Genomic DNA, 54341 nt, shown 5'->3' with positions numbered 1-54341 from the left:
CCCGCCCGACCACACCCGGCTGCGCCGCTCGGTCGCCGCCGCCTTCACGGCGAAGGGCGTGGAGCGGCTGCGCGACAAGGCGCGCGGCATGCTGGACGACCTGGTGGACCGGCTGCTCCAGGGCGGCCCGCCCGCCGATCTCACCAGCGCGGTGCTCAGCCCGTTCCCCATCGCGGTGATCTGCGAGCTGATGGGCGTCCCGGCAGGTGACCGGCACGAGATGCACAACTGGACCCAGCTCATCCTGTCCTCCGCGCACGGCAAGGAGGTCAGCGAGAAGGCGAAGCGCGAGATGAGCGCCTGCTTCTCGGACCTGATCGGCGGGCGCGGGAACAGCACGGGCGAGGACGTCACCTCGCTCCTCGGTGCCGCGGTGGGCCGGGGCGAGGTGACGCCGGCTGAGGCCGTCGGCCTCGCCGTCCTGCTCCAGATCGGCGGCGAGGCGGTCACCAACAACAGCGGGCAGTTGTTCTACCTGCTGCTGACCCGCCCCGACCTCGTGGACCGGCTGCGCGCGGAGCCCGGGACACGTCCCCGGGCGATCGACGAACTCCTGCGCTACATCCCGCACCGCAACGCGGTCGGCCTGTCCCGGATCGCCCTGGAGGATGTGGAGATCCACGGCGTCCGCATCCGCGCCGGCGACGCGGTCTACGTCTCCTACCTGGCCGCCAACCGCGACCCGGACGTCTTCCCCGAACCGGAGACCATCGACTTCTCCCGCAGCCCGAACCCGCATGTGTCGTTCGGTTTCGGCCCGCACTACTGCCCCGGCGGCATGCTGGCCCGGCTGGAGGAGGAACTGCTGATGGACGCCCTGCTGGACCGGGTGCCGGGCCTGCGGCTGGCCGTGCCGCCGGACGAGGTGCCGTTCCGCAAGGGGGCGCTGATCCGGGGCCCCGAGGCCCTGCCGGTGGCCTGGTGACCGGCCCATGACCAAGACGGAGGGACTGTACGTGCCGCCGGGCCACGGCCGCGTCGTGGAGACGCCGGCCCAGCGGGTGACGTTCAAGGTCACCGGAACCCACTCGCGGATGGCCTCGACCTTCGAGGTGGAGGTCCCGCCGGGCTTCGACGTCGGCGCCCATGTGCACACCCGCAGCGAGGAGCTGTTCTACGTCCTAGAGGGTGAACTGGACGTCCTCGCCTTCGAGCCCCGCGTCCGCACACCCGACAACTGGCGGAAGTGGGAGTCGGGTTCGGGCAGCAGAGTGGTGCGGGCGACGCCGGGCACGGTCGTCGTCGTACCGCCCGGATGCCCGCACGCGTTCGCGAACCCGACGGACACGCCCGCGAGGATGTTCTTCCAGGCGAGCCCGCCACCGGATCACGAACGCTACTTCGAGGAGCTGCTCGAGATCCTCGGCAACGGCGGCCCGCCGGATCAGGAGGCCATCGAGGCGCTGCGGGCCAAGTACGACATCGAGCAGCTCACCCCGCTGAGACACCGGTGAGCGTCCCCGCCCCGGGGGTCGCGGGCAACCGCGCGGCGAGCCACGGCCCCCCGCCGCGCACCCTCGCCCGCGGCGCTACCTGATCGGCATCCCGGCCAGCGTCCGCGCGATGACGAGGCGCTGGATCTCGCTCGTCCCCTCGAAGATCGTGTAGATGGCCGCGTCCCGGTGCATGCGCTCCACCGGGTACTCGCGGGTGTATCCGTTGCCGCCGAGGATCTGAATGGCCTGCGCGGTGACCTGCTTCGCGGTCTCGCTGGCGAACAGCTTGGACATCGATCCCTCGGCAGCCGTGAACGACTTGCCGTTGACCGCCATCCACGAGGCCCGCCACACCAGCAGCCGCGCCGCGTCGATCTGCGTCCGCATGTCCGCGAGCTGGAAGGCCACGCCCTGGTTGTCGATGATGGGCCGGCCGAACTGCTCACGGGTCCTGGCGTAGTCGAGGGCCACCTCGTACGCGGCCCGGGCGGTGCCGACCGCCATCGCGCCCACGGCCGGCCGCGAGGCCTCGAAGGTGGCCATCGCCGCGTTCTTCACCCTCTCCCCGCCGGAGGCCTTGGCCCGCTCCCGGGCCCGGGCGAGCCGCTCGTCCAGCTTCTGCTTGCCACCCAGCAGGCAGGAGCCGGGGACGCGGACGTCGTCGAGGACGACCTCGGCGGTGTGCGAGGCGCGGATGCCGTGCTTCTTGAACTTCTGGCCCTGCGCGAGGCCCGGCGTGCCCGGCGGGACGATGAAGGACGCGTGGCCCTTGGACCCCAGCTCCGGGTCGACGACGGCGACGACGACGTGGACGTTGGCGATGCCGCCGTTGGTCGCCCAGGTCTTCGTGCCGTTGATCACCCACTCGTCCTTGGCCTCGTCGTACACGGCCCGCGTGCGCATCGAGGCGACGTCGGAGCCGGCGTCGGGCTCGGAGGAGCAGAACGCGGCGACCTTGACGTCACTGGCGTCGCCGTACATCTGCGGGATCCAGGTGCCGATCTGCTCCTCGGTTCCGTTGGCGAGAACGCCCACGGCGGCCAGGCCCGTGCCCACAATGGAGAGGGCGATGCCCGCGTCGCCCCAGAACAGCTCCTCCATCGCCATCGGGATGCCGAGACCGGTGGGGTCGAAGTACTGCTGGGCGTAGAAATCGAGGGAGTAGATGCCGACCTTCGCCGCCTCCTGGATAACCGGCCAGGGGGTCTCCTCGCGCTCGTCCCACTCGGCGGCGGCGGGCCGGATCACGTCCGCGGCGAAGCCATGGAGCCAGTCCCGGACTTCCCTCTGTTCGTCGTTCAGCTCCATGGTGAACTCGGCCATGTCCCCTCCAGCGGCGGCAGTGCGATGTTACTAGCGGTAACGCGAGTCTGTTACTGACGGGTAGGAAAAGTCAACCGGTGAGGGACCTTCGGCATCCCGTTCGATGTCAGGGGCCCGGTCAGTGTTAGTTTGCGCTGGCGTCACCGAATCAGCACGGGTGGGGAGAGCACATGGACACCACGCAGCGGACCGATCAGCAGCGGTCGGCCGACCGCCGACGGCGCGAGCTGCTGGAGGCCGCCGACCGGGTGGTGCTGCGCGACGGCCCGCAGGCGTCGATGAACGCCATCGCGGCGGAGGCCGGCATCACCAAACCGATCCTCTACCGGCACTTCGGCGACAAGGGCGGACTGTACGCCGCTCTCGCCATGCGGCACACCGACGCGCTGCTCGACTCGCTGCGGGCCGCGCTGGACGCTCCGGCGGACCGGCGGGAGCGGGTGGAGTCCACCCTCGACACCTACCTCGCCGCGATCGAGGCCCGGCCCCAGGTGTACCGGTTCCTGATGCACCCCGCGGAGGGCAGCACCGGGCACGACCAGGGATTCGACGTCGGCAAGCACTCCGCTCCGCTGCTGCGGCGGATGGGCGAGGAGCTGGCCCGGGTCATCGAGGAGCGGGTGGACGTCGGACCGGAGAGCCAGCGGCTGGCCCGGGTGTGGGGGCACGGCATCGTCGGCATGATGCATGCGGCCGGCGACTGGTGGCTGAGTGAACGGCCCTGCTCCAGGGCCGAGTTGGTGCGCTCCCTGGCCGACCTGCTGTGGGGGCGGCTCGCGGCGGCCGGGGACCGGCTGGGCGGCCCCGGGTTCTGACGGCCCCCGCCCGCGCGCCTCACCTCACCGGTGCCAGGAGGCCCGGGAGATCTGTCGCAGCAGCCTGCGCCTGCGCAGGCCCGTGAGGTGGTCCGCGTACACGCGCCCCTCCAGGTGGTCGCACTCGTGCTGGAGGCACCGGGCGAAGAACCCCGTGCCGTGGACCGTGACCGGCTCCCCGGTCACGGTGAACCCCTCGACCACCGCGTGGTCGTACCGTTCTGTGGCCGCCTCCAGCCCCGGCAGGGACAGACAGCCCTCCGGGCCGCGGAGCACCACGCCGTCGGCCCGCACCAGGCGCGGATTGACGACGTGACCGAGGTGACGGACGTCCTCGTCGTCGGGACAGTCGTACACGAACACCCGCAGACCGACCCCGACTTGGTTCGCGGCCAGGCCCACCCCCCGCGCCGCGTACATCGTGGCGAAGAGGTCCTCCACGAGAGCGGCCAGGCCGGGGCCGAAGTCGGTGACGTCCCGGCACGGCTCGCGCAGGGGCGCGTCGCCGAGCAGGGTGAGGGGCCGGACGCGCCCGTGGACGCCCGGAATGGAACCGTGTCGCATGGCGGCAAGGGTACGGTTCGTTCAGCTCATGCCCCGCCGCGGAAGGCGTGGACCGGGATTCGGGTGTACGAACGGATCTCGATAGGCTGACGTTCACACCACGTTGCCGGATGGCCCCAGGCGCGGCGCGTACGCAAGGAGGATCGAGAACTGATGGCAGGCAACTCGGACCCGCTCTCGCCGCGGGCCAAGCTGGCCGTGACCGCGGGCAAGGCGGTCGCTGCGGCATCGCGCGCAGCGGGACGCGGCAGCGGGTCGGTGATCGGCGGCCGGGTCGCGCTGAAACTCGACCCCGACCTGCTCGGGCGGCTCGCCCAGAACCTGGACGTCGTCCTGGTGTCCGCCACCAACGGCAAGACGACGACGACACGGCTCATCGCGGAGGCCCTGGGCGCCGCGGGCCCCGTCGTGTCGAACGCGCTGGGCGCCAACATGCCGGCCGGCATCACGTCGGCCCTGGCCGGCGGTTCGGACGCGAAGTTCGGCGTCATCGAGGTCGACGAGAAGTACCTGGCCGGCGTGGCCCGGGACACCAGCCCCAAGTGCATCGCGCTGCTGAACCTCTCCCGCGACCAACTGGACCGCGCCGCCGAGACCCGGATGCTCGCCGAGAACTGGCGTGAGGGCCTGGCCGGTTCCAAGGCGGTCATCGTCGCCAACTGCGACGACCCGCTGGTGGTGTGGGCCGCGTCCTCCTCGCAGAATGTGATCTGGGTCGCAGCCGGACAGATGTGGAAGGACGACGCCTGGTCCTGCCCGTCGTGCGGTGGCGTCATGCAGCGCCCCGGCGACGACTGGTTCTGCGGCGAGTGCGGCTTCCGCCGGCCCACCGCGTCCTGGGCGCTGTCCGGGGACCACGTGCTGGACCCGCACGGCTCCGCCTGGCCGATCCACCTCCAGTTGCCCGGCCGCGCCAACAAGGCGAACGCGGCCAGCTCCGCGGCCGTCGCCGCCGTGTTCGGCGTGCCGCCCCAGGTCGCCCTGGAGCGGATGTACCAGGTGCAGGCGGTGGCCGGGCGGTACGACGTCGTCCAGTTCCAGAACCGTGACCTGCGGCTGCTGCTGGCCAAGAACCCGGCCGGCTGGCTGGAGACGTTCTCCCTGATCGACCCGCCCCCCGCCCCGGTGATCCTGTCCGTGAACGCGCGCGGCGCCGACGGCACCGACACCTCCTGGCTGTGGGACGTCGACTACACGCGGCTGACCGGCCACCCGATCTTCGTGATCGGCGACCGGAAGCTGGACCTCGCCGTCCGCCTGGAGGTCGCGAACCAGCACTTCCAGGTCTGCGAGAACCTCGACCAGGCCGTGCAGACGTGCCCGCCCGGCCGTATCGAGGTCATCGCGAACTACACCGCGTTCCAGGACCTGCGCCGCCGCGTCGGCAACTGATCTTCGAAGGGCGATCACCTCATGAGTGACAACCAACTGCGGCTGGTGTGGATCTACCCGGACCTGCTGAGCACCTACGGCGACCAGGGCAACGCGCTCGTCGTGGAGCGCCGGGCCCGGCAGCGCGGCCTGGACGTGGCGCGCCTGGACGTGCGCAGCGACCAGCCGATCCCGACCTCCGGCGACATCTACCTGATCGGCGGCGGTGAGGACCGTCCGCAGCGGCTCGCCGCCGAGCGGCTGCGCCGCGACGGTCATCTGCACCGGGCGGTGGAGAACGGCGCGATCGTGTTCTCCGTCTGCGCGGGCTACCAGATCCTCGGCCACGAGTTCATCAACGACCTCGGTCAGCGCGAGCCGGGCCTCGGCCTGCTCGACGTGGTGTCCGTGCGCGGCGAGGGCGAGCGGTGCGTCGGCGACGTGCTGGGCGACATCGACCCGCAGCTCGGGCTGCCCCCGCTGACGGGCTTCGAGAACCACCAGGGCGTCACCCACCTCGGTCCCACCGCCCGTGCCTTCGCCCGGACGCGGATCGGCAAGGGCAACGGCACCGGGGACGGCACGGAGGGCGCGTACAACGGGACGGTCTTCGGCACGTACATGCACGGCCCGGTGCTCGCCCGTAACCCGCAGATCGCCGACCTGCTGCTGAAGCTGGCGCTGGACGTCAACGCGCTGCCGCCGATCGACGACCACTGGTACGAGGCACTCCGCGACGAGCGCATCGCGGCTGCGCAGCAGCCTGCGTGAGCACGGCTGCGCAGCAGCCCGCGTAACCGGGTGTTCAGCGGGATGTCAGCGGGGTGGGGCAGGCTTGTGACGGGCCCGCCTGACGGCCTGTCCGCTCACATGTGCGGACGAGTCCAGCAGGCGGACGCCCGCTACGGAGCCACCCCCTCACGCCGGTAGGGTGACCGGGAATCCGCCGGACAACGTGGTCCGGTTTCCCGGCCCACGTTGAGAAGGTATTTCGGGCTATGCGCATTGGTGTCCTCACGTCCGGCGGCGACTGCCCCGGCCTGAACGCCGTCATCCGGTCCGTCGTGCACCGCGCCGTCGCCGACCACGGCGACGAGGTCATCGGCTTCCGGGACGGCTGGAAGGGTCTCCTGGAATGCGACTACACGAAGCTCGACCTGGACGCCGTGGGCGGCATCCTGGCACGCGGCGGCACCATCCTCGGCTCCTCCCGGGTCCGTCCGGAGCATCTGCGGGACGGGGTGGAGCGGGCCCGGGGCCATGTCGCGGAGCTGGGCCTGGACGCGATCATCCCCATCGGCGGTGAGGGCACGCTGAAGGCGGCCCGGCTGCTGTCGGACAACGGGCTGCCCATCGTGGGCGTGCCCAAGACCATCGACAACGACATCGCCGTCACGGACGTCACCTTCGGGTTCGACACTGCGGTGGGTGTCGCCACCGAGGCGCTGGACCGGTTGAAGACCACCGCCGAGTCCCACCAGCGCGTGCTGATCGTGGAGGTCATGGGCCGGCACACCGGCTGGATCGCGCTGCACTCGGGCATGGCGGCCGGCGCCCACGCCATCGTCGTACCCGAGCGGCCCTTCGACATCGACGAGTTGACGCGGAAGGTCGGCGAGCGGTTCGAGGCGGGCAAGCGGTTCGCGATCGTCGTCGCCGCCGAGGGCGCCAAGCCGCGGCCGGGCTCCATGGAGTTCGACGAGGGCGGCAAGGACGTCTACGGCCACGAGCGCTTCGCGGGGATAGCGCGTCAGCTCTCGGTGGAGCTGGAGCAGCGGCTCGGCAAGGAGGCCCGGCCGGTCATCCTCGGGCATGTGCAGCGGGGCGGCACGCCGACGGCGTACGACCGGGTGCTGGCGACGCGGTTCGGCTGGCACGCGGTGGAGGCCGTGCACCGGGGCGAGTTCGGCCGGATGACGGCGCTGCGCGGGACCGACATCGTGATGGTGTCGCTGGCGGAGGCCGTGGCGACGCTGAAGACGGTGCCGGCGGAGCGGTACGTCGAGGCGGAGTGCGTCCTGTAGTCCGGCGGCCCGGACCCTGACATGCCGCCCCCGGTCACGGTCGTGACCGGGGGCGGTTCTACTCTTGGGGCGGACAACTCGTACAACCCCCACGAATCAGGAGCCGGCGGATGGATCACAGCGGGCACGGCATGACCATGGATCTGCCGCCGTTCACGCTGGGGCGAGGGCTCGGATGGTCGGCCGACCCCTTCTTCCTGGTCGCCTGTCTGGCCGGGCTGGCTCTGTACGGCTGGGGTGTCGTGCGGCTGCGGCGGCGCGGGGACGCGTGGCCGGTCTCGCGGACCGTGTCGTACGTCGTCGGCGTGCTCACCATCGTGCTGGTGATGTGCACCAGGCTGAACGACTACGGCATGGTCATGTTCAGCGTGCACATGGTGCAGCACATGGTGATCAGCATGCTGTCGCCGATCCTCATCCTGCTGGGCGCCCCGGTGACGCTGGCGCTGCGCGCGCTGCCGGTCGCCGGACGGGGCCGCAGGGGCCCGCGCGAGCTGCTGCTGATGCTCCTGCACAGCCGGTACATGCGGATCGTCACGCATCCGGCGTTCACGATCCCGCTGTTCATCGCGAGCCTGTACGCCCTGTACTTCTCCCCGCTGTTCGACTTCCTGATGGGCTCCAGGGCCGGGCACATAGCGATGATGGTGCACTTCCTCGCGGTCGGGGTCGTGTTCTTCTGGCCGATCATCGGTGTCGACCCGGGCCCGCACCGGCCGGGCCATCTGATGCGGATGCTGGAGCTGTTCGCCGGCATGCCGTTCCACGCGTTCTTCGGTATCGCGCTGATGATGGCGTCGACGCCGATGGTGGACACCTTCCGGAACCCGCCGGCCTCGCTCGCCGTCGACGCGCTGTCCGACCAGAGCGCGGCGGGCGGCATCGCCTGGGCGTTCAGCGAGATCCCGTCGGTGCTGGTGCTGATAGCGCTGCTGTTCCAGTGGTACCGCTCCGAGCAGCGGCAGGCCAGGCGCACGGACCGGGCCGCCGACCGGGACGGCGACAAGGAGCTGGCGGCGTACAACGCCTATCTGGCCTCCCTGAACGCCCGCGAGGGCTGACCCGCGCGCTGTCCGCGCGTTTTCCTCGGCGCGGCTCCGTCGCCCCCGCGGCGGTGCGGTGCGCTTCCGGCAGCGGTGCGGTGTGCCCTCCGGGCGGGAATCGGGGCACCATGGTCATGGACGGACCATGAGGAGGGTGTCGCGATGCGCGGATCCACGAACGGTTCCATGAACGGTTCCATCCGGACGATGGGGGCGCTCACGATCGGCGGACTCGTCGTCGTCACCGCCTACACGGTCGCGCTCGGCAGCAACGGCTGGCTGTGGTTCGGGTGGGTGGTCCTGGGGCTGCTGACCCTGGCCATGGTCGTCACCCGGTCATGAGTCCGTCCCCGGCACCCCCGTTCACTACAGTGCCCGCATGAACAGCAGGACGCCCTCCTTCGACGAGCTGGATCGCCGGATCGTCACCGCGCTGATGGGCAACGCCCGGACCAGCTTCGCCGAGATCGGCGCGGTGATCGGACTCTCGGCCACGGCGGTCAAGCGGCGGGTGGACCGGCTGCGCGAGACCGGGGTGATCACCGGGTTCACCGCGACGGTGAAGCCCTCGGCGCTGGGCTGGCGCACGGAGGCGTACGTCGAGGTCTACTGCGAGGGCGCCGCCCCGCCCCGGCGTCTGGCGGAGGTCGTCCGCAACCATCCGGAGATCGCGGCGGCCATGACGGTCACCGGGGGCGCCGACGCGCTGCTGCACGTGCGCGCCCGGGACGTCGACCACTTCGAGGAGGTGCTGGAACGGATCCGCGCGGAGCCGTTCATCCGGAAGACGATCAGCGTGATGGTGCTGTCCCACCTTCTCCCGGAGAGCCCGGAGGCGGGCGCCACCCACGCGGCACCCGAGTGACCCGACGAGGCGCGCAGCGATCGTGCGCACGCGCCGTGTGCAACGCAGCGTTCCTGCGCGTCCGCGCAGCTCATGTCACTTGTCGTCCGTCTCCCTCCCTTCCTACCGTGGTGTCACCCCAGTGACACACAGGAGAACGGAGGAAACCCTCTGTGTCCGACGTGCGTGTGCGGCGCTCACGGCGGTTCCTGGTCTGCGAACCCAGGCACTTCGCCGTCCAGTACGCCATCAACCCCTGGATGTCTCCCGACAGGCCCGTCGACGTGGATCTCGCCCGGGAGCAGTGGCAGGCACTGATCCGCGCCTACCGCACCCACGGCCACACGGTCGACGCCGTCCCGCCGGTCCCGGGCCTGCCCGACATGGTGTTCGCGGCGAACGCCGCGTTCGTCGTCGGCGGCCGGGTCTTCGGCTCCCTGTTCCACGCCCCGGAGCGGCGCCCGGAGTCGGTGCACTACGACACCTGGTTCGAGGCGGCGGGCTACGACGTGCACCGCCCCGGGTCGGTGGCCGAGGGCGAGGGCGACCTGGTGTGGACCGGCCGGTACGTGCTCGCCGGCACCGGGTTCCGCACCACCCGGGAGGCGCACCGGGAGGTGCAGGAGTTCCTCGGCCACCCGGTGATCGGCCTGACCCTGGTGGACCCGTACTTCTACCACCTGGACACGGCGCTGTTCGTCCTGGACGACGACAACATCTGCTACTACCCCGAGGCGTTCTCGCCGGGCAGCCGGGAGGTCCTGCGGCGCCTGTACCCGGACGCGGTGCTCGCCACCCGCGAGGACGCGATGGCGTTCGGGCTGAACTCCGTCTCCGACGGCCGCCACGTCTTCATCGCACCCCGGGCCGAGGCGCTGGCCGAGCGTCTGTCCGGCCACGGTTACGTCCCCGTCCCCGTCGACCTGTCGGAGTTCCACAAGGCCGGCGGGGGCATCAAGTGCTGCACCCAGGAGATCCGCTGATGACCGCACCCGCGCGCACCCGTACGACCGACGACCTGATCCGCGCCGAGGCGCCGGTTCTCGCGCACAACTACCACCCCCTGCCCGTGGTGGTGGCCCGCGCCGAGGGCACCTGGGTGGAGGACGTGGAGGGCAACCGCTACCTCGACATGCTGGCCGGCTACTCCGCCCTCAACTTCGGCCATCGGCACCCGGCGCTGATCGAGGCCGCCCACCGCCAGCTCGACCGGCTCACCCTCACCTCCCGCGCCTTCCACAACGACCGGCTGGCCGGGTTCGCCGAGCGGCTCGCCGAGCTGACCGGCCTGGACATGGTGCTGCCGATGAACACCGGCGCGGAGGCGGTGGAGAGCGGCGTCAAGGTGGCACGCAAGTGGGCGTACGACGTGAAGGGCGTCCCGGACGGGCAGGCGACGATCGTGGTCGCCGCGGACAACTTCCACGGCCGGACGACGACCATCGTCAGCTTCTCCACCGACGAGACGGCCCGCGCGGGCTTCGGCCCCTTCACGCCCGGCTTCCGGATCGTGCCGTACAACGACCTGGCCGCGCTGGAGGCCGCCGTCGACGACACCACGGCGGCGGTGCTGATCGAGCCCATCCAGGGCGAGGCGGGTGTGGTCATCCCGGACGACGGCTACCTCGCCGGGGTGCGGGAGCTGACCCGCCGCAAGGGCTGCCTGTTCATCGCCGACGAGATCCAGTCCGGCCTCGGCCGCACGGGCCGCACCCTCGCCGTCGAGCACGAGGACGTCGTCCCTGACGTGCTGCTGCTCGGCAAGGCGCTGGGCGGCGGCATCGTGCCGGTGTCGGCGGTGGTCGCCCGGCGCGAGGTGCTGAGCGTCCTGCACCCGGGCGAGCACGGCTCGACGTTCGGCGGGAACCCGCTCGCGGCGGCGGTCGGCGAGGCCGTGGTCGAACTGCTGGCGACCGGCGAGTTCCAGCGCCGGGCGGCTGAGCTGGGCGTGATCCTGCGGGACGGGCTGGCCGGGCTGGCCGGCAACGGTGTGGCCGGGTTCCGGGCGCGCGGGCTGTGGGCGGGCGTGGACGTGGATCCGGCCCTGGGCACCGGCCGCGAGATCAGTGAGCGCCTCATGCGTGAGGGGATCCTGGTCAAGGACACCCACGGGTCCACGATCCGGCTGGCGCCGCCGCTGACGATCACCGCGGAGGAGCTGCGTTCCGCGCTGGCCGCCCTGGCGAAGGTGCTGGCCTGAGGGACGGGCGGGCGCCGGTGCCGGCGCCCGCCCGCCGGGCGCTCAGCCGGTGCCGAGGAGCTGCCTCATCTCCTTGATCTCGGCGGTCTGGGCGGTGACGACGGCGTCCGCCATGGTCAGGGCGGGGCCGTACCGGCCCTTGTCCCGCTCGGTCGTGGCCATCTCGACGGCGCCCTGGTGGTGCGCGACCATCAGCGCCAGGAACCGGCTGTCGAACTCCTTGCCGGTGGCCTTCCTCAGCGCGGTCATGTCGTCGTCATCCATCATTCCCTGCATCGACGACATCCCACTCATCCCGGACATGGCGGAGTGACCGGAGTGGTCCATGCCGGTCCTGGGCACCTGCTTGCCCCAGGACGTCAGCCAGCCGGTCATGGTGCGGATCTCCGGTCCCTGAGCCTTCTCGATCCGAGCGGCGAGGTCCTTGACTCGCGTCGAGGAGGCCCGGTCGTCGGCCAGTTCCGCCATCTCCAGGGCCTGCCGGTGGTGCGGGATCATGCCCTGCGCGAAGGCGACGTCCTGGGCGTTGTGCGCGGTGGTGGAGGCGCTCGGTGCGGCCGAGGCGGTGCTGCCGCCGGCGCCCTCGGTGCCACCGTTCCCGCCGCAGGCGGCGAGGAGGAGGGCTGCGGTCGCGGCGGCCACGGTGACGGCGGCACGGCGCGTCAGGGCGCGGGGGGTCTGCGTACGGCGGGTCATACGGGAACTCCTGCTGTTCCGGAGGGATTTCGGGTACACGTGGACGCGGCCGCGGCACCCGCGTCTGGCAGGGTGTGCGGCCGGGGCGGCCTCTATATGCGCAGGAGTTGGAGTTCGGCCAGGTCGGGCGGGGCGCGGGCGCCCTCGGGCGCGGTGGCCGGACCGGGAGGCGGGCAGGGCGCCGGCGCGGCGGCGTGCGCCGGGCCGGGGACCGGCGGGGGAAGCTGCGGGCCGCCGTCCACCGCGCCGGAGGCGCAGGCGGGGTCGGCGTGGTGCGGCCGGTGGCCGCCGCAGTGTCCGTCGCCGTCCGGGCAGTCGTCCGGCGCGGTGACGGCGACCGTGCCGTGTGCGGCCCGGACGTGTCCCGCGTGTCCCATGCCCCCGCCGGGCGCCAGAGCGTGCATACCGAGCAGCCCGGCCAGCACCGCCAGCACGAGCAGCGCACGCCAGTGCCGCCGGGGCGGTGGCGAGGCGTGCGGGCGGGCACCGGTCGTCGGGGACATCGGCCACATCGTACGGCGCCGGGGACGACCACCGGACAGTGGCACACCGAGGCCGGCCCGTCCGCACCGGGCGGGGCGAGTGGACCGACACTGTCCGCACCGGGCGGGGCGAGTGGGCGGGGCCGTCCGTGCCGGGCGGAGGCGGGGGGCGGCGCCGTCCGCACCGGGCGGAGGCGGGAGCCGGCACCGACCGCACCAGGCGGGGGCGGGTGTGCAAGGCACCGTCCGCACCGGGCGGAGGCGGGGTGGGCCGGGACCGTCCACACCGGGCGGGGTGGGTGGGAGGCCGGGACCGTCCGCTCCGGGCGGGGTGGGTGGGGGGCCGGGACCGTCCGCTCCGGGCGAGGCGGGGGGCCGGCACCGACCGCACCAGGCGTAGGCGGGTGGACCGGCACCGACCGCACCAGGCGTAGGCGGGTGGACCGGCACCGTCCGCACCGGGCGGAGGCGGGTGGACCGGCACCGACCGCCCCGGGCGGGGGCGGGTGGGCCGGGACCGCCGCCGCGGTGGGGGTGGTTGCGGTGACCGGCCGGCACCCGGGTTCTCGGCGGGCCCGGTGCGGCGGAGCCGCTCACGCGCGCGGGTCCGGCCGGTGGGTGTGAGACTCGGTACTGCTGGGCGTGCGTGCGCGACGGCGCCTGCGCCGGTCCCGGCTGTGGCGATGCCGACACCGCCGGGCACGGGATGATGTGAGAGGTCCCGCCGCGACGGGGCATACGGCAACCAGGCGTGCGAAGGGCCCGGCGCGTCACAATGTGCGAAGCAACGAGCGGGGTGGCACCTCGATGATCCGGAAGGCGAGGAGATGGCGGAACCGGAGAAGACGGAGACCGGTCGGCGGGAGACCTGGGCAGCGCCTCCCGCCGGATCGGCCTCCGCGCTGGAGGCCATCGGGGCGCCCGCGTACGTCGTGGACGAGCAGGGCCGCATCCTCGTCGCCAACAGCAGCGCCGAACGCGTGCTGGGCCGCTCCGCCGCGGAACTCGTCGGCCGCGACGCCCACGACCTCCTGCACCGCGGGCCGGAGGGACATCCTCTGCCCGCCACTCGGTGCAGCATGCGGCAGGCCTTCCACGCGGGACGCGCGGCGCAGGCCGACGAGGACTACTTCGCCCACGCCGACGGCTCTGTAATGACCGTCTCCTGGCTGATCAGCCCCTACACGCTCGGCCCGGGGGTGAACGGCACGATCGTCATCTTCCACGCCCCCGAGCCGCTGCCGGACCTCGGCACGCGCCCGCAGCATGCCGCCGAGTCGCTGACCGAACTCGAGCGGCTGGCTCTGCTGGCCGAGACCACCACCCAGCTCACCTCCACCCTGGAGGTCGACGAGACCCTGCGCAGGCTGGTGACGCTGGTCGTGCCCCGGCTGGCGGACTGGGTCGTCATCGACCTGATCACCGAACGCGACGAGGTGTGGCGCACCGCCGTGGTCCAGGCCGACGGCGACCGCCTGACGCACCACGAGGACCTCCAGGGGCCGATGCCGCCCGTGCCGGAGCAGTCCCCGATGCCCCTGTCGCGGGCCCTGCGCGGCGTCGCCTCCACCCTGGCCGGGCCCGAGACCTACCACGGGCCGCCGGACTCCGGCATCGCGGTGGAACAGCGCCGGCTGTTCGACGCCACCGGCATCCACTCCGCGGCGATCGCCCCGATACGCACGGCCCGCGAAGTCCTGGGCGCGCTCACCCTGGGCCGGGCCGAGAAGCCCGGGAACTTCGCCGGCAGCGACCTTCCCCTGGTCGAGGACATCGCCCGCCGGGCCGGCCTGGCCCTGGACAACGCCCGCCTCTACCAGCGTCAGCGCAAGGTCGCCGAGACCATGCAGAACCACCTGCTGCCGCAGATGCCACGTGTGCCCGGGCTCCAGATGACCGTCCGCTACCTGCCCGCTCCCGACGGCTCACACGTCGGCGGTGACTGGTACGACGCCTTCACCCTGTCCGACGGGGCCACCGGCCTGGTCATCGGGGACGTCGTGGGACACGATCTGGAGGCCGCGGCCGGCATGGCCCAGCTCCGCAACATGCTGCGTGCCTACGCCTGGTCGCAGAAGGAGCCCCCCAGCCGCATCGTCGAACGGCTGGATGAGGCGATGATGCCCATCACCGACGTCACCATGGCCACCCTCGTCATGGCCCGCGTGGTGCGGGACGGCGGCGGCGACTGGGTGCTGTCCTGGACCAACGCCGGCCATCCGCCGCCCCTGCTCGTCACCCGCGACGGCCTGGCGTCCTACCTCACCGACGGCCACGGGCTCCTCCTGGGAACGGGGGTCAACGCTCCCCGCCCCGACGCAACGGTCATGCTGCCGCCCGGGTCGACCCTGTTGCTGTACACCGACGGCATGATCGAAGCGCCCGGGCAGACCCTGGACGACGGCCTGGACCGGTTGCGCCAGCACGCCGCCGCCCTCGCCCACCGTTCGCTGGAGTCCTTCACCGACGAGCTGCTGCGCCGCGTCCACCCGCCCGGCCTGGACGACGTCGCCTTGCTGGCCGTGCGGCCACCCCTGTGAACGGTCCCGGGCGGAAGGCGGCAAGCGGGCGATGAGTGAGTGGAACGGGAAGGAGCGCCGGGACCGGACCCGGCTGCCGACGGGGGGTGGCGTCTGCCTGCCGGCGGCCGGGGCCCGGGGTTCGCAGGTCCGGGTCAGACCAGGGTCTTCGACTGCGCCCCGCCGGCCCGGGCACGCAACTGCTCGTTGATGCGCTGAGCCTCCTCGAGCTGGTCCTCGAGGATGACGATGCGGCAGGCGGCCTCGATGGGGGTGCCCTGGTCGACGAGTTCGCGCGCGCGGGCGGCGACGCGCAGTTGGTAGCGGGAGTAGCGGCGGTGGCCGCCCTCGGAGCGCAGGGGGGTGATCAGGCGGCGTTCGCCCAGTGCGCGGAGGAAGGCGGGAGTGGTGCCGAGCATGTCGGCGGCCCGGCCCATCGTGTAGGCGGGGTAGTCGTCATCGTCGAGAGTGTCGACGGCGCGGGTACTGCGAGGGGGCATAGACCTCTTCTTCCCGGGGACGCATCGGGGGGCCCGGGCGCCGTACGGCACCCGGGCCCCGAGCTTTCAACACCATCTACCGGCTGACTTCGCCGGCGTTCTCTGTCCACAGGCTCCGCCTGGGAGGGCGGGGCTGCGGGGATCGCGGATGCGTGACCGGGGACCACCTTCCAATCCGGGGCCTGCGGTACCCGGGCGGACTCTTTCCTCGCCCGGGCGATCCTGATGGCGTCTGCTCCTTACTCTTACTCGGTTCATCACTGCTGGATACCGCGGGTACTGCCCGCGACCTCTCGGGTCGCGTCCTGCTCGACCTGCATGCACGGCAGTTCGTCTCTGCCGTGCCCACGTGGACTTCTTGGCTTCGTCGACAACAGTAACCCTGCGACAGGGCAATGTCTACTTCCGTCGTGACAGATTTTTCTCCCAGTGTCATGCTCACACTTCTGTCACACCTACGGCCGAAAGCTCCCCCCGGCCCAGATTGGTGCCACCTGGCACTGCCTGGGCGCCAACCGGCGCCACCAGGCGCTGCACCGCCCTGCTCCCACATTCATGTCAAGCGAGGCACCACCGGGACTTGCGCATGGCACCACTATGGCGCCATGATGGCGTCATGGACCTCACCCCGTATGTCGAAGCCCTGCACCGGGAACTCGCGGTGGCCGCCGAGGCCGGCGGGGAAGAAGCCCGCGAGCTGGCCGAGCGGCTCACCGCTCCCCTGGAGTCGGCGACCCGGCTGACCATGCTCCACGTACTGTCCGCCGCGATGGACGAAGTCACCCGCGACCTCGCTCCCGGTTCGGTGGACGTACGGCTGCGCGGGCTGGACCCCGACTTCGTGGTGACACCGCCGCCCACCGACGGCGGAGCCACGGAAGCGGTCGCCGGGCCCGTCGAAGCGCCGAGGGCACAGGCGCCCGCCGACGCCGAGGAGGGCGGCACCGCCCGCGTCAACCTGCGTCTGCCGGCCCCGCTGAAGGCGCGCGCCGAGGAGGCCGCGAGCCGCGAGGGCCTGTCGGTCAACGCGTGGCTGGTCCGGGCCGTGTCGGCCGCGGTCGACAGCGGCACGCGACCGCGGACGCCGGAGAAGACCCACACCATCGGCCAGAGCTTCACGGGCTGGGTGCGCTGACCGCACCCGCACCGCTCCACCGGCACCACTTCACCCGCGCCACGCCCCACCAGCGGGAACGATCCGACGACCCATGAGGACGGTACAGTCATGCCTTCTTTCGACACTCCCGAACCGGTTTCGGCCACCGCCCACGTGTACGCGGGTTCCATCCGGTTCGCCGCGGGCGACCGCCTCGACACGGTCGTCGAGGTGCTCCCCCGCGACCCGAAGCGGGACCAGGACGTGCGGGCGGCGGCCCAGACCGAGGTCACGTACGCGAGCGGCGTCCTGACGGTCAGGACGCCCAAGCACCGCAGTCTCGTCGGGCGCGCCGGCACCGTCGACGTGACGGTCGAACTGCCCACGGGCTCGCACGTCGACATGACCGGCTCCTGGGTGCAGGTGCTCGGTGAGGGCCGGCTCGGCGAGGTGCGCGTCAAGACCTCGTCCGGTGACGTCCGCCTCGACACGACCGGGCCGCTCCACCTGACCGCCTCCCACGGCTCGATCACCGTCGACCGGATCGAGGGCACGGCCGAGATCGCCACCAGCTCCGGCAGCCTGCGCGTCGGCACCGTCGACGGCCCCGCCGTCCTGAAGAACTCGCACGGCACCACGACCGTCGGCGCCGCGAGCGGCGAGCTGCGGGTGAGCGGCGCCAACGGTGACATCGACATCGCGCGCGCCGAGGGCCCGGTCGTCGCCACCACCGCCCACGGAACCCTGCGTGTCGTCGAAGTCGCGCGCGGGACAGTCCAGTTGGAGACGTCCTACGGCGCCATCGAGGTCGGTGTCCGCGAGGGCACCGCCGCCTGGCTGGACGTCAGCTCCGGGCACGGGCAGGTCCGCAACACGCTCACCGCGTCCGCCACCCCGGGGAAGTCGGAGGACACCGTCGAGGTCCGCGCCCGCACCCGCTACGGAAACATCGACGTGCGCCGCGCCCGCTCCTGAGGACCGGGCCCCGCGCACTCGCCCACTCCCCCACCGTCACGTCAGCCTCCGAACGGGAGGGCTCCATGCCTTCATCTGTCATGCCCACGTCCATGCGGGGCGACGGTCCCCAGTCGCCCCCCGCCGTCTCCGTCGTCGGTCTGCGCAAGTCGTACGGCGGCAGAACCGTGCTCGACGGCATCGATCTGCGCATCCCGGCCGGGTCGGTGTTCGCGCTGCTCGGGCCCAACGGCGCCGGCAAGACCACCACTGTGCAGATCCTGTCCACGCTCATCGCCGCCGACGGCGGCCAGGCCCAGGTCGCGGGCCACGACATCGCCACGTCACCGGACGGGGTGCGCGCCGCGATCGGTGTCACCGGGCAGTTCGCCGCGCTCGACGACCTGCTCACCGCCGAGGAGAACCTGATCCTCATGGCCGACCTGCTGCGCCTCGGCAAGCGGGAAGGACGGTCCCGTGCCCGGGAGTTGCTCCGGCGGTTCGACATCGCGGACGTCGCCCACAAGCGGGCCGCGACCTTCTCCGGCGGTATGCGGCGCCGGCTCGACCTCGCCATGACGCTGGTCGGCGACCCTCAGGTGATCTTCCTGGACGAGCCGACCACGGGGCTCGACCCACGCAGCCGCCGCACCATGTGGGACACGGTCCGCGCACTGGTCGCGGGCGGCACCACCGTCTTCCTCACCACCCAGTACCTGGAGGAGGCCGACCAGTTGGCCGACCGGATCGCCGTGCTCGACGGCGGCCGGATCGTCGCCGAGGGCACCGCCGACGAACTCAAGGCGCAGATCCCCGGCAGCCACGTACGGCTGCGGTTCACCGACCCCGCCGAGTACGAGCGCGCGGCCACCGCCTTCCCCGGCGCGGTCCGTGACGACGAGAACCTCGCCGTGCGCGTGGCGGGCGACGGCGGCCTCGACGCGCTGCGCGCCCTGCTCGACCGGCTCGACACCGCCGGTGTCCGCGCCGCCGACCTCTCCGTGCACACCCCCGACCTCGACGACGTGTTCCTCACCCTGACCGGCGACGGCACCACCGGGGCCGGCACCAGCACCCCGCCGCACCTCAAGGAGACCCTGCGATGAGCGCCCTCACCTACGCCGTGCACGACTCGATGACGATGCTGCGTCGCAACCTCAGGCACGCGCTCCGCTATCCGGCCGTGTCGCTCGGGGCCTCCATGCTCCCGGTCCTGATGCTGCTGCTGTTCGTCTACGCCTTCGGGGACTCCATCGGAGCCGGAATGGGCGGCGGCCGGGACGCCTACCTGGAGTACCTGACGCCCGGCATCGTCGTCATGGGGGTGGCGGCCGGGGCGATGTCCACCTCGATCGCGGTCTGTTCCGACATGACCGAGGGCATCATCAACCGCTTCCGCACCATGAACATCACGCGGTCGTCGTTCATGACCGGACATGTGATCGGCAGCGTCATCCAGACGATGGTGAGTGTCGTCCTGGTCGTGGCGGTGGCGCTCGCCCTCGGTTTCCGGTCGGACGCGAGTCCGCTGGAGTGGCTCGCCGCCGCCGGTCTCCTCGCGGCCATCGCCTTCGCGGTGACCTGGCTCGCGGCGGCGTTCGGCCTGATCTCCAAGACCGTCGAGTCCGCGAGCAACAAGCCACTGCTGGTCCAGTTCCTGCCGTTCCTCGGCTCCGCGTTCGTGCCGGCCGACTCGATGTCACCGGGCCTGCGCTGGTTCGCCGAGTACCAGCCGTTCACGCCGATGACCGAGACACTGCGCGGCCTGCTCTCCGGCTCGGAGATCGGCGCCGACGGCTGGATCTCGCTCGGCTGGTGCGCCGGCATCGCGCTGGTCGGCTACGTCTGGTGCCGTTCGCTGTTCAACAGCACCACCAAGCGCTGAGAGCCGCGCCCCGGCCACTCCCTCAGCCGTCGGGGCCGGTGAACGGCAGCGGCTCGCACGGGAGTTGTGGCACTCCGGCCGGCTCGTGCCCGCCGACACCGGCTGCTCGCCCTGGCGTGCAGGCCGGTGTCCTCTTCGCCGCTCTGTACGTGCTGCACCGCACCCGTATCCGGAAGATGCTGCACGGCGACGACGGCCTGGAGAACCGGTGAGTCCCCGGCGTCATCCGGGGGCGAACGAGAAGCTGCGCCACAGGCCGTTGGACCGGACGGCGATGTCCGACGACACCCCGTCCAGGTAGATGCTCTGGCCGCCCGGCGGCACGGTGCAGTCGGGCGTCACGTACATGAGCAGGCTGTTCTGGGTGTAGTTGTCGACGTGGGTCACGCCTTCGCGGAGACGATGACACCCGTGGACGGACACGTTCGAGATGGTCTCCACGTGCCGGGCGCCGTTCCGCATCACGATCTGACCGGATGCCTGGTCCTGGCAGGCGGTGAGCGCGATGCCCAGCAGGGCAGTGCCGCCGAGGGCGGCCATGAACCGTGACGCGGGCATCAGGCCTCCTGTGACGGGCGGTGAGCTGCCGGAATGCCGTACGGACAGTGTCCGCCCGATCCGCCGGAACCGCTCGGCGAGCAGGTCCGCACGGTGCCGGAGGGCGGAGGCGGCCCGCGGCCGCGGGGGGCCGACGTGTCGCTCGATGGCCGGCAGGAGGCTGTCCGGGCGTCCCGGCCGGGCGCGTGCCACCGGACGCGGGGCACGGTTCGCACAGGCGGCGCGGCGCGCGGTGCGGGGCGATAGTGGACGTGTGCCACCGTTCCGTTCTCACCTCAGGGAGGCCTGTTGGCCGCAGTGGCCGGTGGCCCGCGCGTGGTGGTCGTGATGGGCGTGGCCGGGTCCGGCAAGTCCACCGTCGCCGCCCGGCTCGCGAGCCGCCTCGGGGTGCCGTTCCTGGAGGGCGACGACCTGCACTCCGCGGCGAACCGCGCCAAGATGGCGTCCGGATGCCCGCTGGACGACGCCGACCGGGGGGTCTGGCTGGCGTCGGTCGCGGAATGGATCCGCACCACCGCGTCGGGTGGGCACGGCGGTGTCGCCGCCTGTTCCGCGCTCAGACGCGCCTACCGCGACCGGTTCCGGCGCACGGGAGCGGACGTGTGGTTCGTGTATCTCGCCCTCGACCGTGAGGTGGCCCTGGAGCGGATGGCGCGCCGCACGGCGCACTTCATGCCGGTGAGGTTGCTCGACTCGCAGTACGACGCCCTGGAGCCGCTGCGCGACGACGAACCGGGCGTCACCGTGGACGCGTCCGGCAGTCCGGCGCAGGTCCTGGCGGCCGCGCTGCGGGCCGTGTCCGGGCCGGACCGGTAGAGCGGGTCGTGGCCCGGCCGAAAGGCCGGAGCGGCGAAGCCGCGGCGTGGCGGCCGGCTGATGCGCGGTTCGTCCGTGCGAGATGGGTGAACGCCTGCGGGAAATCACCCAGTTGCCGGCCCGTCGGGTCGGTCTCCTACCTCCTCGGACGGGTGCCGAGGCGGTCGCGGTCCCGGTCCCGGTCCGGGAGCCGGTCGGGATGGACGTCGTCGGTGATCGCGCCGGCGGCGAATCCCGCCGGCAGCAGCAGGACCAGGCCCGGGACGCGCAGCCGGCTCGCGAGGGTCTGGCACCCGACGGCGAGGGCCACGGTCAGGCCGAAGCCCAGCAGGATCTCGTCCTCGGTCACCCGGCTCCCGGCCCCCGGTGCGCTCCCCGGAGCGCCGTCGCCACGGCGTCAGCTCTCCTCACCCGCGCCACCGGGCCGCAGGTCGGCGTCGGTGAGGCCCTCCAGCTCGCCGTGCGTGTCCAGCCAGTACAGCAGGGCGACCGCCGGTACGACGAGCACGACCGCCACCAGGCTCACCAGCCCGAGCCAGCGCAGTGTGGTGTGCGCGCCGGCGCCCTCGGCGACGGTGAGGGAGGTCGGGACGAGGTAGGGGCGCTGTGCCATGCCCCAGGCGATGACGGCCGACGCGACCACGCCGACCGCGGGCACCCGCGACAAGGCTCCCGAGGAGCGCGTCAGCAGCCACGCGGTGGCGAGCGTGCACAGTGCCGCCACGACCACGAAGAAGAGCCCCACGCCGTGCGTCAGCCCGTGCCACACGTGGGGCGCGTCCCCGTGGGTGACGACCAGGGTGATCACGGCGAGGACGGCGAGGACGGCCAGCGCGCCGAGCGCCCTGCGCCGGAAGTAGCCGTGCAGGTCCGGCGCGGCGAAGCGGCGGGCGTCCGCGGCGAGGAAGACCGCGCCGAGCACCGCCGTGGCCGCGACGGCGAGCAGACCGAACAGCAGGGAGGTGGGATTGGCCCAGGCGTCCGTCGACGCCGTGGCCGCGGAGGTCACCCGGCCCGAGGCCACCCCGCCGGCCGCGGCCCCCAGGAAGAACGGGGTCAGCAGCGAGGAGACTGCGAACACCGCGCCGTACAGCCGGCGGCCGGACAGCCGCCGGGCGGGCCTGCGCAGGGCGAAGCCGGCGCCGCGCAGCACGATGCCCACGGCGGCCAGCGCCAGGGGCAGCCACATGGTGGTGAACACCCGCTGGAAGAGGACGGGGAAGCCCGTCCACATGATGACCAGCACGAAGATCAGCCAGACGTTGTTGACCTCCCACACGGGCTCCATCGCGTGGTCGATCAGCCATCGCGGGCGTCTGCCGCGCTCCGCCCCGCCCGCGGTCAGGTCCCAGAAGCCGGCTCCGTAGTCGGTGCCGCCGCCGCAGGCGTAGGCGGCGACCGCGAGCAGCAGGACGACGGCGATCACCCCGGCGATCACAGCCGGCTCCCGGCGGAGCGCGGCCCGTACGGGGTGTCCGTCTCCGGTGGCTCCTGCGGTGGCCGCGGGGCGTCCGTCCGGTCGGCGAGCCGCCAGCGCGAACGCATGCGCAGGAGCACCACGAGGAACGACCCGAAGACGAGGACGTACACCAGGACGATCAGCCCCAGCATGATCCACAGACTGGTGGGACGCGTCGCCGTCACGGCGTCCGCGACCCGCATGTTCTGGTACACGATCCACGGCTGGCGGCCCACCTCGGTGGTGATCCAGCCGCACTCGACGGCCACGACGGAGGCGACGCCGGCGACGGCCGCGCACCGGAAGAACCAGGGTGAGGCCGGCAGCCTGCGGCGCAGCACCCAGAGGGCGGCGTACCAGAGCGCGAGCAGCACCAGTACGGAGCCGATGCCGACCATGGTGTCGAAGGCCCAGTGGGCGATGGTGGCCTGGGTGGCCGTCGGCCGGTCGGCGGCGGACACGGACGTCAGCCCGGTCACCTTGGTGTCGGGACGGAACCCGGCGAGGATCGAGTCGAGCTGGGGAATGCGGATGCCGCCGGAGATGCTCCCGTTCGGATGCAGCCGGCCGAAGAGGTACTCCGGCTGGTGCGTGTCGGTCTTCCAGACGATCTCCATGGCGGCGAACTTCACCGGCTGCTTGTGGAAGACCTGCCGGGCGATGGAGTCGCCGAGCACGAACTGCACGGGCGTGAACACCGCGGCGAGCGTGAACGGGACGGTGAAGCCGAGCCGGTGGTAGCGGTCCCGGCGGCCGCGCAGCCAGCCGACGGCGTAGACGCCGGCGACGACGTAACCCGCCGTGACCAGCATCGCCACGACGAAGTGCCAGTACTGCGGGCCGAACATGGGAGTGAAGATCGCCTTCCAGATCTTCACGTCGACCGGGTGGCCGGCGCGATCGAGGCTGAAGCCCCGCGGCGTGTTCATCCACGAGTTCGCGGCCAGGATGCCGAAGGCGCCGAGCAGGGCCGCGAGGGGCAGGGGCAGGCCGAGCAGGAAGTGGGTCCGGGCGGGGAGTCTGCGCCAGCCGTAGAGGTAGACGGCGATGAGCACGGCCTCCAGGAAGAACGCCCAGGCCTCCACCCCGAACCCGATGCCGAAGACATCGCCCCACCGGCCCATCATGCCCGGCCAGAGCAGCCCGAACTCGAAGGACAGCACGGTGCCGGTGACGACGCCGATCGCGAACTGGACCGCCATGACCGCGGACCAGCGCCGGGCGAGCAGCAGGGCGGTCGGATCGTTCCGGCGCAGACCGTGGCCGTGCATGATGAGCGTGATCAGGGGCAGCGCGACGCCCAGGGGGACCAGGATGATGTGGGAGGCCAGGGTGAAGGCCATCATCGATCTGGCCGGCAGTGTCTGTGGCGGGGCGTCCGCCAGCAGCAGGACCGTGTGCATGTGGCTCTCTCCCGGGGCCGACGCCGATGAGGTGGATCAGCCGCCGGTGGCGAAGCCGGGGAAGAGGGTCATGCCGCCGTCGACGTACAGCGTGGTCCCGACGACGTAGTCCATGAGGTCGGAGGCGAGGCCGACGACCGCGTTGGCGATGTCGTCGGGGTCACCGACGCGGTCGTAGGGGATCAGCCGCATGAGCTCCTCCCGCGCCTCGGCCGTCTCCCAGGCACTGCGGTTGATCGGGGTCTTGATGGCGCCCGGGGCGACCGCGTTGACGCGGATCTTGTGCGGGGCGAGTTCCTGGGCCAGCGTCGCCATCATCATCTGGACGCCGCCCTTGGACGACGCGTAGTTGACGTGACCGGTCCACGGGATGATCTGGTGCACCGAGCTCATGCAGATGATCTTCCCGGCCGCGCGCGACACCTCGGGGACGACACCGCGCCGCAGGAACTCCTTGGTCGCCTCGCGGGCGCAGAGGAACTGGCCGGTGAGATTGACGTCCAGGACCTTCTGCCACTCGGCGAGGGTCATCTCGACGAACGGGGCGTCGCGCTGCATCCCGGCGTTGGCGACCAGGATGTCGATCGTGCCGAACTCCTGGACCATGCGGTTCATCATGGCGACGACCTGGTCCTCGTCGGACACGTCCGCCTCGTGGGCCATGGCCCGCACGCCGAGGGCGGTGATCTCCTCGACCACCCGCTCCGCCTCCTCGCGGCCGGCCACGTAGTTCACCACGACGTCGGCCCCGGCCCTGCCCAGCGCGACGGCCGTCGCCCTGCCGATCCCGGAGTTCGCGCCGGTGACCAGTGCCTTCTGCCCCTTCAGCAGGCGTGCGGCGACCACACCCCGCGGTGCTCCTTCGGTGGAACTCACGATGTCCCGCTCCTCCACTGCTCGCCCGGCCGGCCGGGCCGGGGCCCGGAGGGTTCAGTCGTCAGACAAGCACCGTGGAGGGACGGTCGCACACCGGGGCGGAGCGCGTTGCGCTGCTCGGCGGAGGAGCTTCGTCCGCTCGGGGGCGCGGCCCGGCGGGCCGCGGGTCAGCCGAGCCGCTCCAGCAGGTGGTCACCCACGCGGAGCGCGTTGGCGATGGCCGTCAGGGACGGATTGACCGCGCCGATGCTCGGGAAGAAACTCGTGTCCACGACGTACAGGTTGTCCAGGTCGTGGGCCTTGCAGTGGACGTCCAGCGCCGAGGACGCGGGGTCGGTCCCGAAACGCACCGTGCCGGCCTGGTGTGCGGTGGCGCCGATCGGCATGCCCTTGTGCAGGTAGATGCTCCGGGACAGCAGGCGGTGCTCGTGCATGCCCAGGGGACCGAGCATGTGCTGGAGCTTGTGCCTCAGCCGCTTCAGGCCCGCGGTGTTGTTGCCCTCGTCCAGCGTGAGCCGGATACGGCCGTCGCCCTCCAGCGTCACCCGGTTGCCGGCCTGCGGCAGGTCCTCCCCGCACAGCCAGAAATCGACGGCGTGGTGGGCCAGGACTTCGAAGGGCATGTCCGGGGCCACCGAGCCGGCCCAGCGCGGGGCCTCGCCGTGGATCTGCTCGGCGTCGGACTTGCCGAGCATCTGGATCCCGCCGAGGGGGTAGTCCCAGTCGTCCGCGCCCACGTACCAGTCGTGCAGGGCGAGGGTCTTCTGGAACTGGGTGTCGTTGGGCTCCTTCGAGACGGCCATCAGCGCGAGGTTGTTGTGGCGCATGTAGTGCCGGCCGACCACGTCCGAGCTGTTCGCCAGCCCGCTCGGGTGCCGGTCGTCGGCCGAGGCGAGCAGCAGCGCGGCGGAGTTGACGGCACCGCAGGCCACCACGACGATGTCGGCCGAGAAGCGGGCCTCGTCCTCGCCCGGGAGCCGGGCGACGACCGTGCTGACGCTGCGGCCGGTGGGATCGGTCTCCAGCCGCGTCACCCGCGCGTTGGTGATCATCTCGACGTTCGGGTGGCGGAGCGCCGGCTCCACGCAGATCACCTGGGCGTCGGACTTGGCGAGGAGCAGACACGGGAAGCCGTCCACCCGGTTGCAGCGGATGCAGGCACTCGTGTGCGTGGCGCGGCCGGACTCGTCCTGCGTGAGGTCGACCCCGATCGGCAGGTGGAAGGGGTGCAGTCCCTGCTTCTCCAGGTCCAGGCTCAACTGCTGGATGCGGGGCGCGTGTTCGACCGGCGGGTAGGCGTACTGTGCGCTGCTCGTCCCTTCCGACGGGTCCTCGCCGTGGCGGCCGTGCACCAGGTAGAGGTGCTCGGCCTCGGTGTAGTACGGCTCCAGGTCCTGGTAATCGATGGGCCAGGCGGGCGATGTGCCGTCGTGGTGGCGCAGTTCGCCGAAGTCCTCGGGTCGCAGGCGGAACAGCGCGGCGCCGTAGAACTTGGTGTTTCCGCCCACGTAGTAGTTCACCTCGGGCGGGAACTCGTCGCCGTGCCGGTCGAGCCAGAACTCCGGGGCCCGGTACTTGGCCTTGACGAACACGGCCGTGGAATCCCAGTTGTCGCGCTCGCGCGGCAGATAGTCACCGCGTTCGAGTACGAGCACCCGCTTGCCGGACGGGGCGAGGCGGTGGGCGAGTGTGCCACCGCCGGCACCGGTCCCGATGACGATGACGTCGTACGGGGGTAGGGCGTCCAAGGCGACCACCGTCCTTGCGCTCACGGGCATTCGGCCGTTGCTGCCCCCTCCCTTCGAACGTACGCGGCATCCGGTCACGCGGCACCCCCAGCCGGGCGCGCGCCGGCGTGGTCACAGAACGGCGATCGGGTTCACCGGGGAGCCGGTCGCCGCGGGGAGCCGTAGCGGGGCGACCACGCACAGGAAGTGCCAGCGGCCCTGCCGTTCGCATGCCGCGGCCAGTGCCTCGAAGTCCAGGTAGTCCAGCAGATGCAGCCCCATGGCGTTGACGGCCAGCACGTGTACGGGGAACGGCACCCCGGTCACCGCGCTGGGCGCCGTGTCGCTGTTGCCGTCCGATCCGAGGACGGACACCTGCCTCTCGGCGGGGAAGGTCATGGCCGTCGGGTGCAGGCCGGCCCTCGCCCGCGTCACGTCCCAGGCGCCGAGGGTCCGGCGCCGCAGCCGGTGCCCGAGCCGCACGAACAGGAGATCACCGGGCCCGACCGTCGTCCGCTGCGCGGTCTCGGCCGCGGCCAGATCCTCCGCGGTCACCTGGTCCCCCGGTTCGAGCCACGGGACACCGCGCAGGCGTGGCACGTCCAGCAGGACACCGCGGCCCACGATGCCGTCGCTCACCAGGTCGAGCGTCAGCGCACCGGCGCCGTCCGGTGTCACGGTGCCGGCCGGGACACCGCCGTACAACTCGCCGTCGAACATCACATGGCACAGCGCGTCGAGGTGGCTGTCGGTGTCGCCGTGCACGTTCATGGCGAACCGGTCGCGGGCGAACGCGAGCCCGTGCTCCACGCTCTCCCGGGTCGTCGGTGCCGTCATCCGGTGGGACGCCGGTTGCGGACTGTCCGGGCCGGCCCGGGTCTCCACGGGCGCGGCCAGTGACACGCTGAGTCCGCAGCGGACTTCGGCGGCGGCTGCCACCACCCGCTCGGACGTGAGCCGGTGAAGCGCACCACGCGGGTGTCCCCCGGCCTCCGGGGGCGGGTCCCGCAGCCGGCGGTACAGCTCGCGGAAGGCCGCCTCGGTCATGGGCCGCGCTGCCGCGGAGTACGCCGGCGCGGGCTGCCTGTCCGGGGTCATCCACCACTCCCGTTCGTCCGCATCGGCCGGCGTCCGGGCCTGTCGTCGCGGGTGGCCGCGGGCTGGGCCCGGGGGCGCCGGCGGGCTCGCCCACCGGCGGCACGGCACGGCCGGGCGGGCGGCGGTTCGACGGTCATGAACCGGCCACACTCTCGAGTATCCGCCAATGGGGTCATCGCGGCACCGCCGGACACCGGCACCGTCAGCGGCCCCTGCCGGCCAGGAGCCGGCGGCAGGGCCGTTCGGATGGCCGCGCACCCCGGGTGTCCCACCCGGTGTGCGGCTCACAGCCGGGGGCCCTTCACTTCCCGTCACCGGCCGGCGAGCCGCCACCGATCGACGCGTGCTGCGGCCGACGGCCGCCTCCCCGTCCGGTCCGCCGGCCCTCGCCGCGGCGCGGACGAGGGCCTCACGGCCTGCCGTCGGCGCGGGGCGCTCCGTGCCAGCGCCACGCGGTGAGGCGCGGCCGGCCGGGGAGTTCCGCGCGACCGGTGGCCCACAGGAGGGTGGACCACCGGTCGGTGCCGGTCGGGGCGTCGGGGAAGAGCCGGGCCAGCACGCGGTCGCACAGGCCGGCGGGCGGCATCCAGTCGATGTCCAGGCCCTCGGCGACGTCGTGGGTGTGCACCAGCGTCTCGACGACCCCCATCGCGGCGAAGCCTTCGGGATCGGCCGGGCCGAAGACGTGGTGCGCCCGGACCGTGGGCGGTGTGGTGCGGACGATCGCGGTCAGCAGGGCGCCGCCGGCATCCAGTACCTGCAGCAGCCCGGCCGGTCCGGCCCCGCGGTCCGCGAAGACGGCGTTCGCCGGGCCGCCCGGCCTCTTCCGGCTCCACGCGAGCGGGACGTGAGTGTGCAACGGCGGCTTTTCCGGTCCTAGTTGGACAGCGTAGGAGAACAGGTCGTCGGCGAGGTGCTCGACGGTCTCCCAGCAGTCCCACTCCAGGGAACCGGCCTTGACACCCCAGTCCCGTACGTCCGCCCCGCTCAGCGCGGTCAGCGCCAGGCGGACGGCGTGTTCGACGTCGGCCGCGGTGACCGGCGCGCCCGGTGATCCCTGTGCTTCGACCATGCCGGGACCGTACCAATGATCAACCGGCGTCAGGACCTGGGTTTCGGGCAGTGTGGCTGGGTGCAGGCGTGGTGAGTGCCCGCCCCGCCCGTCGCGGATGCGCGCCGAGGCAGGCGGGGATCACCTCGGTGACCGCGCTGCTGTGCTCGGACCCGGTGTAGCGCCGACGCGTCGCAGGGGCGGCGGAGGTGCGACCCGGGTACGCCCGTAGCGGCTCGCCCAGCGTGCGGCGGTGGGGTGGCTGACCTGGAAGCGTTCCGCAGCCCGGCGCACCGGTCAACCGTCGTCCACGAGCACCGGGCCGGGCGCAGTCGCCCCGTCGGCGTCAGCGGGGCATGACGGTGGGACACGAGGGCCTCCTGAGCGTAGGCGCAGATGCCGCGATCCACACCGAACCCAGAAGGCACCACCTGTTCGTCGGCGGCGTGACCGGAACCGGTCGGCCTCGACACCGTCATCCCGTCACCCCACCGCCGAGCAGGCCCTGAACCCCTGACCGCCCTGCCCGGTCCGGTCCGACGCCTTCTGCTGGTGCATGTGCCGATCACGGCCGCCTCCGCGCAGCAGGCGCGATACCACGGTGTGCGTGCGCAGGCGTCCGCGTAGGGCCCGAACGGGTTCGCCGTGCGATGATGAGTGGACACGAGACCGGCCGGCACCGCGAGTGCCGGCTTTTGGGTTCTGGGCGTTGCCCCCTTCCAGGGCATCCAGCTCCCAGCCATCGTCGGCCGCCCCCTCTCAGAGGGCGCTACGCCTTTGGGCTCATCACCCCCTAGAAGGGGGCTCGCCCGCCATGCGCATCACCACGAGAATCGACGGCACTGCCGCCCGGATCACCGTGCACGGAGAGATCGACCACAGCACCCTGCCCACGCTCCGTGCCACCGCCGCGGGGCTGCCGCCGAGTGTGACCGAGCTCGTCTGGGACCTGCACGACGCCCGCTTCATGGACGTCGCCGGCCTCCACCTGCTCTTCGAACAGCCGTCACAAGAGGGCCCGCCCCGCAAGACGACAGTGACGAACCTTGCGCCCCAGCCGCTGCGGCTGCTGGTCCTCGCCGCCGAAGTGAACCCCGCCCTCGAACTCGCCCGCCTGCTTCCCGACACACCGGCCACCCTGCTCGATGACTGACAACCGCCCTGCGGCCCAGCTCCTGCACGCGCCGGCCCGCTGGGCGTCGAACAGGCGGGCCGCGTAGTCGGGCGGCAGCGCGAGGGTGAGATGACGCGGGCGAGCGTCATCGGTGGTCCCGGGCGCCGCGGTCAACCCGAACCGGGCCCGGGCGGCGATCACCGGACCGGTACCCGTGGCGGCCTGAAGGCGAGTCTGCTCGCGGGTACGGGGCTGCCGGCGGGCCCGGACGGCGTCGGCCGGACGCTGCGTCCGGTCCGGGCGAGGCCGGCGGATCTGGTCCCTGACGCCTTCGTACATCTGGGCGCCATGCGCATCGTGAATCGGTGGCGGACCGAACTGGCCGAACTCGCGTGGTGGCGAGGACCGAGCGCGTGCCGGCCGGGCCGGTCAGGTGAATACCGGGCCCGCGGTGCACCCGGTCCGCTGCGGACGGGCAGGCGTACGGCACAGGTTGCTGTGAGGAAGGGATCGCACTGTGTGCCGTGCTCTGGTCATTGTCGATGTTCAGAAGGACTTCTGTGAGGGCGGCAGTGTCCCGGTGAAGGGCGGCACCGACCGGGCCCGCGCCATCGCCGAGATGGTCCGACGTTCCGCCGGCAGCGAGTACGCGCACATCGTCGCCACCCGCGACCATCACATCGATCCGGGCGGTCACTTCTCGGACCATCCGGACTACCAGAACTCCTTCCCTGTGCACTGCGTGGTCGGCAGCGAGGGCAGCGCCTTCCATCCGCACTTCGCGCCGACCGCCGCTTCCGGCGTGGTCGACGAGGTCTTCTACAAAGGTGCCCACTCCGCTTCGAAGAGCGGCTTCGAGGGCTCGGCCCAGGACGGCACGTCCCTGGCCGACTGGCTTCGCGCGCGCAGCGTCAGCGACGTCGACGTCGTCGGTATCGCCACCGACCACTGCGTGAAGGCCACCGCGCTGGACGGGGTGAAAGCCGGCTTCACGGTACGTGTCCTGCTCGACTACACCGCCGGCGTCGCCGCCGACACCACCGACCACGCCATCGACGAACTGCGCCGGGCCGGCGTGGCACTGACCGGACAACCCGTCGTCCTCGGCTGAAAGGGGCGGACGGGTCGCTGCGAAGTACTCCACCGACTCGACCGCTTCGCTCGAACAACTCTCGATCGGCAGCAATGACGATCACCGCGCCAGCCGGACATGGCTGCCGATGACGCTGGACAACGGCGAAGCCACGTTCGTGAACCTGCGCAGCGGATACGTCCGTCCCCACCGAGAGGCTGGGTATCCAGGTTCGCGAGCGGCGTGCAGCATCTCGGGGCTGAGGGCCGCGGTGACGTCGCTGAGCATCGTCATGTGGCAAATGATCGCCGTCGACGTGTGGCTCAGCCGAGGAGTTGCTGGCCTCCGTCGATGTCGTAGGTCGCACCCGTGAGTGCGGTGTTGGTCATGATGTGCACGGCGAGCGCCGCCACGTCGTCGGGTACGACTACACGGCCGATCGGCAGCGCGCCGCGCAGCTCCTCGCGACGGGTGTCGAGCGCGTCGCCGAGCAGCCGGGCCGACAACGGCGTGTCCACGAAGCCGGCGGCGATCAGGTTCACCCGGACCGGCGCGAGCTCGAGTGCGAGACTGGCCGTGAACGCGGGCATCGCGGCGGTGACCGCGGGGACGACGCCCAGAGCGGCCCGGATCCGGCGGCCTCCCGTGCCGCCCAGGAGCAGCAGCGTGCCGCCCGGCCGTACGGTGCCGGCGCAGTGGCGCGCTACCTCGAGTGCGAGCACCATGTGGTCGCTGATCGCCCGGCGTGCCTGCTCGGCGTCCATGTCCAGAAGGCGGCCGTAGGACGGGCCGCCCGCGGTGACCAACACGTGGTCGATCGGCCCTGGCAGCTGCTGGAAGAACCGCTCCAGCCGCACCGGGTCATGGGCGTCGAAGGCCGCGGTGCTGAGCGCGTCGGCCTCCTTGGCCGCGGTGCGCAGCCGTTCCGGGTCCCGTCCGGTGAGGACCACGGAGGCGCCCTGGTCACGGGCGAGCCGTGCGGTCGCCAGCCCGATGCCCGCGCTTCCGCCGATGATGACGAGGGTCTGCCCGACCAAGGGCAGGCCGCCGACGCTGTGCCTCCCAGGCGGTTCAGAAGTCATGATTCCTCCTGTGCTGTGCCGCCGCGGTCCCGTCCGGGCTTGTTCTCACGGAGTGGTCGCGCCAGGGCATCCTTGATCTGCTTGGTCCGCTCGTCGGCGGGGACCTCGGCCCGTCCCTTTGATCTCCATGGCGCTTCCTTCCCGCTGCCGCCTGCCGAGTGCAGCAGGCACTGGGGCGAGGCACGGCCCGCCCTGCGATGGGAGGCCCTGACCGGACCGCGTCCCGGCCCCCCAGGCCCATGCGCGACTCGCGCGAAGGGAGACCCATCACCCGGAGGCCGGCTCTCGATCTTCGCCTGCATCTCGGGCCGGTGCCGGGACGGCCGGGCCGTCGCGCACACAGGGCCCCCACGTACGAAGTCCTCTCCCCCACCAGCGTGCATCGAACGCCGCAGCGACGCATGTGAGACGGCGCTCGGCTACGGCCCCGAATTTCACCGTCGGCGACCAGTCCACATGAAGTGACCGCCGCAGAGATGACGTGCGAGGCCTCCCCGGAACACTGGTGCCGGCGCTGACCTGGTCGAATGGCGGGGACTTCATCGGGCTCGGCCACGTTCACCCGGCGGCCCTGGCACGTCGCGGCGCACCGCTGACGCACCGGCAGGCCGCTTCCTACCTGACGTCTTCGTCCCGGCCGTCTTCGAAGACGAAGAGTGGTTTGGTGCCGTGTGCGGGTGCTTCGGCGAGCGAGACGGCTTCAGCGAAGCGTTCCAGCGGGAACGGCCGGCCCCGGGGTATGCTCAGTACCTCATCGGCGACGAGACCGCGAACCTGGGACAGCGCGCGCAGCGCCTCCGCGGGTGAGACAGTGCCGAACCAGCGGTTCAGCCAGAAGCCACGGACTGCTTTGGTGCCGTAGATGACCGAGCGTGCCTGCAGTGGGATCGTCAGCGCTGCCGGGTCGGTCTGCCGGTGGGTGGAGAGCGCGCCGTAGACCACGACCTCCCCTCCCGGAGCCAATGCCTGGGACACCTGGGCACCCAGGGGGCCCGCTACACAGTCGACGGCCTTCCGCACGCCGACCGGCCCCGCTATCTCGGCCACACGCTGCAACAGGTTCTCATCCTCAGTGCAGATGACTTCGTCACCGCCAAGCGCTTCGATCTCCTCGACGGCATCGCGTCGCCGAACGACATTGATCGTGTGAACACCCAGATGCCTGGACAACTGAATGACGAGCCGGCCGACGGTCGAGCCCGCGGCCGTCTGCAACAGCCATTCGTCCGGCTGGACGTCGAGTTCGCGCGTCACGAGGAGCAGCGCGGTCAACGGGTTGACCGCGAGTTGACAGGCGCTGGAGTCGCTCAGATGGTCGGGGACCGGCAGAAGCCTTCGCGTGTCGGCAACGAGGTATTCCTGCCAGGTGCCGGCCACAGGGGGCCCGGGTACCGCCGGGACCACAGCGGCCACCACGCGCTCGCCCACCCTCAGTCCTTCGGTATCCGTATCCGAGCCCAGGGCCGCGATACGGCCCACGCATTCCATGTGGCCCCCGACAGCGGGAAAAGCGGGCGAGAAACCATAGCGGCCGCGTAGCACGTGCAGATCACTGGCGTGGATCGGAGTCGCCTTCACACGGATCAGCGCCTGTCCGGCGCTCGGCGTGGGAACAGGCCGGGATTCCAGCCGCAGGACATCGGTGGGCTCGCCGGCCCCTACGGCTACGAGCGCGCGCATGAACTCACCGACTCCCTCAGGGTGATGATGCAGGCGCGCTGGGTTCGTGCGGCCTGGTAAGTCCCGTGATCAGGACCGCTCGCCGCAGCGCACCACTTCGAGTTCGGATTCGAATCCGTCACTTCACGCTACGCCCGGCGCCGAGAACATTCCCGGCGGCGGACCACGCGTCGGTGGCGATGCGCGCCTGGCGTTCCGGTGGCCAGCAGGTGGCGTTCAGCCGGAGTACACGGCGTTTCAAGATCGTGCCGCCAGAGTTCCGCCTCGTGCCTACCTCACACTCGCGTGCCGGCGTCGCCTCTGTACGCGCTGCGGCTTCGATGCTTGCAGGCCTGCTCATCACAGGGATGCTGGCCGCTCAGCCAGCGGCTGCCGCGGACCCCGCAGGCTACCTGAACGTTCGGGTCAATGAAGTCACCTCGTCGAACAGCGACACGGTGGAGCTGTACAACACCGGCTCGACCGCAGTGAGCATCAGCGGCTGGAAGATGTCCGATGACAGCTTCTCGCCGCAGTCGTTCAGCCCGTCCTCCAGCACGATCCCGGCCGGCGGCTTCGTCACCTTCAACTCGCCCAAGGGGCTTGGTGATTCGGACAAGCTCGTGATCTACACGGCCGGCGGCACGGTGGTCGACCGCGTCGAGTGGGCGACCGACAGGGCGACGCCGGGGATGGCGCGTTGTGGCGGCGACGGCACCGGGGCGTGGGTGACCGCGACCTCGGCGTCCACGTTCGGCGCCTCGAACGCCTCAGGCTGCCCGTCGCCGATCCCGGCGGCGAGCCGGGTGCGGATCAACGAGGTCACATCGAACGGCTCCGACACCGTGGAGCTGTACAACGGCGGAACGAGCGCGGTCAGCGTCGGGGCGTGGAGGTACGTCGACAGCGACACCTCTCACTCCCCGGTGTCGGTCTCGTCCTCCTCGCCGAGCGCGACCAGCATCCCCGCGGGTGGCTACGTCACGTTCAACTCCACCGTCGGGCTGGGCGACACCGACTCGGTCTTCCTCGTCGACAGCAGTGGCAACACCATCGACTCGGTGACCTGGGTGACCGACGGTGCCAAGCCGTCGGACGAGCGCTGCGCCAACGGCACCGGCTGGTTCCGGACCGCCACGACCGCGACGTTCGGCAACGCGAATTCCTGTTCGGGCAGCACCGGCGGTGGCGGCGGCACCCAGACCGGCCGGCTGCTGGGCGGCGGCGGCTCGATCACCAGCGGCTGTGCCCCCGAGGCGCCCTCCGGCACGGGTTCCACCCCGACGGACACCTTGGCGTGGCCGGGCGGGCTGGATGTCACGATCACGGACAACGCCTGCGCGTTCACCACATCCACCGGCGCGGAAGGCCGGGACCTGAGCGGCCTGGCGTTCGACCCGGCGAACCCGTCGGTGCTGTGGGCCGCCAAGAACAAGAACTGGCTGTACAAGCTGGTCAAGAGCAACGGCAAGTGGATCCCGGACGCGACCTGGAGCGCGACCGGCAAGCAGATCCACTTCGCGGGCGGCTCCGGCGAGCCGGATTCCGAGGGTCTGACGGTCGGCGGCAATGGCCACATCTACGTGACCTCCGAGCGCGACAACACCAAGAACACGGTGCCTAAGGACACGATCCTGGAGTTCGACCCGGCGGCGACCGGATCGACGCTGACGCCGGTTCACCAGTGGGACATGACCTCACAATTTCCACAGCTCAACACCGGCAGCAAGGACGACGCCAACCTCGGCTTCGAGGGCGTCGGGTACGTGCCGGATAGCTGGCTGACCGCGAACGGCTGGGTCGACCCGCTCACCGGCGCCGCCTACGACCCGGCGAGTTACCCGCTGCACGGGTCGGGCCTGTTCTTCGCCGGCCTGGAGTGGGACGGCTCGCTGCACGTCTACGGTCTGAACTCCGACGGCACGTTCACCACGTTCGGCACGATCATGACCGGCAAGGCCTCCGTGATGGACGTGACGTTCGACGCCGGCACCCAGCGCATCGCCGTGACCTGCGACAACACCTGCGGTGAGACACACACCTTCATGAAGGTCAACGCCTCCGGCGCGATTGTGCCGGACGTGACCTACACCAACCCGGCCGTCATGCCGACCGACAACCTGGAGGGCTTCGCGGTCGCGCCGGCCTCGACCTGCGTCAACGGCTTCCGCGAAGCGGTCTGGAGCGACGACGGTATCTACGGCTTCGGCTCCGGAAGCTCTTCCTACGGACACGCCCTCTACAGCGGCACCTTCCCCTGCTGAGCTAGCCGACCACGGGAGACGGCTCACCCACGGGGCCGCCTCCAGAGGTAGGCGACGGCCAGTACGCCGTCGACGTGGTGCCCGCCTTCATCCTGCATCGGCCTCGGTTTCGGCGCCGCCATGGCCGCCCTGACGAGCCAGGCGATGTCCAAGTCCTCGCCGAACGACTCCCCGGTTCGCGGCAGAGCAGGCGCCTTCGGACGCCACTGCGACGGCCGGCGGACCCGGACCTTCCGCGAGTGGTCCGGTCGGCCCGACCACTCCCCCTGTCCCACAGACACTGACCGGCCATCGGCCAACCCGGCAAAGGGTCAGCATGAGACCGCGCGAACATGGCTACAGATGACGACAGGTGCACATCAGTCTGTGTCCGTGATCCCTAGCTCGACCTGGGGAAACGCCGGTTCCGAGGGGAGTCGGCAGAGGGAGGAGCGAGCCGTGTTCTACTACCTGCTCAAGTACGTCCTGCTGGGGCCTTGGCTCAGACTGGCCTTCCGTCCCCGGATCGAGGGCCTGGAGCACGTGCCCGCGTCGGGGGCGGCGATCGTCGCGGGGAACCACCTGTCCTTCTCCGACCATTTCCTGATGCCGGCGATCCTGAAACGCCGCATCACGTTCCTCGCCAAGGCGGAGTACTTCACCGGGCCCGGCGTGAAGGGCCGGCTCACCGCGTTCTTCTTCCGCGGCGCCGGGCAGATCCCGGTGGACCGTTCCGGCAAGGAGGCGGGCCGGGCGGCGATCCGTGAGGGTCTCGGGGTGCTGGGCAGGGGTGAGTTGCTCGGTGTCTACCCGGAGGGCACCCGCTCGCACGACGGCCGGCTGTACAAGGGCAAGGTGGGTGTGGCCGTGATGGCGCTCAGGGCCGGGGTCCCGGTCGTGCCCTGCGCGATGATCGGCACGTTCGAGGCGCAGCCGCCCGGCAGGGTCGTCCCCCGGATCCGCCCGGTCACCATCCGCTTCGGCCGGCCCCTGGACTTCTCCCGCTACGCCGGCATGGAGGAGGAGAAGGCGGTGCTGCGGGCCGTCACCGACGAGATCATGTACGCGGTCATGGCGCTGTCCGGTCAGGAGTACGCCGACGAGTACGCGGCCGTCGTCAAGGAGCGGCAGGCGGCCGGGAGGCGCGGGCGGGAGCGCGGGTTCCGCGGGCGCCGCTGAGCCGGTTCCCCGGCGCCGCGGTTCCCGGCGCCGGACAGGACGGAGGGGCGGCCGGTGGTCCGGCCGCCCCTGTCATCGTGCCGGTGCGGTTACGGCTTGGGCGTGGCGTGCGGGGCGCAGGTCACGTCCGCGCCGTCCAGCGTGCCGTCGATGAGATAGGCGTCGACGCGCTGGTTGATGCACGGGTTGACCAGGCCGGTCACGCCGTGGGAGCCCGCGTCCTTCTCGGTGATCAGGCGGGAGCCCCGGAAGCGGTGGTGCAGTTCGACGGCGCCCTGGTACGGGGTGGCCGCGTCACGGGTCGACTGCACGATCAGGACCTTGGGCAGGCCCCGGTGGGTCCTGACCTCCAGCGGGTGGTGCTGCTTGGCCGGCCAGGTGGCGCACGGCAGGTTCATCCAGGCGTTCGCCCAGGTCATGAACGGGTAGTCCTTGTTGAGCCGGGTGTTGTCCCGGTTCCAGGTGTGCCAGTTGGTGGGCCACTTGGCGTCGGCGCACTCGACGGCCGTGTAGACGGCGTTGGAGTTCTCCGAGGCGATGTTGCCGGCGGTGTCCGACAGGTCCGGTGCGGCGGCGTCGACCAGCGCCTGGGTGTCACCGGCGACGTACTTGCCGAACACCGTGGCGACCGGCGCCCACGAGGAGTCGTAGTACGGCGCGCTCTGGAAGAAGGAGATCAGCTCGGCCGGTCCGACGAGCCCGCCGATGGGGCTCTTCTTCGCGGTGGCGCGCAGCCGGAGCCACTTGTCCTGGACGGCGGCGCGGGTGGTGCCGAGGTGGAAGGCGGCGTCGTTCGCGGCGACCCAGTCCTCCCAGTCCTTCCAGCGGCCCTCGAAGGCGATGTCCTGGTTCAGGTTGGCCTGGTACCAGATGTTCTCGCGGGAGGGGTCGACGACGCTGTCCACGACCATCCGGCGCAGGTGGCCCGGGAAGAGGGTGCCGTAGACGGCGCCGAGGTACGTGCCGTAGGAGACGCCGAGGTAGTTGATCTTCTTCTCGCCCAGCGCGGCGCGGATGACGTCGATGTCCCGGGCGGTGTTCGGCGTGGTCATGTGCGGCAGCATCGCGGCGCTGCGCTCGCCGCAGCCCTCCGCGTACTCGCGGGCCAGTTTGCGCTGCGCGGTCTTGTCGGCCTCGCTGTCCGGCACCGGGTCGGCCTTGGGCGCCTTGACGAACTCCTGCGGGTCGACACAGGAGATGGGCGTCGAGTGGCCGACGCCGCGCGGGTCGAAGCCGACGAAGTCGTAGGCCTTGGCGACGTTCGCCCAGACGGCGTTCTTGTTGGTGACCCGGGTCGGGAAGCGCAGGCCGGAGCCGCCGGGGCCGCCGGGGTTGTAGACGAGGGCGCCCTGGCGCTCCTGCGGGGTGCCGGTGTTGCCGATGCGGTCCACGGCGAGCTTGATCTGCTTGCCGTAGGGGTGGGCGTAGTCGAGCGGCACGCTGACCCAGCCGCACTGGATGGGCTTGGCCAGCCCCCAGCCGGTGGGGCAGTCCTGCCAGTCGATGCCGGCCCGGGCGGCGCGGGCGGCGGCTGTCGCGGCGCCCTTGGCCTCCCGGTCCGGGCCGGGCCGGCCGGCGGCACCGGCCGCGGGCGCGGACACCGCCCCGGCGATCAGGGTGGCGGTGACGAGTACTCCGGCGGAACCGAACGCCCACAGGCGGCTCTTCGGTCTGTTCTCCCTCAAGGGGGCCCCTCCTCCCCGTACCTCGCTGCGAGTGGTCAGGCGGGGGATCCTCTCGGTTGTGAGGCGGCTGAGAACAGACTTTGCCGCCCATCTTTACCAATCCGATAACCGGATGATCAAGTATCACTGAGCGGAGCCCTGTTCACCGGCCGAGCGGCTCCAGCCGCTCCAACTCCGCGTCCAGCAGCCGCCGCAGCCGCAACGCGTCGGGGGCGACCGCGCTGACGAGCGCGGCGGGCCCGGCGAGCGGCACCAGTGCGGCGCACTCCCCCAGCATCCGGGCGGCCGGCGGCTCGTCGGCGAACTCCGGGCGGACCAGCACGAGTTGACCGACCGCCCGGTGTCCGGCGAGCACGGCCGGCCCGTCCCAGCCGCCCGGCGCGCCGGGCCCGCAGGCCAGCTCCTGGTCCAGCACCGTGCGGCCTGCGATCCGTACGGTCAGCCGGCTGGTGAGCCGCCCGGGCTGTTCCCCGGCCCGCCCGAGCACCTGTTCCTCGCGCAGCACGAGCCGGGCGCCGGCGTGGAGTTCGGCCCGGGTGGTGACGTACAGGTCGCTGCCCTCGGCCGAGATCAACTGCTGGGGCAGCCAGTACAGTTCGCCGCCGTCGGACACGTCGAGCCGTACGTCGTAACGGGCTTCGTCCCCGGTCTGTCCGGGCAGCGCTATCGTGGCGGCGGCCGATCCGACGTGCAGCCGGGCGCCCTGCTCCACCCGCGCGGCCAGCGTGAAGCGGTCGCCGCCGAGCGGACCGCTCATCGCGCCGACGACCATGACCCGTGCCCCGGGTCCGGCCGCCCGGGTACGGCGCAGTGCCAGCGGGCCCTCGCCGTCCAGGACGGGCAGTGCGGTACCGCCGCGGCCGTCGGGGCGGGCGACGACACGGGCGCCCGCCCGGACGCCGGCGAGGGTCACGCCGTCCACGCGGTGTACCGCTCGCGGACCCACGCGGCCACGTCGGCGACGCCGGTCCCGCCGCGCAGCGACTGGAACACGACCGGCAGGCCCGCCCGTTGCGCCTCGGCGTCGGCGGCCATCCGGGCGAGGTCGGAGCCGACGTACGGGGCGAGGTCCGTCTTGTTGACGACGAGGAGGTCGGCGGTGGTGACGCCGGGGCCGCCCTTGCGCGGGATGTCGTCGCCGCCGGCGACGTCGATGACGAAGACCTGGGCGTCCACGAGCCCCTTGGAGAAGGTCGCGGTGAGGTTGTCACCGCCGGACTCGACGAGGATCAGGTCCAGCGGGCCGATGGCGTCCTCCAGGTCCTCCACGGCCTCGAGGTTGGCGGAGATGTCGTCGCGGATCGCGGTGTGCGGGCAGGCGCCCGTCTCCACGGCGCTGATCCGCTCGGGCGGCAGCACGGCCTCCCGGAGCAGGAACTCGGCGTCCTCGCGGGTGTAGATGTCGTTGGTGACTACGGCGAGGGACAGTTCGTCGCGCAGCGCCCGGCAGAGCGCTGCGACGGTGGCGGTCTTGCCGGATCCGACGGGGCCGCCGAGGCCGATGCGCAGGGCGCGGCGCCGTCCGTCGGGGCGGTGGGCGTCGGCGCTGAGCGCGGCCGGGCCGTCGTGGGTGCGGTCGAGGTGCATGTGCGGCTCCTGGGGGACGAGGGGGATGGTCCGCCCGGCCCGTCCGATGCCCGGGGACGGCGGCGGAGGGGGCGGCAGGGTGATGGGGACTGGGGACTTCAGGACGCGAACAGCCGTACCGGCCAGGCCGCGTGCCACTCGGCGCCGATCTCCAGCAGGGGTCCGGAGGCGGCCGGCAGGGCGTCGACGCCGTCGTCGGCCACCCGTCGGGCCGCCGTCACGGCCCGGTCCGCGACGCGGTCCAGCTCCGGCGCCAGCCGGGCCAGCACACCGGTCGCGTCGAACGGGTCGAGACCGAGCAGACGCACGGTGGCCGTCGCCGGCCCGCTCACGCTCTCGTACGCCGCGCAGTACGCCGCGTCGTCCGGGCCGAGTCCGGCCGCCCGTGCGGCGACACCGAGGACCACCGGCTGGTGCGCCCCCTTGGGGAACCTCCGGGCCAGTGCGTCGAGTTCGCCGCACGGCCAGCTCGCCCGCGTGGCCCGCAGCAACTGGCGCCCGAGCCGGCGGGCGGCGGTCCGCAGGGCGGGCGACGGCGTACGGGCGTCCGCCGCGGCGTCCAGCTCCCCCGGCTCCGCGCCGAGTACGGCGGCTGCCGCCAGCGCTCCCGCGACCAGTCCGGCGGTGTGCAGCCGGCCCCGGCAGAAGTCCGCCAGGCCCGCGGCGTCGGTGATGCGGCCCGCCCTGACGGCGGCCTCCGCCCCGCCGGAGTGCGCGTGTCCTCCGGCGGGGAAGCGGCCGTCGGCGAGGACGAGCAGTGCTGCCCTGGACATCAGAAGAGGAAATAACGCTGGGCCATGGGCAGTTCGACGGCCGGGGTGGCCTCGACCAGTTCCCCGTCGATGCGCACGGCGAAGCTGTCGGGGTCGATCCGGACGTCGGGCCGGGCGTCGTTCTCGCGCATGTCGGCCTTGGTGACCGCACGCGTGGAGTCGATCGCGACGAACCGCTTGCCGAGCCCCAGCCTTTCCGGCAGGCCGTCCTCGATCGCGAGGCCGGCCACGAAGTTGACGGAGTTGGCGGCGGGGGCCCTGCCGATCGCGCCGTACATCGGCCGGGGCAGGATCGGCTGCGGGGTGGGGATGGAGGCGTTGGCGTCGCCCATCTGCGCGTACGCGATCTGTCCGCCCTTGAGCACGAGGAGCGGCTTGACCCCGAAGAACGCGGGTTCCCACAGCACCAGGTCGGCGAGCTTGCCGCTCTCCACGGAGCCGATCAGGCTGCCGAGGCCCTGGGCGAGCGCCGGGTTGATCGTGTACTTGGCGACGTAGCGCCGGACGCGGTGGTTGTCGGCGTGCCCGTCGCCGGGCAGCGCGCCCCGCCGCCGCTTCATGACGTGGGCCGTCTGCCAGGTGCGCAGGATGACCTCGCCGACCCGCCCCATGGCCTGGGAGTCGGAGGAGATGACGGAGATCGCGCCCAGGTCGTGGAGGATGTCCTCCGCGCCGATGGTGGAGGGGCGGATCCGGGACTCGGCGAACGCCAGGTCCTCGGGGACGGCCGGATTGAGGTGGTGGCACACCATCAGCATGTCGAGGTGTTCCTCGGTCGTGTTGACGGTGAAGGGCCGGGTCGGATTGGTGGAGCTCGGCAGGACGTTGGGCTGGGAGACGACCGTCATGATGTCCGGCGCGTGACCGCCGCCGGCGCCCTCGGTGTGGTACGAGTGGATGCCCCGGCCCGCGATCGCGGCGAGGGTGTCGCCGACGAACCCGGCCTCGTTCAGGGTGTCCGTGTGGATGGCGACCTGGATCCCCGTGCGGTCGGCCACGGTGAGCGCGGCGTCGATGACGGCCGGGGTGGAACCCCAGTCCTCGTGCAGCTTCAGCCCGACGGCGCCGCCGCGGATCTGGGAGAGCATCGCCTCGTGGCTGACGGTGTTGCCCTTGCCGAGGAGGCCGACGTTGACCGGGTAGGCCTCCATCGCCTCCAGCATGCGGGCCAGGTGCCAGGGGCCGGGCGTCACGGTGGTCGCCTTGGAGCCCTCGGCGGGGCCGGTGCCGCCGCCGACCAGGGTGGTGATGCCGGAGGCCAGCGCCTCGTCGGCGACCTGGGGGCAGATGAAGTGGACGTGGGCGTCGATGGCACCGGCGGTGAGGATGCGCCCGTTGCCCGCGATGATCTCGGTCTCGGGGCCGATGACGAGGCCGGGGTGGACGCCGTCCATGGTGTCCGGGTTGCCGGCCTTGCCGAGGGCCGTGATCCGGCCGTCGCGGATGCCGACGTCGGCCTTGACGACGCCCCAGTGGTCGACGACGACGGCACCGGTGATCACGGTGTCGGGGGTGCCCTCGGCCCGGGTGGCGCGGGACTGGCCCATGGATTCGCGGATGACCTTGCCACCGCCGAAGACCGCCTCGTCCCCGGATCCGCCGGGCCCCCGGGAGCGGTCCTCCTCGATCTCGATCAGCAGGTCGGTGTCGGCGAGCCGGATCCGGTCGCCGGTGGTGGGGCCGAACAGGTCGGCGTAGGCGCCGCGGGAGATCTCAGGCATCGAGGGCACCTCCGGTCTCGCCGCGCAGGCCCGGCACGATCCGGGTGCCGGTGAGGGGGACGAGTTCGACCTCGACGGGGATGCCGGGCTCGAAGCGCACGGCGGTACCGGCGGCGACGTTCAGCCGCCTGCCGCGCGCGGCGGCACGGTCGAACTCCAGGCCGGGGTTGGCCTCGGCGAAGTGGTAGTGCGAGCCGACCTGGACCGGCCGGTCGGCGGCGTTGAGGACGGTCAGGCGGGTGACCTCGCGACCCTCGTTGACCACGACGGGGCCGTCCGCGAACAGGATCTCTCCGGGAATCATCGCCGCGCCCCTCAGAAGATCGGCTCGTGCACGGTGACGAGCTTGGTGCCGTCCGGGAAGGTGGCCTCCACCTGGACGTCGTGGATCATCTCCGCCACCCCGTCCATGACGTCGTCCCTGGTCAGCAGCTTGCGACCGGAGGACATCAGCTCGGCGACGGTACGGCCGTCCCGGGCGCCCTCCAGGATGTGCGACGTGATGAGGGCGACCGCTTCGGGGTGGTTGAGCCGGAGCCCGCGCGCCCTGCGCTTCTCGGCCACGTCGGCTGCCACATGGATCAGCAGCCTCTCTTGCTCGTGCGGGGTCAGTTGCACGTCCCACCTCACAGTCCTTGCTCCGGACCGTGCGGGGTCCGGTTGCCGCAGCCACCGCGACGGGGATAGGTGTAACACACAGACAAATCCCCGGATCGTTGTCGATCCCGGGCAGAAAAACCCCTGGTGGCGTGGAGCGGCAGGCTAGAACGCCGGAGTTTCAACGACGTTAACCAGGCCTTGATGGGCGCATGACCGCGCGATGGGCTCCGTCATACCGGCTCCTCCCGGCGGCGCGCCTCAGGACACGCCCGGCCCCCGGTGCTCGGCCGCTATCCCGAAGCGCTGCTGCTCGCGCCCGCCCGGCCCGCTCTCACGCACCCGCGACACCGAGCTGACGATCTGCTCCTCGTCCGGTTCGTCGAGGGCGTCGAGGCGCTCCAGGTCGGCGGCCGAGACCAGGGCGACCAGGGGCTTGCCGTGCCGCGTCACGACGACACGCTCACCGCCGTACACGACCCGGTTGATCAGGTCGGCGAGTTCAGCCCTGGCTTGCGTCACCGGAATCTCGTAGGCCATACCACCAGCTTACGGGGCAACCCCGCGGGGCCGGCCGTCCCGGCAGCCACGGTCCGCCGCTCCGGGCCCCGCCGCGACGGACGGCGCGTTTCGTCGGTGCACGCCTCTCGCCTTACGTACGTCCTGTACATTTTTTACGGAGAGCGGGCCGGAGCCGGTCCGCCGTGAGGAGGGGTGTGTCCATGTCCCGACCGTTCGCCCGCCATGTCCTGCCGGAGTTCACCGAGCGCACCACAAGCGGCGCCCGCACGCTCGACCCGTACGGCAAGCTCTTCGAGTCCCGGATCGTCCTTCTCGGCGCCCCGGTCGACGACGCCGCCGCGAGCGACGTGACGGCGCAGCTCATGTACCTCGAACACGCGGCCCCGGACCGGGACATCACGTTGTACGTCAACTCGCCCGGCGGCCCCTTCCACGCCATGACCACGATCTACGACACCATGCGTTACATCAGTTGCGACGTGGCGACGTACTGCCTGGGACAGGCCTCCTCCACCGCCGCGGTGCTGCTCGCGGCCGGCGCCCCGGGCAAGCGGTTCGCGCTGCCCGGCGCGCGCATGCTCATCGACCAGCTCCGACTGCCCGAACCGGTGCGCGGCCGGCCCAGCGATCTCCTCGTCGAGGCCGAGGAGCTGACCCGGGTCCGCGCACTGCTGGCGGAGATGCTCGTCCGGCACACGGGGCGCACGGCCGGACAGGTGCACGAGGATCTGGAGCGGGACCTGTACCTGGACGCCCCCGGCGCCCTCGCCTACGGCCTGGTGGACCACATCGTGCCCAGCCGCCGGGACGCGCCCGGCGCACAGGACGCGAGGTGAGCCCCCAGATGCCGCCGGACCTGCCACCGCTGCCCGCGCTGACCCGCGCCGAGGGCGAGTTGATCGACCGTTACCTGGAGGCCGCCGACCTGCTGGGCCGCGTCAATCCGGCCCGGCACGGGGACACGTACCACGGGCTGCGCGCGGCCCAGGCCCTGGTGCGCAAGGCGGCAGAGCTGCGGGACGCGCTCGAGGTGATGCACCAGCGGGGCGAGACGGAGCTGCACGGGGACACGCTGGCACGGGCCTTGCGCGTGCTGGACGGCGAGCGCCGCACCGCTCGCGTCGCGCTCCCACCCGACGCCGTGGGCTGAGCCGGACTCCCGTCGGGCCGGACGGGGTCCCCGTGTCGACGCCTTCCGGTCGGACCGGACGCGAAACGGCCCGAACGAGGTACGCCCGTCCGGTGGACATCCGGAATGATTTTCCGGCTTCCCGACTTGCTCGGCATGCGGGTTCAATGTGCGCCGGAAAGCGTTTAGCTCCAGGTCCGGTGCTACGAACGGCTCCTGACGGCAACTCGAACACAACAATGTCCACCCGAACGGGTGAGTGGTGAGTAACACCACAAATCCCCGATTCCGTTGGGATTTTCCGACAGTTGTAGGTCAAGATCCCTGTCTGACGACAAGCCCCCGCCACCGCGGCGGGGCGATCCGGGCGGACGCCGAGTCCTGCCGCCGCCCGGATGACCGGTCGACAGGAGTGGATCGGCAGGAGTGGAGGACCCAGGCAAGACGGGTCGCCGGAGCACATGTTCGTCTGTTCGACGCAGACGGGCGGGGTTCCGAGCAGCCCTTGGGGTGAAGCCGCGGCAACGCGGCCGGGCAACTTCGCCAGCCCGAATCCGACAGGTCATCCTTCACAGGCGGCTGACGAAGGGTTGCGCATGACTGCGCTCAATCGTGTCCCGTCACTGATGGCCCGGGCCGGCACGGCCTCGGCCCTCACCCTCGCCGCCGTGGGCGGCTCGATCGCGGTGCCCGGCCTCGCCACTGACGCGTCCGCCGCGACGATGGCGACGAAGGCACTCAAGGTCGCGGCCTCCAAGAAGGGTGCACCGTACAAGTGGGGCGCCACAGGTCCGCGCAGGTTCGACTGCTCGGGGCTGACCCTCTACTCCTTCAAAAAGGTGGGCAAGAAGCTGCCGCGCACCGCCGCGCAGCAGTACAACAAGACCCACCACATCTCCGCCCGCAGCCGCAAGGCGGGCGATCTGGTGTTCTTCCACTCGGGTTCCAACGTGTACCACGTCGGCATCTACGCGGGCCACGGCAAGATCTGGCACGCCCCGAAGACCGGTGACGTGGTGAGGCTCCAGAAGATCTGGACCAGGAGCGTCTGGTACGGCCGGGTCAGTTGACCCGGCCACGGAGCGGGAGCGCGGCGCCGGCCCCGGTGAAGGGCCGGCTCCGGGCGCCGGGCCCGCTCCACGCGGCGTAGCAGCGCCGTGACATCGCCCCGGTGCCCGCCCGCGGCGTACGGGCGGCCCGGGGCCGGCACGGCCCCTGCCGGCCCGGCCCCACGCTCAGGGCTCCTGAGGTGCGCCTGCCGGTAACGGGGCGGCCGGGAGCGTCCACGGGAGTTCGACGCAGACCGTCTTGCCGCCCTCACGGGTCGGGCGGACACGGAGTCTGCCGCCGTGCGCCGCGGTGAGCCAGCGGACGATGACCATTCCCCGGCCGTTGTCCTGCTGCACGGCGGCGGGCAGCCTCTTCGGGAAACGGGGATGACTGTCCGTGACGCCGATGCGCAGGTGCTCGTCACGGTCCAGTGCGATGTCGACCGTGAAGGTGGGCGACTGGCCGAAGGTGTGCTGGACGGCGTTGGTGGCCAGCTCCGAGACGATGAGCCGCACGGTGTCGGCCGTTTCGGTGTCCGCCGGCAGGCCCCACTCCGCGAGGGTGCCCACGACGTAGGAGCGAGCGGCACGGACCGAGGCGGGATCGCTCGGCAGAGTGACGGAAGCTTCCAGATGGTCTGCCATGGCGACGTCGTCCCTTTCCCGCGGGACCGCGGTCCGACTTACAGCGAATGCTTCGAGTACGGTCCCGGAACTGGTGCTTGTTCGCCAGACTGCCACCAACGGGTCGGTCAGGGGGAGCGATCCGCCGGGATATGCATATATCTGTCGCTCGAAGCGGTGAACTCTGCGCTGTGAAACCGTGTGCGGGCGGCCCGGAAGGAGTAAGGAGGAGCCCATGCAGAACGGTCCGGCGGTGCGCCGTCGCAAACTGGGTGCCGAACTGCGCAGGCTGCGTACCGGCGCCGGATTGACGAGCGGGGAGGCGGCCCGGCTCGTCGGCTGGCACCAGTCGAAGGTGAGCCGGATCGAGACCGGTGCCAGCGGTGTGAAACCGGCCGATCTGCGGTCGCTGCTGGACGCCTACGGCGTCATCGACGGGCACCTGCGCGAGTTACTGCTGATGCTGGCGGGGGCGCGGGACGCGGGCGGGCGGCACCGCTGGTGGCACGCCTACCGCGGGGAACTGCCGCCCACGTACCGCGATTTCATCAGCCTGGAGTCGCAGGCGTGCGCCATGCGCACCCTGGAGACCACGGTCGTACCCGGTCTGCTCCAGACCGCCGAGTACGCCCGCGCGGTGACCCGGGCGGCCGTGAAGGACCTGGACGAGGACCGCCTGGACACGTTGGTGGAGGTGCGTCTGGCCAGACAGGACGTGCTGCGTGCGGATCCGCCGCTGGCGCTGAGCGCCGTGCTGGACGAGGCGGTGCTGCGCCGCGAGGTCGGCGGTCCCGGGGTGATGTCCCGTCAGCTTCAGCGGCTGATGGAGGCCGCCTCGCTGCCCCAGGTCCGGCTCCAGATCCTGCCCTTCACGGCCGGAGCACATATCGGCCTCACTGGCCCTTTCGTTATCTTCTCATTTCCAAGCACTTCCGATCTGGATGTAGTCGTTCTCGACCAGTTGATGAGTAGCCTCTACCTGGAACGGAAAGAAGACCTGGGGGCCTACGCCGAGGCCTTCAAGACGCTCCAGTTCCACGCCCTTTCCCCCGAGGACTCGTTGGACTACATCGCCGCAATAGGTGACGGCGCGTAAGGAGGCACCATGCCCGCTCCGCCTCGGAACATCCTCGCCAGTACCGATCTGCACGACGTGCGCTGGCTGCGCAGCAGCTACAGCACGGGAGCCAACAACTGCGTGGAGACGGCCCGGCCGCGCTCCGGCCCCGAAACCGGGCTGCTCGCCGTGCGCGACTCGAAGAATCCGGCCGGACCGGCGCTGCTCTTCTCCGCCGGTAGCTGGGCGGGATTCCTCACCGCGCTCTGATCAGAATCGGTCAATTTCCCATCGTCATCCGGCGACACACGGCCGTGTCACGCCGACTCATGGTCGCGTCTCGCCGATGACCCGTACAGCGTGTGCGATCTCGGCCCCGGACAGGTCCGCGCGGGCGGTCAGCCTCAGCCGTGAGATGCCGTCGGGCACGGAGGGGGGACGGAAGCAGCCCACGGACAGGCCCGCCGTACGGCAGTCGGCCGCCCAGCGCACCGCCTGCTCCGGGGACGGAGCCCGCACGGAGACCACCGCGGCGTCCGGACGTACCGCCTCCAGACCCGCCGGCGGTCAGCCGTGCGCGCAGTTCCGCGGCCACCTCGCGGGCCCGCGCCGCCCGTCCCGGCTCGCGCTCCAGCAGCCGCAGCGCGGCCAGCGCGGCACCGGCCGCCGCCGGCGCCAGACCCGTGTCGAAGATGAACGTGCGGGCCGCGTTGACCAGATGGTCGATCACCCGGGCCGGACCCAGCACCACCGCCCTGACTGCCCAGCGACTTGGACAGGGTCGCCGTGACGACCACGTCGCCGGCGCCCGCGAGCCCGGCCGCGTACGGCGCGCCCCGGCCGCCGTCGCCCAGCACGCCGAGCCCGTGGGCGTCGTCCACGACCAGCCCGGCGCCGTACTCCCGGCACGCGGCGGCCAGCGCGGCCAGCGGTGCCCGGTCCCCGTCGACCGAGAACACCGTGTCGGAGACGACGATCGCCGCTCCCCCGTGCGTGCCGAGCGCCTTGCGCACGGCCTCCGGGTCGGCGTGCCCGACGACCTGCGTGCCGCCTCGCGCGAGCCGGCAGCCGTCGATGAGCGAGGCGTGGTTGCCCGCGTCGGAGACGATCAGCGAGCCGTGCGGGCCGAGGGCGGTGACCGCGGCCAGGTTCGCCGCGTAGCCGGAGGAGAAGACCAGGGCCGCCTCGAACCCGCAGAACGCGGCCAACGCGCGCTCCAGCTCGGTGTGCAGCTCGGTGGTGCCGGTCACCAGCCGGGACCCGGTGGCGCCCCCGCCCCACGTCCGCGCCGCCTGTGCCGCCCCCTCGGTGACCTCCGGATGGTGGGCCAGGCCCAGATAGTCGTTGCTCGCCAGGTCCAGCAGCGGGGAGTCGGCGGGGCGCGGGCGCAGGGTGCGGACGAGTCCGGCGCGGCGGCGCGTCTCGGCCTGCTCGTCGATCCAGCCGAACGCCATGGGTCCTCCGGTGCTTTTGTAGGTAGCGGACAGACCTTAGCGGCACGACCAGCCACCCAGTGTGTGGCAATACCCACACCGTGAACCGTCTCCGTTGTGCAAACTCTCCTTGGCCCCGGGCGGTCCCGTAGGACAGGATCGGGCCTCATGGACCTGCTGAACACGCTGGTGGACAAGGGGCTTCGGCGCGAGCTGCCGACCCGCGAGGAAGCACTCGCCGTTCTGGCCACCTCCGACGACGACCTGCTCGATGTGGTGGCCGCGGCCGGCAAGGTGCGCCGGCACTGGTTCGGGCGACGGGTGAAACTCAACTATCTGGTGAACCTCAAGTCGGGCCTGTGCCCGGAGGACTGCTCCTACTGCTCCCAGCGGCTCGGCTCCGAGGCCGGCATCCTGAAGTACACCTGGCTCAAGCCGGACGAGGCCTCCCAGGCCGCCGCCGCGGGTCTCGCGGGCGGCGCCAAGCGGGTCTGCCTGGTGGCCAGCGGGCGGGGTCCGACGGACCGGGACGTGGACCGGGTCTCGGACACCATCAAGGCCATCAAGGAGCGACACGAGGGCGTCGAGGTGTGCGCCTGCCTCGGCCTGCTCTCCGACGGCCAGGCCGAGCGGCTGCGCGAGGCCGGCGCGGACGCCTACAACCACAACCTCAACACCTCGGAGTCGACCTACGAGGACATCACCACCACCCACACGTACGCCGATCGGGTGGACACGGTGCAGAAGGCGCACGCCGCCGGACTGTCCGCCTGTTCGGGTCTCATCGCCGGCATGGGCGAGAGGGACGAGGACCTCGTCGACGTCGTCTTCTCGCTGCGCGCACTGGACCCCGACTCCGTTCCGGTGAACTTCCTCATCCCGTTCGAGGGAACCCCGCTGGCCAAGGAGTGGAACCTCACCCCGCAGCGCTGCTTGCGCATCCTCGCGATGGTCCGGTTCGTCTGCCCGGACGTGGAGGTCCGCATCGCGGGGGGCCGCGAGGTGCACCTGCGCACGATGCAGCCGCTCGCGCTGCACCTGGCCAACTCCATCTTCCTCGGCGACTACCTGACCAGCGAGGGCCAGGCCGGCAAGGCCGACCTGGAGATGCTCGCGGACGCCGGGTTCGAGGTGGAGAGCGCCGGCGAGGTGACGCTGCCGGAGCACCGGACGGACGCCGGGAGCTGCCACGAGGACGGCGGCGGCTGCCACGACGGCGGCGGGTGCGGGTCGGCCGCGTCCACCGCTCCGGCGGCGCGGGAGCCGCGGACCGACCTCGTCGCCGTCCGCCGCCGGGGCGCCGGGACGGATCTCGCGCCCAATGCCTGACCTCGGCGTGGCGGAACTGCTGGAGCTGGACCGGCGGCATGTGTGGCATCCGTACGGACCGATGCCCGGACGTGCCGAGCCGCTCGTGGTGGAGGCCGCGAGCGGGGTCCGGCTGCGGCTGGCCGACGGCTCCGGGGAGCTGGTCGACGGCATGTCGTCGTGGTGGTCGGCCATCCACGGCTACAACCACCCGGTGCTGAACGAGGCCGTGCGCGAGCAGCTCGGGCGGATGAGCCACGTCATGTTCGGCGGGCTCACCCACGAGCCCGCCGTCCGGCTCGCGAAGCTCTTTCGACATCGCTGTCGCCGAGAGCTGTGGGTTCCTCCGTGCCGTCGGTGGAGGTCGCGGTGAAGATGTGCCTCCAGTACTGGCGTTCGCTCGGCCGGCCCGGCAAACAGCGCCTGATGACCTGGCGGGGCGGCTACCACGGGGACACCTGGCAGCCGATGTCGGTGTGCGACCCCGAGGGCGGGATGCACGAGCTGTGGACCGGCGTGCTCCCGCGCCAGGTGTTCGCCGACGCGCCGCCCGCGGAGTACGACGAGTCCTACGCGGAGCGGCTGCGCGAGCTGGTCGCCCGGCACGCGGACGAGCTGGCCGCGGTGATCGTGGAGCCGGTGGTGCAGGGCGCCGGCGGCATGCGCTTCCACTCCCCCGCCTATCTGCGGGTGCTGCGCGAGGCGTGCGACGCGCACGACGTGCTGCTGGTGTTCGACGAGATCGCCACCGGGTTCGGGCGCACCGGCGCGCTGTTCGCTGCCGGTCACGCGGCCGTCAGCCCGGACGTGATGTGCGTCGGCAAGGCACTGACCGGCGGCTATCTGACGATGGCGGCCACCCTGTGCACCGCGCGGGTCGCCGACGGCATCTCGCGCGGCGAGGTGCCGGTGCTCGCTCACGGCCCGACGTTCATGGGCAACCCGCTGGCGGCGGCCGTCGCCTGTGCCTCGCTCGAACTGCTGCTGCGGCAGGACTGGCAGGCGGAGGTCCGGCGGATCGAGGCGGGCCTGCGGGTGGGCCTGGCGCCGGCGCGCGAGCTGCCCGGGGTGCGGGACGTCCGCGTCCTCGGGGCCATCGGCGTCGTCCAGCTCGACCACGCGGTCGACATGGAGGCCGCCACCGACGCCGCCGTGCGGGAGGGCGTGTGGCTGCGCCCGTTCCGCGACCTGGTCTACACGATGCCGCCGTACGTCACCTCGGACGAGGACGTGGCACGGATCGCGCGCGCGGTGTGCGCCGCGGCGCGGGAGGGTTGAGATGCCGGTACTGGTGATCACGGGGACGGGCACGGAGGTCGGCAAGACCGTCACCACCGCCGCCGTCGCCGCCGCGGCGCTCGCGGCCGGGCGCTCGGTGGCCGTGCTGAAGGCCGCCCAGACGGGCGTACGGCCGGACGAACGCGGGGACGCCGACGAGGTCGCGCGGCTTGCCGGTCCCGTCACGACCGCCGAACTCGCCCGCTACCCGGACCCGTTGGCGCCGGGCACGGCGGCCCGGCGGGCCGGGAGGGCGCCGGTGCATCCGCACGAGGTCGCCGAGCGGGCCGCCAAACTGGCCACCGAGCACGATCTGGTACTGGTCGAGGGGGCGGGCGGGCTGCTCGTCCGGTTCGACGCGGCCGGCGGCACACTGGCCGACGCGGCCCGGCTGCTGGGCGCGCCGGTGCTGGTGGTGGCGCAGGCCGGGCTCGGCACGCTCAACACCACGGAGTTGACGGCGCGCGAACTGCGACGCCGGGAACTGGACCTGGCCGGGGTGGTGATCGGTAGCTGGCCCGGCTTCCCCGACCTGGCCACCCGCTGCAACGTGGCCGACCTGCCGGAGGTCGCCGACGCCCCGCTCCTGGGCGCCCTGCCCGCCGGGGCCGGCTCACTGGCGCCCACCGAGTTCCGCACCGCGGCACCGGCCTGGCTCGCCCCCCGCCTCGACGGCACGTGGGACGCGGAGGCGTTCCAGATCCGCGAGGCACCGTAACGGGGCTCGCGCCACGGGGGCGTCGGCTCTCGGAGACCCGGCCGTGGCGCGGGCGTCGGCCCACGGGGACCGGGCCGTCCCGAGCCGCGGGCCGGTCAGCCGATCCAGCGGGCCGTCCCGAGCCGCGGGCCGGTCAGCCGGTCCGAGCGGGCAGTCCCGAGCCGCAGGCCGGTCCGAGCGGGCAGTCCCGAGCCGCAGGCCGGTCCAGCGGGCCGTCCCTGTCCGCAGCGGGTCAACCGGTCCAGCGGCGCAGTTGCCTCGCGATGTCGTCGACGCTCGCCGTGCCGTCCTTGACGAGTCGGGCGAGGTCCCTGACCTGCTCGGGTGTGGTGACGACCTTGACGCCACTGGCCACCAGGTAGCCGTAGGCGACCGCCGAGGCGAACAGGGCGTTGGACCGCTCCAGGGCCGGGACGTGGATGAGCAGTTGGAGCAGCGACGCGGCCCGCGCGTGCGGGGTGTCGTAGACCGGCACGCCGAATATCTCGGCCCGGTGCCGGGCGACGGCGGCGACGAGGGCGCCCCAGTCGGTGACCTGCGGGTCCCCGGGGGTCTGCCGTTCGGCGAGCATGAGGAGCCAGGCCAGGTCGATGCGGAGGTCGTTCAAGGGATCGGCTTCAGAGTCAGGCGCGGTCTTCGCGGTGGTCGGTGCGGCGGGGTTCGGCGCACTCCTCGGCGAACGCGGACTCGTACCGCTTCATGAAGTCGGCGGCGGCCTCGACGAACGTCCGGCCGGCCTCCCCGGTGTCCTGTCTGACCAGCTCTTCGATGTAGCGGTTCACGCTCATGCCGCGGGCCAGGGCGCGCTCCCGGGCCGCGCGGGCGGTGCCCTCGTCCACGCGCACGTTTAGCTGGGTCTTCGCCATCCCTCGACGCTAGCGCCGGGATGCTAGCGGCGGCAAGGGGCGCACGGAAGCGCTGCGCCTGCTCGGCGGGTCCCTTACGCTCGCCCGGAACGGACGGTTCGGCGACCGGGAGGCGCTCGTGTCGACACCTGCTGCGCAGCACGCCCCGGACGGCGGGGTCGCGGCCCGCGCCCGGGGGCTGACCAAGGCGTACGGTTCCGGCGAGACGGCCGTGCTCGCCCTGGACGCGGTGGACGTGGACATCGCGCGGGGCCGCTTCACCGCCGTGATGGGCCCGTCGGGTTCCGGGAAGTCCACGCTGATGCACTGCCTCGCCGGCCTCGACACCGTCTCGGCCGGCCGGGTGTGGCTCGGCACCACCGAGATCACGGGGCTGAAGGAGCGGGAGCTGACCCGGCTGCGGCGGGACCGGATCGGGTTCATGTTCCAGTCGTTCAACCTCATCCCCACGCTGACCGCCGCCGAGAACATCACCCTGCCGATGGACATCGCGGGCCGGAAACCCGACGCGCGGTGGCTGGACCAGGTCATCGACACCCTCGGGCTGCGGGACCGCCTCACGCACCGGCCGGCGCAACTGTCGGGCGGTCAGCAGCAGCGGGTGGCGTGCGCGCGGGCGCTGGCCTCCCGGCCCGAGCTGATCTTCGCCGACGAGCCGACCGGCAACCTGGACTCGCAGGCCGGGCGGGAGGTGCTGGGCTTTCTGCGCGGCGCCGTGGACGACCTCGATCAGACGGTCGTCATGGTCACCCACGATCCGGGCGCCGCCGCACGCTCGGATCTCGTGCTCTTCCTCGCCGACGGGCGGATCGTGGACCGGATGGCCCGGCCGACGGCGGAGAACGTGCTGGAGCGGATGCGCGTCCTGCCCACGGCAGGTCCGCGGACCGCCGACCCCCGCGGCC

Annotated in this window: 57 protein-coding genes, 5 pseudogenes and 1 riboswitch (2 of these 63 cut by a window edge); of the genes and pseudogenes, 31 read left to right on the top strand and 31 right to left on the bottom strand. The window is 72.0% G+C overall.

What is annotated here, in order from left to right:
* Positions 1–925: the 3' portion of a cytochrome P450 gene (locus tag D9753_RS30950; protein ID WP_121789997.1), read on the top strand. Its footprint begins 290 nt before the window's first position; 925 of the gene's 1215 nt are visible here — the last part of the coding sequence; the start codon falls outside the window, past its left edge; it ends in the stop codon at positions 923–925.
* Positions 926–932: 7 nt separating this feature from the next.
* On the top strand, positions 933–1454 hold the full coding sequence (locus D9753_RS30945) for a cupin domain-containing protein (protein WP_121789996.1): 522 nt from the start codon (positions 933–935) through the stop codon (positions 1452–1454).
* A 75-nt stretch (positions 1455–1529) separates the two neighbouring features.
* Here D9753_RS30945 and D9753_RS30940 read toward each other — a convergent pair whose 3' ends face one another.
* Positions 1530–2759 (bottom strand): acyl-CoA dehydrogenase family protein, encoded by a 1230-nt coding sequence (locus D9753_RS30940; protein WP_121789995.1) that lies wholly within the window; start codon positions 2757–2759, stop codon positions 1530–1532.
* A gap of 170 nt (positions 2760–2929) precedes the next feature.
* Here D9753_RS30940 and D9753_RS30935 point away from each other — a divergent pair, with 170 nt between their 5' ends.
* The gene (locus D9753_RS30935; protein WP_121789994.1) at positions 2930–3574 is read left to right on the top strand and encodes a TetR family transcriptional regulator; all 645 of its coding nucleotides are present in this window, start codon (positions 2930–2932) and stop codon (positions 3572–3574) included.
* Positions 3575–3598: 24 nt separating this feature from the next.
* Here the strand turns inward: D9753_RS30935 and def are convergent, their stop codons facing one another.
* The gene (gene def, locus D9753_RS30930) at positions 3599–4138 is read right to left on the bottom strand and encodes a peptide deformylase (protein WP_121789993.1); all 540 of its coding nucleotides are present in this window, start codon (positions 4136–4138) and stop codon (positions 3599–3601) included.
* A 153-nt stretch (positions 4139–4291) separates the two neighbouring features.
* Between def and D9753_RS30925 the strand changes: the two genes are divergently transcribed.
* From D9753_RS30925 to rocD, 8 genes are all read left to right on the top strand, one after another.
* Entirely contained in the window at positions 4292–5530 is a 1239-nt protein-coding gene (locus D9753_RS30925; RefSeq protein WP_121789992.1) for a MurT ligase domain-containing protein, read from the top strand.
* A 21-nt stretch (positions 5531–5551) separates the two neighbouring features.
* Complete coding sequence (locus tag D9753_RS30920) at positions 5552–6280, top strand: type 1 glutamine amidotransferase (protein ID WP_121789991.1); 729 nt, start codon at positions 5552–5554, stop codon at positions 6278–6280.
* A 227-nt stretch (positions 6281–6507) separates the two neighbouring features.
* Positions 6508–7533, top strand: coding sequence for a 6-phosphofructokinase (locus tag D9753_RS30915; RefSeq protein WP_121789990.1), 1026 nt, complete (start codon positions 6508–6510; stop codon positions 7531–7533).
* A 110-nt stretch (positions 7534–7643) separates the two neighbouring features.
* Positions 7644–8594, top strand: a complete 951-nt coding sequence (locus D9753_RS30910; protein WP_121789989.1) for a cytochrome c oxidase assembly protein — start codon at positions 7644–7646, stop codon at positions 8592–8594.
* A 144-nt stretch (positions 8595–8738) separates the two neighbouring features.
* Entirely contained in the window at positions 8739–8918 is a 180-nt protein-coding gene (locus D9753_RS30905) for a hypothetical protein (protein ID WP_121789988.1), read from the top strand.
* 37 nt (positions 8919–8955) lie between these two features.
* On the top strand, positions 8956–9441 hold the full coding sequence (locus tag D9753_RS30900; protein WP_121789987.1) for an Lrp/AsnC family transcriptional regulator: 486 nt from the start codon (positions 8956–8958) through the stop codon (positions 9439–9441).
* Positions 9442–9593: 152 nt separating this feature from the next.
* Positions 9594–10403 (top strand): dimethylargininase, encoded by an 810-nt coding sequence (gene ddaH, locus D9753_RS30895; RefSeq protein ID WP_121789986.1) that lies wholly within the window; start codon positions 9594–9596, stop codon positions 10401–10403.
* On the top strand, positions 10403–11620 hold the full coding sequence (gene rocD, locus D9753_RS30890; protein ID WP_121789985.1) for an ornithine--oxo-acid transaminase: 1218 nt from the start codon (positions 10403–10405) through the stop codon (positions 11618–11620). Before ddaH ends, rocD begins: the two co-directional genes overlap by 1 nt.
* A 42-nt stretch (positions 11621–11662) precedes the next feature.
* On the opposite strand, the gene D9753_RS30885 is transcribed toward rocD, so the two are convergent.
* A complete protein-coding gene (locus tag D9753_RS30885) occupies positions 11663–12316 on the bottom strand; it encodes a DUF305 domain-containing protein (RefSeq protein WP_121789984.1) in 654 nt (217 codons plus the stop codon).
* Positions 12317–12408: 92 nt separating this feature from the next.
* Complete coding sequence (locus D9753_RS30880; protein ID WP_240468331.1) at positions 12409–12819, bottom strand: DUF6153 family protein; 411 nt, start codon at positions 12817–12819, stop codon at positions 12409–12411.
* An 806-nt stretch (positions 12820–13625) separates the two neighbouring features.
* On the opposite strand from D9753_RS30880, the gene D9753_RS30875 reads away from it, so the two are divergent.
* Entirely contained in the window at positions 13626–15338 is a 1713-nt protein-coding gene (locus D9753_RS30875; protein ID WP_121789983.1) for a SpoIIE family protein phosphatase, read from the top strand.
* A 134-nt stretch (positions 15339–15472) separates the two neighbouring features.
* Here D9753_RS30875 and D9753_RS30870 read toward each other — a convergent pair whose 3' ends face one another.
* Positions 15473–15817 (bottom strand): MerR family transcriptional regulator, encoded by a 345-nt coding sequence (locus tag D9753_RS30870; protein WP_121789982.1) that lies wholly within the window; start codon positions 15815–15817, stop codon positions 15473–15475.
* A gap of 616 nt (positions 15818–16433) precedes the next feature.
* Here D9753_RS30870 and D9753_RS30865 point away from each other — a divergent pair.
* From D9753_RS30865 to D9753_RS30850, 4 genes are all read left to right on the top strand, one after another.
* On the top strand, positions 16434–16952 hold the full coding sequence (locus tag D9753_RS30865; protein ID WP_121789981.1) for a toxin-antitoxin system HicB family antitoxin: 519 nt from the start codon (positions 16434–16436) through the stop codon (positions 16950–16952).
* A gap of 90 nt (positions 16953–17042) precedes the next feature.
* A complete protein-coding gene (locus tag D9753_RS30860; RefSeq protein WP_121789980.1) occupies positions 17043–17888 on the top strand; it encodes a DUF4097 family beta strand repeat-containing protein in 846 nt (281 codons plus the stop codon).
* Positions 17889–17968: 80 nt separating this feature from the next.
* Positions 17969–18973 (top strand): ATP-binding cassette domain-containing protein, encoded by a 1005-nt coding sequence (locus tag D9753_RS30855; RefSeq protein WP_121789979.1) that lies wholly within the window; start codon positions 17969–17971, stop codon positions 18971–18973.
* On the top strand, positions 18970–19752 hold the full coding sequence (locus D9753_RS30850) for an ABC transporter permease (RefSeq protein ID WP_121789978.1): 783 nt from the start codon (positions 18970–18972) through the stop codon (positions 19750–19752). Before D9753_RS30855 ends, D9753_RS30850 begins: the two co-directional genes overlap by 4 nt.
* A 222-nt stretch (positions 19753–19974) precedes the next feature.
* On the opposite strand, the gene D9753_RS36765 is transcribed toward D9753_RS30850, so the two are convergent.
* Positions 19975–20310 (bottom strand): hypothetical protein, encoded by a 336-nt coding sequence (locus D9753_RS36765; RefSeq protein WP_163010837.1) that lies wholly within the window; start codon positions 20308–20310, stop codon positions 19975–19977.
* A gap of 297 nt (positions 20311–20607) precedes the next feature.
* On the opposite strand from D9753_RS36765, the gene D9753_RS30840 reads away from it, so the two are divergent.
* The gene (locus D9753_RS30840) at positions 20608–21126 is read left to right on the top strand and encodes a gluconokinase (protein ID WP_240468504.1); all 519 of its coding nucleotides are present in this window, start codon (positions 20608–20610) and stop codon (positions 21124–21126) included.
* A gap of 136 nt (positions 21127–21262) precedes the next feature.
* Here the strand turns inward: D9753_RS30840 and D9753_RS30835 are convergent, their stop codons facing one another.
* From D9753_RS30835 to D9753_RS30800, 8 genes and pseudogenes are all read right to left on the bottom strand, one after another.
* A complete protein-coding gene (locus D9753_RS30835; RefSeq protein ID WP_121789976.1) occupies positions 21263–21475 on the bottom strand; it encodes a hypothetical protein in 213 nt (70 codons plus the stop codon).
* 48 nt (positions 21476–21523) lie between these two features.
* A complete protein-coding gene (locus tag D9753_RS30830) occupies positions 21524–22564 on the bottom strand; it encodes a cytochrome d ubiquinol oxidase subunit II (RefSeq protein ID WP_121789975.1) in 1041 nt (346 codons plus the stop codon).
* Positions 22561–23988 carry a cytochrome ubiquinol oxidase subunit I gene (locus D9753_RS30825; protein WP_121789974.1) on the bottom strand — a complete coding sequence of 476 codons (1428 nt, stop codon included), beginning with the start codon at positions 23986–23988 and terminating at the stop codon, positions 22561–22563. Before D9753_RS30825 ends, D9753_RS30830 begins: the two co-directional genes overlap by 4 nt.
* Positions 23989–24024: 36 nt before the next feature.
* Complete coding sequence (locus D9753_RS30820) at positions 24025–24864, bottom strand: SDR family oxidoreductase (RefSeq protein WP_240468329.1); 840 nt, start codon at positions 24862–24864, stop codon at positions 24025–24027.
* A gap of 167 nt (positions 24865–25031) precedes the next feature.
* Positions 25032–26612, bottom strand: coding sequence for a GMC oxidoreductase (locus D9753_RS30815; RefSeq protein WP_394346773.1), 1581 nt, complete (start codon positions 26610–26612; stop codon positions 25032–25034).
* Positions 26613–26723: 111 nt separating this feature from the next.
* Complete coding sequence (locus D9753_RS30810) at positions 26724–27689, bottom strand: cyclase family protein (protein WP_240468328.1); 966 nt, start codon at positions 27687–27689, stop codon at positions 26724–26726.
* Between the two features lie 409 nt (positions 27690–28098).
* Positions 28099–28761 (bottom strand): hypothetical protein, encoded by a 663-nt coding sequence (locus D9753_RS30805; protein WP_121789972.1) that lies wholly within the window; start codon positions 28759–28761, stop codon positions 28099–28101.
* Between the two features lie 207 nt (positions 28762–28968).
* Positions 28969–29111: pseudogene (locus D9753_RS30800) on the bottom strand (helix-turn-helix domain-containing protein); the annotation flags it as partial.
* 443 nt (positions 29112–29554) lie between these two features.
* On the opposite strand from D9753_RS30800, the gene D9753_RS30795 reads away from it, so the two are divergent.
* A complete protein-coding gene (locus D9753_RS30795; RefSeq protein ID WP_121789971.1) occupies positions 29555–29893 on the top strand; it encodes an STAS domain-containing protein in 339 nt (112 codons plus the stop codon).
* Between the two features lie 36 nt (positions 29894–29929).
* Here D9753_RS30795 and tpg read toward each other — a convergent pair.
* Positions 29930–30193: pseudogene (tpg, locus tag D9753_RS39475) on the bottom strand (telomere-protecting terminal protein Tpg); the annotation flags it as partial.
* Positions 30194–30371: 178 nt separating this feature from the next.
* On the opposite strand from tpg, the gene D9753_RS30790 reads away from it, so the two are divergent.
* Complete coding sequence (locus D9753_RS30790; RefSeq protein WP_121789970.1) at positions 30372–30965, top strand: isochorismatase family protein; 594 nt, start codon at positions 30372–30374, stop codon at positions 30963–30965.
* Positions 30966–31046: 81 nt separating this feature from the next.
* Here the strand turns inward: D9753_RS30790 and D9753_RS36760 are convergent, their stop codons facing one another.
* The 3 genes from D9753_RS36760 to D9753_RS30780 form a co-directional block, all read right to left on the bottom strand.
* Positions 31047–31220 (bottom strand): hypothetical protein, encoded by a 174-nt coding sequence (locus tag D9753_RS36760; RefSeq protein WP_163010836.1) that lies wholly within the window; start codon positions 31218–31220, stop codon positions 31047–31049.
* A 29-nt stretch (positions 31221–31249) separates the two neighbouring features.
* Entirely contained in the window at positions 31250–32008 is a 759-nt protein-coding gene (locus D9753_RS30785; protein WP_121789969.1) for an SDR family oxidoreductase, read from the bottom strand.
* A 615-nt stretch (positions 32009–32623) separates the two neighbouring features.
* Positions 32624–33688 (bottom strand): zinc-dependent alcohol dehydrogenase family protein, encoded by a 1065-nt coding sequence (locus tag D9753_RS30780; protein ID WP_121789968.1) that lies wholly within the window; start codon positions 33686–33688, stop codon positions 32624–32626.
* 179 nt (positions 33689–33867) lie between these two features.
* Here D9753_RS30780 and D9753_RS39100 point away from each other — a divergent pair.
* A pseudogene (locus tag D9753_RS39100) lies at positions 33868–34275 on the top strand (lamin tail domain-containing protein); the annotation flags it as partial.
* A 20-nt stretch (positions 34276–34295) separates the two neighbouring features.
* On the opposite strand, the gene D9753_RS38265 reads toward D9753_RS39100, so the two are convergent.
* Complete coding sequence (locus D9753_RS38265) at positions 34296–34580, bottom strand: hypothetical protein (protein ID WP_240468538.1); 285 nt, start codon at positions 34578–34580, stop codon at positions 34296–34298.
* Here D9753_RS38265 and D9753_RS30775 point away from each other — a divergent pair.
* The gene (locus D9753_RS30775) at positions 34474–35931 is read left to right on the top strand and encodes a lamin tail domain-containing protein (RefSeq protein ID WP_240468503.1); all 1458 of its coding nucleotides are present in this window, start codon (positions 34474–34476) and stop codon (positions 35929–35931) included. The two genes, D9753_RS38265 and D9753_RS30775, sit on opposite strands and share 107 nt — an antisense overlap.
* A 438-nt stretch (positions 35932–36369) precedes the next feature.
* Positions 36370–37089: a lysophospholipid acyltransferase family protein gene (locus D9753_RS30770; RefSeq protein ID WP_121789966.1), complete on the top strand. Its 720-nt coding sequence runs from the start codon at positions 36370–36372 to the stop codon at positions 37087–37089.
* 89 nt (positions 37090–37178) lie between these two features.
* On the opposite strand, the gene D9753_RS30765 is transcribed toward D9753_RS30770, so the two are convergent.
* From D9753_RS30765 to D9753_RS30730, 8 genes are all read right to left on the bottom strand, one after another.
* Positions 37179–38774, bottom strand: a complete 1596-nt coding sequence (locus tag D9753_RS30765) for an alpha/beta hydrolase (protein WP_121789965.1) — start codon at positions 38772–38774, stop codon at positions 37179–37181.
* A gap of 142 nt (positions 38775–38916) precedes the next feature.
* Positions 38917–39696, bottom strand: a complete 780-nt coding sequence (locus D9753_RS30760) for an urease accessory protein UreD (RefSeq protein WP_240468327.1) — start codon at positions 39694–39696, stop codon at positions 38917–38919.
* Positions 39684–40361, bottom strand: coding sequence for an urease accessory protein UreG (ureG, locus tag D9753_RS30755; protein ID WP_121789964.1), 678 nt, complete (start codon positions 40359–40361; stop codon positions 39684–39686). The genes D9753_RS30760 and ureG overlap by 13 nt, the downstream gene beginning before the upstream one ends.
* A 98-nt stretch (positions 40362–40459) precedes the next feature.
* Complete coding sequence (locus D9753_RS30750; protein WP_121789963.1) at positions 40460–41134, bottom strand: urease accessory protein UreF; 675 nt, start codon at positions 41132–41134, stop codon at positions 40460–40462.
* A complete protein-coding gene (locus tag D9753_RS30745) occupies positions 41134–42855 on the bottom strand; it encodes an urease subunit alpha (RefSeq protein ID WP_121789962.1) in 1722 nt (573 codons plus the stop codon). Before D9753_RS30745 ends, D9753_RS30750 begins: the two co-directional genes overlap by 1 nt.
* Entirely contained in the window at positions 42848–43159 is a 312-nt protein-coding gene (locus tag D9753_RS30740; RefSeq protein ID WP_121789961.1) for an urease subunit beta, read from the bottom strand. Before D9753_RS30740 ends, D9753_RS30745 begins: the two co-directional genes overlap by 8 nt.
* An 11-nt stretch (positions 43160–43170) precedes the next feature.
* On the bottom strand, positions 43171–43473 hold the full coding sequence (locus D9753_RS30735; RefSeq protein WP_121789960.1) for an urease subunit gamma: 303 nt from the start codon (positions 43471–43473) through the stop codon (positions 43171–43173).
* A gap of 240 nt (positions 43474–43713) precedes the next feature.
* Complete coding sequence (locus D9753_RS30730; protein ID WP_121789959.1) at positions 43714–43992, bottom strand: type II toxin-antitoxin system Phd/YefM family antitoxin; 279 nt, start codon at positions 43990–43992, stop codon at positions 43714–43716.
* A 182-nt stretch (positions 43993–44174) separates the two neighbouring features.
* Here D9753_RS30730 and D9753_RS30725 point away from each other — a divergent pair, with 182 nt between their 5' ends.
* From D9753_RS30725 to D9753_RS30715, 3 genes are all read left to right on the top strand, one after another.
* Complete coding sequence (locus tag D9753_RS30725) at positions 44175–44810, top strand: ATP-dependent Clp protease proteolytic subunit (RefSeq protein ID WP_121789958.1); 636 nt, start codon at positions 44175–44177, stop codon at positions 44808–44810.
* An 8-nt stretch (positions 44811–44818) separates the two neighbouring features.
* The gene (locus D9753_RS30720) at positions 44819–45124 is read left to right on the top strand and encodes a hypothetical protein (RefSeq protein ID WP_121791372.1); all 306 of its coding nucleotides are present in this window, start codon (positions 44819–44821) and stop codon (positions 45122–45124) included.
* Between the two features lie 435 nt (positions 45125–45559).
* Positions 45560–45696: riboswitch (cyclic di-AMP (ydaO/yuaA leader) on the top strand.
* A gap of 3 nt (positions 45697–45699) precedes the next feature.
* On the top strand, positions 45700–46173 hold the full coding sequence (locus tag D9753_RS30715; RefSeq protein WP_121789957.1) for a C40 family peptidase: 474 nt from the start codon (positions 45700–45702) through the stop codon (positions 46171–46173).
* Between the two features lie 165 nt (positions 46174–46338).
* On the opposite strand, the gene D9753_RS30710 is transcribed toward D9753_RS30715, so the two are convergent.
* The gene (locus D9753_RS30710) at positions 46339–46797 is read right to left on the bottom strand and encodes an ATP-binding protein (protein ID WP_121789956.1); all 459 of its coding nucleotides are present in this window, start codon (positions 46795–46797) and stop codon (positions 46339–46341) included.
* Positions 46798–47011: 214 nt separating this feature from the next.
* Here D9753_RS30710 and D9753_RS30705 point away from each other — a divergent pair, with 214 nt between their 5' ends.
* Both D9753_RS30705 and D9753_RS30700 read left to right on the top strand, forming a co-directional pair.
* Positions 47012–47872: a helix-turn-helix domain-containing protein gene (locus tag D9753_RS30705; RefSeq protein WP_121789955.1), complete on the top strand. Its 861-nt coding sequence runs from the start codon at positions 47012–47014 to the stop codon at positions 47870–47872.
* Positions 47873–47881: 9 nt separating this feature from the next.
* Entirely contained in the window at positions 47882–48103 is a 222-nt protein-coding gene (locus D9753_RS30700) for a DUF397 domain-containing protein (RefSeq protein ID WP_121789954.1), read from the top strand.
* Positions 48104–48160: 57 nt separating this feature from the next.
* On the opposite strand, the pseudogene D9753_RS30695 reads toward D9753_RS30700, so the two are convergent.
* Positions 48161–49287: pseudogene (locus D9753_RS30695) on the bottom strand (8-amino-7-oxononanoate synthase).
* A 147-nt stretch (positions 49288–49434) separates the two neighbouring features.
* Between D9753_RS30695 and bioB the strand changes: the two are divergent.
* From bioB to bioD, 3 genes and pseudogenes are all read left to right on the top strand, one after another.
* Complete coding sequence (gene bioB, locus D9753_RS30690) at positions 49435–50595, top strand: biotin synthase BioB (protein ID WP_121789953.1); 1161 nt, start codon at positions 49435–49437, stop codon at positions 50593–50595.
* A pseudogene (locus D9753_RS30685) lies at positions 50588–51852 on the top strand (adenosylmethionine--8-amino-7-oxononanoate transaminase). Before bioB ends, D9753_RS30685 begins: the two are co-directional and overlap by 8 nt.
* A 1-nt stretch (position 51853) precedes the next feature.
* Entirely contained in the window at positions 51854–52570 is a 717-nt protein-coding gene (gene bioD, locus D9753_RS30680) for a dethiobiotin synthase (protein WP_121789952.1), read from the top strand.
* A 232-nt stretch (positions 52571–52802) separates the two neighbouring features.
* Here the strand turns inward: bioD and D9753_RS30675 are convergent, their stop codons facing one another.
* Together D9753_RS30675 and D9753_RS30670 are read right to left on the bottom strand one after the other, a co-directional pair.
* Complete coding sequence (locus tag D9753_RS30675; RefSeq protein WP_121789951.1) at positions 52803–53177, bottom strand: fic family toxin-antitoxin system, toxin component; 375 nt, start codon at positions 53175–53177, stop codon at positions 52803–52805.
* Positions 53178–53193: 16 nt separating this feature from the next.
* Positions 53194–53436: a toxin-antitoxin system HicB family antitoxin gene (locus tag D9753_RS30670; protein WP_121789950.1), complete on the bottom strand. Its 243-nt coding sequence runs from the start codon at positions 53434–53436 to the stop codon at positions 53194–53196.
* A 118-nt stretch (positions 53437–53554) separates the two neighbouring features.
* Here D9753_RS30670 and D9753_RS30665 point away from each other — a divergent pair, with 118 nt between their 5' ends.
* On the top strand, positions 53555–54341 hold the 5' portion of the coding sequence (locus tag D9753_RS30665) for an ABC transporter ATP-binding protein (RefSeq protein WP_240468326.1). 122 nt of this gene lie beyond the right edge of the window; only the first 787 of its 909 coding nucleotides appear in the window; the start codon lies at positions 53555–53557; the stop codon falls past the right edge of the window.

The organism is Streptomyces dangxiongensis (assembly GCF_003675325.1).
GTDB lineage: Bacteria > Actinomycetota > Actinomycetes > Streptomycetales > Streptomycetaceae > Streptomyces > Streptomyces dangxiongensis.
This window is presented reverse-complemented; position numbering and strand designations above follow the sequence as displayed.

Bases quoted from the DNA above. Each gene is read 5' to 3' on its own strand.
- D9753_RS30945 (WP_121789996.1), top strand. From the start codon at position 933: ATGACCAAGACGGAGGGACTGTACGTGCCGCCGGGCCACGGCCGCGTC.
- D9753_RS30940 (WP_121789995.1), bottom strand. From the start codon at position 2,759: ATGGCCGAGTTCACCATGGAGCTGAACGACGAACAGAGGGAAGTCCGG.
- D9753_RS30935 (WP_121789994.1), top strand. From the start codon at position 2,930: ATGGACACCACGCAGCGGACCGATCAGCAGCGGTCGGCCGACCGCCGA.
- def (WP_121789993.1), bottom strand. From the start codon at position 4,138: ATGCGACACGGTTCCATTCCGGGCGTCCACGGGCGCGTCCGGCCCCTC.
- D9753_RS30925 (WP_121789992.1), top strand. From the start codon at position 4,292: ATGGCAGGCAACTCGGACCCGCTCTCGCCGCGGGCCAAGCTGGCCGTG.
- D9753_RS30920 (WP_121789991.1), top strand. From the start codon at position 5,552: ATGAGTGACAACCAACTGCGGCTGGTGTGGATCTACCCGGACCTGCTG.
- D9753_RS30915 (WP_121789990.1), top strand. From the start codon at position 6,508: ATGCGCATTGGTGTCCTCACGTCCGGCGGCGACTGCCCCGGCCTGAAC.
- D9753_RS30910 (WP_121789989.1), top strand. From the start codon at position 7,644: ATGGATCACAGCGGGCACGGCATGACCATGGATCTGCCGCCGTTCACG.
- D9753_RS30905 (WP_121789988.1), top strand. From the start codon at position 8,739: ATGCGCGGATCCACGAACGGTTCCATGAACGGTTCCATCCGGACGATG.
- D9753_RS30900 (WP_121789987.1), top strand. From the start codon at position 8,956: ATGAACAGCAGGACGCCCTCCTTCGACGAGCTGGATCGCCGGATCGTC.
- rocD (WP_121789985.1), top strand. From the start codon at position 10,403: ATGACCGCACCCGCGCGCACCCGTACGACCGACGACCTGATCCGCGCC.
- D9753_RS30885 (WP_121789984.1), bottom strand. From the start codon at position 12,316: ATGACCCGCCGTACGCAGACCCCCCGCGCCCTGACGCGCCGTGCCGCC.
- D9753_RS30880 (WP_240468331.1), bottom strand. From the start codon at position 12,819: ATGTCCCCGACGACCGGTGCCCGCCCGCACGCCTCGCCACCGCCCCGG.
- D9753_RS30875 (WP_121789983.1), top strand. From the start codon at position 13,626: ATGGCGGAACCGGAGAAGACGGAGACCGGTCGGCGGGAGACCTGGGCA.
- D9753_RS30870 (WP_121789982.1), bottom strand. From the start codon at position 15,817: ATGCCCCCTCGCAGTACCCGCGCCGTCGACACTCTCGACGATGACGAC.
- D9753_RS30865 (WP_121789981.1), top strand. From the start codon at position 16,434: ATGGACCTCACCCCGTATGTCGAAGCCCTGCACCGGGAACTCGCGGTG.
- D9753_RS30860 (WP_121789980.1), top strand. From the start codon at position 17,043: ATGCCTTCTTTCGACACTCCCGAACCGGTTTCGGCCACCGCCCACGTG.
- D9753_RS30855 (WP_121789979.1), top strand. From the start codon at position 17,969: ATGCCCACGTCCATGCGGGGCGACGGTCCCCAGTCGCCCCCCGCCGTC.
- D9753_RS30850 (WP_121789978.1), top strand. From the start codon at position 18,970: ATGAGCGCCCTCACCTACGCCGTGCACGACTCGATGACGATGCTGCGT.
- D9753_RS36765 (WP_163010837.1), bottom strand. From the start codon at position 20,310: ATGCCCGCGTCACGGTTCATGGCCGCCCTCGGCGGCACTGCCCTGCTG.
- D9753_RS30825 (WP_121789974.1), bottom strand. From the start codon at position 23,988: ATGCACACGGTCCTGCTGCTGGCGGACGCCCCGCCACAGACACTGCCG.
- D9753_RS30810 (WP_240468328.1), bottom strand. From the start codon at position 27,689: ATGACCCCGGACAGGCAGCCCGCGCCGGCGTACTCCGCGGCAGCGCGG.
- D9753_RS30805 (WP_121789972.1), bottom strand. From the start codon at position 28,761: ATGGTCGAAGCACAGGGATCACCGGGCGCGCCGGTCACCGCGGCCGAC.
- D9753_RS30795 (WP_121789971.1), top strand. From the start codon at position 29,555: ATGCGCATCACCACGAGAATCGACGGCACTGCCGCCCGGATCACCGTG.
- D9753_RS36760 (WP_163010836.1), bottom strand. From the start codon at position 31,220: ATGACGATGCTCAGCGACGTCACCGCGGCCCTCAGCCCCGAGATGCTG.
- D9753_RS30785 (WP_121789969.1), bottom strand. From the start codon at position 32,008: ATGACTTCTGAACCGCCTGGGAGGCACAGCGTCGGCGGCCTGCCCTTG.
- D9753_RS30780 (WP_121789968.1), bottom strand. From the start codon at position 33,688: ATGCGCGCGCTCGTAGCCGTAGGGGCCGGCGAGCCCACCGATGTCCTG.
- ureG (WP_121789964.1), bottom strand. From the start codon at position 40,361: ATGCACCTCGACCGCACCCACGACGGCCCGGCCGCGCTCAGCGCCGAC.
- D9753_RS30750 (WP_121789963.1), bottom strand. From the start codon at position 41,134: ATGTCCAGGGCAGCACTGCTCGTCCTCGCCGACGGCCGCTTCCCCGCC.
- D9753_RS30745 (WP_121789962.1), bottom strand. From the start codon at position 42,855: ATGCCTGAGATCTCCCGCGGCGCCTACGCCGACCTGTTCGGCCCCACC.
- D9753_RS30740 (WP_121789961.1), bottom strand. From the start codon at position 43,159: ATGATTCCCGGAGAGATCCTGTTCGCGGACGGCCCCGTCGTGGTCAAC.
- D9753_RS30730 (WP_121789959.1), bottom strand. From the start codon at position 43,992: ATGGCCTACGAGATTCCGGTGACGCAAGCCAGGGCTGAACTCGCCGAC.
- D9753_RS30725 (WP_121789958.1), top strand. From the start codon at position 44,175: ATGTCCCGACCGTTCGCCCGCCATGTCCTGCCGGAGTTCACCGAGCGC.
- D9753_RS30720 (WP_121791372.1), top strand. From the start codon at position 44,819: ATGCCGCCGGACCTGCCACCGCTGCCCGCGCTGACCCGCGCCGAGGGC.
- D9753_RS30715 (WP_121789957.1), top strand. From the start codon at position 45,700: ATGACTGCGCTCAATCGTGTCCCGTCACTGATGGCCCGGGCCGGCACG.
- D9753_RS30710 (WP_121789956.1), bottom strand. From the start codon at position 46,797: ATGGCAGACCATCTGGAAGCTTCCGTCACTCTGCCGAGCGATCCCGCC.
- D9753_RS30705 (WP_121789955.1), top strand. From the start codon at position 47,012: ATGCAGAACGGTCCGGCGGTGCGCCGTCGCAAACTGGGTGCCGAACTG.
- D9753_RS30700 (WP_121789954.1), top strand. From the start codon at position 47,882: ATGCCCGCTCCGCCTCGGAACATCCTCGCCAGTACCGATCTGCACGAC.
- bioB (WP_121789953.1), top strand. From the start codon at position 49,435: ATGGACCTGCTGAACACGCTGGTGGACAAGGGGCTTCGGCGCGAGCTG.
- bioD (WP_121789952.1), top strand. From the start codon at position 51,854: ATGCCGGTACTGGTGATCACGGGGACGGGCACGGAGGTCGGCAAGACC.
- D9753_RS30670 (WP_121789950.1), bottom strand. From the start codon at position 53,436: ATGGCGAAGACCCAGCTAAACGTGCGCGTGGACGAGGGCACCGCCCGC.